The sequence below is a fragment of the Prosthecobacter sp. genome, assembly GCF_044227185.1.
GTDB lineage: Bacteria > Verrucomicrobiota > Verrucomicrobiia > Verrucomicrobiales > Verrucomicrobiaceae > Prosthecobacter.
In genome coordinates this window covers 56,978-114,648 of record NZ_JBGAFO010000004.1, presented here as the reverse complement: position 1 = coordinate 114,648, position 57,671 = coordinate 56,978, and the positions used below count along the sequence as shown (strand labels likewise).

Below are 57,671 nucleotides of genomic sequence, written 5' to 3'. Positions count from 1 at the left end.
TGATCCATGCCCTCTACCTCAGCGGCTGCGTCTGGTCCCTGCGTCTCGGTCTTCCCGCCGGCATCCTCAGTCTCATCGTCTCCCTCCAGCCCCTCTTCACCGCCGCCTTCGCAGGCATCGCCCTCGGCGAGCGCGTCCTGCCCCGGCAGTGGGGCGGGCTCGCCCTCGGCTTCATCGGCACCATCCTCGTCGTCGCGCATAAAACTGGCAGCGGCCTCACCTTCATCATGACGCTGCCCGCCATCGCCGCGCTCGTTGGCATCACCGTTGGCACCATGTGGCAGAAGCGCCACTGCCCCGCCTTCGATCTCCGCACCAGCACTGTTGTTCAATACGCCGCCAGCCTCCTCATCACGGCTCTCCTCGCCTTCACCACGGAGACCCGCCACGTCGAATGGAGCGGCCAGTTCATCTTCGCATTGTGCTGGGTCGCCCTCGTCCTCTCCATCGGCGCCATCAGCCTGCTCAATCACCTCATCCGCAGCGGCACCGCCGTCAATGTAGCCAGCCTCTTCTACACCGTCCCCGCCGTCACCGCCCTCATGGCCTGGGCCATCTTCCGCGAGACCCTCACCGGCCTCTCCCTCATCGGCATGATCATCGCCGCCCTCGGCGTCTGGCTCGCCCGCGCCAGGTGATTCGCATCAAACGCATTGCGAGTCACCCTCCCGCGCCGCCCGCCAGAAATCGTCCTCGTCCTCCTACTCGAACTCGTCCTCGATCCTGCCGCTCCGCGAGACCCTCACCGGTCTCTCCCTCATCGGCATGGCCGTCGCCGCCCTCGGCGTCTGGCTCGCCCGCGCCAGGTAAACCCAGTCCCCGCAAGCCCACCGCGGCGTGGTCCGCACTCTCCGAGTGCGGCTTCTGGGTACCCTTCACGCCTAAGCCTGCGCAGGAGACTTCCATCTGCTAGGCTGCCGATGACGAAGCCGCCGACCCCTCGGCCGCTTTCGACGACGTGGAGCTCCACCTTCTCACCGCAGACGGCACCAAACTCCGCCTCGAAATCGATGACGCCCTCCGCATCGACGGCGCCTGGAAATTCAAAGGCCGCATCGAGGACAAATTGAGCATCGAGCTCACCGATTTCTGAAAACGATTGCCGCATTCCTGCGGGCGGTCATGCTGCGCGCATCGCATCCCCATGGCCTCGGTTCTCGTTCTCTACGCCCATCCCGCTCCGCACAAGTCGCGCATCAATCACCGCCTGGCCGCCGCCGCCCGCCAGGTGGAGGGCGTCACCTTCCGCGATCTCTACGAGCTCTACCCCGATTTCCTCATCGATGTGGAGGAGGAGCAAAAACTCCTCAAAGAGCACGACATCATCGTCCTTCAGCACCCCTTCTACTGGTACAGCGCGCCCGCGCTGGTGAAGGAGTACCTCGACCTCGTCCTCACCTATGGCTGGGCTTACGGGGAAGGGGGCGCCGCCCTTCAGGGCAAGACCCTCGTGCACGCCATCAGCGCCGGCGGTTCCGAAGAAGTGTACTGCTCGCAGGGCCGCAACCGCTACACCATCCGTCAGCTTCTCGCGCCGTTTGATCAGACCGCCTTCCTCTGCGGCATGCGCTACCTCGCTCCGCACGTCATTCACGGTGCGAATCAGCTCGCCGATGCCTCCTCCATCCAGGCGCATGCACAGCGCTACGCGCGCCTCCTCACCTCTCTGCGCGATGAAACCCTGCCGCTGGAGCAGGCCCTGGACGCGCATAAAATCAACGACCTCATTCCTGCATAGCTCATGCACGATCCCCACTTCTTCCTCTCCGCCTTCATCTACCTCGCCGCCGCCGTGCTGCTGGTGCCCATCGCGCATCGCCTCGGTCTCGGCAGTGTTTTGGGTTATCTCATCGGCGGTGCCATCATCGGCCCCTTCGTTCTCGGCTGGGTCGGTGGCCGGCAGGGAGAGGAGGCCATGCACTTCGCCGAGTTCGGCGTCGTCATCATGCTCTTCATGATCGGCCTCGAGCTCGAGCCCTCACGCCTCTGGCGCATGCGCGGCCCCATCTTCGGCCTCGGCGGTTTGCAGGTCTCCCTCACCGCTCTCGCCGTCATGGGCATCGCCATCGCCTTCGGCCTGCAGTGGAAGCCCGCACTCGCCACCGGCATGATCCTCGCCCTCTCCTCCACCGCCATCGTCATCCAGACACTCCAGGAAAAAGGCCTCATGCGTACCGATGGCGGCGGCGACTCCTTCGCGGTGCTTTTGTTTCAGGACATCTCCGTCATCCCCATGCTCGCGGTCTTCCCCTTGCTGGCCGCCAGCGGTGTCGAAATAAAACACGATGGCTGGCTTCACGAGCTGCCCCACTGGGCCCAGCCCCTCGTCACCCTTGGTGCCGTCGTCGCCATCGTCATCGCCGGCCAGTTCATCATTCCACGCGGCTTCGCCGTCCTCGCCAAGACTGGCCTGCGTGAGATCCTCACTGCCGCCGCGCTGCTCCTCATCGTCGGCGTCGCCCTGCTCATGACCCAGGTGGGCCTCTCGCCCGCGCTCGGCGCCTTCGTCGCCGGTGTGGTCCTCGCCGGCAGCCATTACCGCCACGAACTGGAGAGCAATCTCGAGCCCTTCAAAGGCCTCCTCCTCGGTCTCTTCTTCCTCGCCGTCGGCGCCTCGCTCGATTTCGCCGTCATCGCCGCCAATCCCCTCCTCATTGCCGCACTCGTGCTCGCCTTGATCGCCCTCAAGGCCGCCGTCATCTACCTCATCGCCACCGCTCTAAAAATCCGCGGCAGCCACCGCTGGCTCCTCTCGCTCGCACTCGCTCAGGGCGGCGAATTCGCCTTCGCCCTCCTCTCCATGGCCATCCAGCAGGACATCCTCACTGAAGAGACCTCCAAGCTCCTCGTCGCCGTCGTCGCCCTCTCCATGGCCGCCGCGCCGCTCCTCTTCATCATCTACGAGCGCGTCCTCGCTCCCCGCTACACCTCCGTCAGCCGCGAAGAGCGCGCCCCCGACCGCATCGATGAGCATGCCCCCGTCATCCTCGCCGGTTTCGGCCGCTTCGGCAATTTCGTCGGCCGCTTCATGATGTCCCAAGGCGTCAAAGTCACCGTGCTGGAAAGCGACCCCGACCACGTGGACATGCTGCGCCGCTTCGGCTTCAAAGTCTTCTACGGCGACGCCACCCGCCTCGATCTCCTGCACGCCGCCGGCATCGATCAGGCCTGCATGCTCATCATCGCCCTCGCGGACCAGGCCAAAGTCGCCCGCCTCGTCACCGAAGTTCGCGAAAAATTCCCCGACCTCCGCATCCTCGCCCGTGCGCATGACTACGATCAGCGCTTTGAGCTCATGAATCTCGGCCTCTCCGCCGAAGACACCGTGCATGAGCAAATGGGCAGCGCTCAAGAACTCGCCGTCCGCGCCCTCCGCGCCCTCGGCAAGCCCGCCTACGCCACCGAGCGCGCCGCCCGCCGCTGGAAGCGCTACGACGAAGAAACCGTCCACCTCCTCGTCCCCGTCCACGAAGACGAAGACACCTATGCCCGCATCGTCCGCGAGCGCCGCATCGAACTCACCCAGCTCTTCGAAAAAGACCTCGCCGAACTCCCCATCGACAGTGACGAAGGCTGGGAAATCGAACGCGCAGAAAAAGAATAATCCCCATCCCCCTCCAATCGTCCTCGTCCTCCCATTCGAATTCGTCCTCCCCCTCCGCAAGCACGCCAAGCCCCGCACGTCTCCCCGGAGCGCGGGCCTCCGAGCCCGCAGCACCCCGCAAACACCATTCGCTCCACGTCACCACAAACCCTCTGGAATCGTCCTCGTCCTCCCACTCGAACTCGTCCTCGAACCCCACTCCGCAAGCACACCAAGCCCCGCACGCCTCTCCCGGAGCGCGGGCCTCCGAGCCCGCAGCACCCCGCAAACACCATTCGCTCCACGTCACCACAACCCCCTCTGGAATCGTCCTCGTCCTCCAATCGAACTCGTCCTCGCCCCTCCCACTCCGCAAGCACACCAAGCCCCGCACGTCTCCCCCGGAGCGCGGGCCTCCGAGCCCGCAGCACCCCGCAAGCCTCCCCTCGCTCCACGTCACCACAAACCCCTCTGGAATCGTCCTCGTCCTCGCCCCTCCCGCTCCGCAAGCACACCAAGCCCCGCGGAGCCTCAGCATCTAGCATCTAGCATCTAGCATCTAGCATCCAGGATCTAGGATCCAGCATCACTTCGCCGTCAGCCTGATCTTCCGAAACCAAGTCTCGTCCCCATGCTCCGTCAGCATGATCTTCCCTTTCCCCGGCGCAAAACCTTCCTTGTTCTTAAACTTGCTCTTCGCGATGCGCTCCTTCCACTCCGGCGTCGTCGTGTCCGCCTCACACGCCAGCGCGCCGTTCAGCCAGTGCTGAATCTTCCCGTCCTGCACCACGATCTTGCTCGTGTTCCACTCACCCGCCGGCTTCACCGCCTTGCCCGCCACCGGCTCCTTGATGTCATAGATCGACGCCGTCGTGTGCGATCCGCCCTTCAGCCCGTCCGCATGGCCCGTGTCGTCGATCATCTGGTACTCGATCCCCAGCCATTCCTTCCCGCCGATCTTCGTCACCCAGTACTTGATGCCGTTGTTCCCCTTCGGGTTCACCTTCCATTCCCACTCCAGCTCAAAGTTGGAGTATTCATTCTTCGAGATCAGCGCACCGCCGCCCTTGCCGTTCAGGTGGATCGTGCCGTCCCCCTCCGTCGTCCAGCCACCCGAGGGCGCCTCACCTTTGGCATCAGTGAAGTCCGCCAGCGTCAGGGTGACGGGTTCGGCGGCGGCGGCGAAGGAGGCAAAGGCAAGGAGTGAAAGCAGCGTGCGCATGGTGGTGGTTGGGGTGGATGTCGGCCCACATCAAAGGCGCGACTCCCCCGGCGCGCCAGCGCGTTTTTCTCAATCATCGTCCTCCACCATGTCCGGCGGGTTCACCCGGATGATCTCGTGCTCCGTCGTGAAAAGAATCACATACCCGCGCGAGGCAAAGGCCATCGGCAGCCCTTCGCAGCGCTTCGGCAGGCGGTAGCGGTGCGTCACGATGTTCGTCTTCTTGTCCACATGGATCAGCACATCCGGCCGCTCCAGCCTCCACTCACGCTTGCGCTTCGAGCGCCCCGGCATGGCCCCTTCGGGAATGTCATCCGGACTTCCCGGCTCCACGCTCAGCAGCCGCAGCCCGTCGCGGTGCTCCATGTGAAACAGCAGCCCGTCCTCATGCAGCGTGAAGAGCGTCCCTCCCGGCCCCCACCACGCCACTTCCAGCCCCGGCTTGTTCTTGATCGGCGGCCGCGGCAGCTTCACCACATGGCACTTCCCGTCCGGCTCCACCCACGCGCACGCCGGCTCCGGGTTCTCACCGGCTTCGGAGGACACCATCAGCACCGCCCCGTCATTCCATTCGCTGATCTCCCCCCGGTTGTAGCTCGGCAGCGGCAGCTCGATCCTCCGGCACGCCGCATAGCGCTCTCCGCGTGTGTCAAACGGCACAAACCTCAGCCCCAGCGTCCGGCTGCTGTTCCACGTCGGTTCAATGATCAGGCTGTGCTCCGGCGTGAAGCACATCGGCCACTCGTTCCCCTCCAGCAGCTCGGACTCCGCCCGCACCAGCGGCTTCCACGGGATGTGCGTCACGTCAAAGCCCGCCAGCCCGCCCTTGCCCGTCAGGATCCCGCGGTCGGACACAAACGTCACATGCCACGACCGCAGTGAAAAGCCGAGGTCGCCGATGTACTCGTCATTCAGCTCCGGCAGCTCCGGCTTGTGGGAGCGGAAGCTGCTGTCCGCTTTCTCCGCCATCGTGGCCGTGCGGTACGTCCGCAGTTGCAGCGCGGGCAGCGTGTTCACCACCGCGTCCCGCGTCACAAAGGCGATGAACCGCGCCCGCTGCTCTCCCGCCCTGCCATCCGTCGGAAACACCAGGTCGCCATCGCCAGCCCAGTCGCCCGGCCGAAACCGCTGCGTCCGGTAGCGCGAGGTCCGGTCCGCCGGCGTGTGTGTCAGCGAAAGCCTCCCCGGCTGCCAGCCGTTGCTCGCCACCGGCACCGGCCCCAGCGGCCGCTGCTCCTCATCCAGCAAAATCATCCGCACCACGCTGCTCTCCTTGGCCGGCCATGTGGTCAGCAGATATTCCGCGCCTTCCTCCAGACGCACCGGCGTCGCGATCATCCTCCCCCACCTCTGCGCATCGTCCGGCTGCCAGCTCGCGGGCTGCGGCACCGCCGGCTCCTGCCATGCCACTGCCGCGCTGTCCGTTTCCGCCGCCGGCTCGCCCCCGGTCATAAACACCGCCGCGTGCGTGGAAAAGGCGCGCGGCTCGCTGGAAAACGTCATCGCATTCGTCAGCGAGCGCAGCATGATCTTCAGGCTCCCGGAGCGTGGCAGCTTGTCCACCGTCTGGCCTCCGCGCGCCGGCGCCTTCGGCAGATACGCCAGGCTCCGCAGCTTTTGTGGATCATCTCCCGCCAGCACCTCCAGCGTAAACTTCCCGCTGAACCGCTCCAGCGCCGGGAGCGCCGTGCCCGCGCGCCACCAGCGCGCATCGCTCAGCTTGTCCGCCTCCGTTTTCCCGTCGCGGTCGCCCGTGGTCAGCACCATCGGCCGCTCGCTGGAGGGGCCCAGCTCCGGCAGCACCAGTTGCCACTCCACCCGCGGCGCTTCCTTTTCACCTTCCGGCATCCGCACCCACGCATCCACCGCCGGCACCATGTCGTCCTTCCCCGTGATCAGATTCCGCAGCGCGCCCAGTTCCTTCGTCATCTGCGGGTACAGCCCCGAGATCCGGTGCTTCGGCAGCTTTTCCAGCCCGTTCACAAACCGCTCAAATCCCTCCACGTCATCGCACGCCATCAGCGCCTCGCCCACCCGGCTCGCCATGCCTGGCGGCGGCAGCGTCGTCGTGGTCATTTCCGCATGGTGCTTCTCCCACAGCTTCAGCGCCATCGTCGCGAAATATCCGCCGCCATTTCTTCCCGCCCGGATCGCCGTGCGCGCCAGCGGCAGCAGGTGCTCCTTCTGTTCGGAGGACTGGTCCAGCGCGCCGCCCCACGCCAGCGCCAGCGTGCTCGCCAGCTCCTCCTGCTTCTTCCCCAGCAGGATCCGCGCATACCGCTCCCAGTGGTCCAGATCATTCAGCCGCGGCGCCGCCTTTCCCGTCGCCTCCAGCACCCGGGAGAGCCGCTCCTCATCGCCGCTGCGCTCCAGCCGCTCCAGGCAGTCCAGCAGGCTTGCAAACGCCGGGCGCTCCGCCGCTGCCGTCTGCATTTTCGCCAGCAGGCTCAGCGCCACCTCCTCCATCCACGGCCCCGCGGCCGTCTGCGGGCGCACCCCCTCCGGCGCAAATGACGCCATCCGCAGCGCCACCCGCGCGCGGCTCTCCGCTCCCAGCTTCGCCATCAGTTGCAGGTGCTCCTCCCCCAGCCCGCCTCTCAGCGCCTGCGCCAGCAGCGCATGCGTCACCAGGTTTTCATTCCACGGCTGCTGCTGCGCGGCCTCCAGGCAGCTCGCTGCAAAAGTCTCGTCATCCCCCATCGCCGTCTGCAAAATCTGCCACGCCCGCGGCGCGGACCCGCGCGCCGTCCCGCTGCTCTCCCACATCCCCAGCATCTCGCTGATTCCAGTGGATGCCTCCCCTTTCGCGATCGGCGCAAACACCAGCAGCCGCGCCACACGTTGCGCCATCGCCTTCTGTCCCGCCGCCTGCAGGTCGCGCATCACCCCCAGAAAGCTGGCGGGCTCCCCCAGCACCATCTGCGGCTGCGCGCCCTCCACCGCCTCCAGCAAAGTCTGGGCCAGCAGCGGCTCTTTGCGCACCGCGTCATGCCGCAGCAGCGTCAGCACCACGCTGCACGCATCCTCGCGCGCTGTGCCGCGCGGCGCATTCTCCACCGCCGCCGCCACCGCCTTCACCCACTCCATGAGGTGGTCCGTCTTCACCGCATGCGCCAGCCAGTCCACACCGCGGTACCCATGCAGTTGCTCCTGCCAGTTCGCCGCTGCCAGGTTCACCCGTCGCATCCCCTGTGCCGCAGCCTCCGCCGCCCAGGCCGCGGACTCCTTCTCCTTGCCCGCCTCATACTGCTCCGCCCGGCCAAACCATCCCTGCGGCAGTCCCGGCGCCGCGCGCAGCAGCAGGTCGTCCGCCGCGCTGATCTCCTCCGCCGGCCGCTCCAGATCCCGCGCCAGGTACGCCCGCAGCAGGCACTCCAGCGCATGTCCCTCCGCCGTCTTCACATTCCCCTGCAGCCACTCATACAGGCCGCTTTGTTCACCCGGGCTGCCCGCCAGCTCCCGCAGCGCGTAGCTCACTCCGCCCGCCTTTTCCGCCCGCGCGCGGAAGGCCGGGTCCGCCAGCTTCTCCTGCCAGCCTTCCTCAGGAGTCGGCGCTTTCGTCTGCGCTTCGGCCGTCGGCCCCTTCGCCGGCGCTTCCGCCCCCAGCATGAGCAAAGGCAGCCACACCCCCGCCAGCAGCATGAGCAAAGGCAGCCACACCCCCGCCAGCAGCAGGCGGCCGCATCGAAGATGAAGACCCTGGTTCGATTTCACCATGAGCCCGAGGCTAGCCAGTTTTCCCGCAAAGGGTCAAGACTCCGTTTTTATTTCCACGAAATGTGCACCACCCGTCTCCGTTGGTAGTCGCCTCATGAAATCCATCCTGCTCCTCGCTCTGCTCGCCTGCACAGCCATCGCCGCCGACGCTCCCAAACAGGCTCCCAAGCCGTCCCCCAAAAAGCGCGCCCCCCATCCCTCCGTCGTCAAAGTCGAGGACGTCGCCGGCCTCCCCCGCGTCCTCCTCATCGGCGACTCCATCTCCATGGGCTACACCCTCGACGTGCGCGAGCTCCTCAAAGGCAAGGCCAACGTCCACCGCATCCCCACCAACGGCGGCCCCACCACCAACGGCATCAAGAACCTCAAGGACTGGCTCGGCTCCTCCAAGTGGGACGTCATCCACTTCAACTGGGGCCTCCACGATCTCAAATACATCGCCGATGATCCCTCCAAGCTCGCCGATCCCAAAGGCGCCGGTTCCCATCCCCAGGTCTCCCTGGCCGACTATGAAAAAAACCTCACCGAGCTCGTGAAGATCATGCAGGCCACCGGCGCCAAACTCATCTGGTGCAACACCACCCCCGTCCCCGCCGGCTCCCCCGGCCGCATTGAAGGCGACGAAAAGAAATACAACGAAGTCGCCGCCCGCGTCATGGCCGCCGCAGGTGTCATCACCGACGACCTCAACGCCCACGCCGCCGCCAAAATCAAAGACGTGCAGCTTCCCGCCAACGTCCACTACTCCCCCGCAGGCTACCACTACCTCGCCGAAAAAGTCGCCGCCGTCATCGCCGAAAACCTGCCCAAGAAATAAGCTCTTTCTTTGGAGATGGTCGCGCAGATGCAAGGCGCAGGCCTGCATCGAAGCTACCGCTTTCCGCAGGCCCGTTAAGCTCGCGCCAGTCATGGCACGTTCACAGGCAGTACCCTGTCATCACTCTCGTGCCCACCCTCTCCGCCTCGTCCTCAATCTTCTTCAACCCCAACGGGGTTGCGGATTATAGCCCAGGGATGCCGAGCTTTAGCGAGTGCTTCCCTGGGTATGGCAGCACATCCTCGGGAAGCAAACCCAGGACTCCTAATCAAGCTGCGCCAACCAGCAGCGTCTGCAACCCGCTCCGCCGCACATTCGCCGCAAGCAGACAACGTCCACAAATCCCCCCACCGATCCCATTCCCGCATGAGACTCACCCTCCTCCTCCTCGCCCTCGCCACCCTCTCCCACGCCCAGGTCAAATCCCAGAACGAGCCCACCAACGCCGCCGAAGCCGCCGCCAAAAAAGCCGCGGAAGACAAGGCCGTCGATGAAAAATACCAGGCCCTCAAAGCCAAGCTCCCGCCCGACCAGCAGGCCTGGGAAACCGTCCTCGAACAAAACCTCGGCAACGGCTTCTACCTCCCGCTTCACAAAAAAGACAAGATCGCCGGCCGCTCCAACGCCTGGGACTTCGTGCAGGACGATCCCAAACTCCCCCGCGTCCTCCTCATCGGCGACTCCATCTCCCGCGGCTACACCCTCGACGTGCGCAAAGCCCTGGCCGGAAAAGCCAATGTCCACCGCGCCCCCGAAAACTGCGGCCCCACCGCCAACGGCGTCAAAAAAATCGACATCTGGCTCGGCGACGGCAGGTGGGACGTCATCCACTTCAACTTCGGCATCCACGACCGCAAAACACCCGCCGCCGACTACGAGCAGCGCCTGGAGACCCTCATCGCCCGCATGCAAAAAACCGGCGCCAAACTCATCTTCGCCACCACCACCCCCGTCCCGCCAGACACCAAGGACGGCCCCGAACTCGTCACCCAGATCGCCGAGAAAAACGAGGTCGCCCTCCGCGTCATGCAGAAGCACCACATCCTCATCGACGACCTCCACACCTTCCTCGCTCCCCAGCTCCAGGGCATCGCTAATCCCCAGGACGTCCACTTCAACGCCAAAGGCTACGAACTCATGGGCCAGCAGGTCGCCCGTTCCATCGAAGCTGCGCTGAAGTAGGCTTGCCAAGCCTCTCCAGGAATGGCATCTTGGACACATGAGCACTACCGTCACAATGAATGAGGCCGGCCTTGTCCAGTTGCCGGATGCTGTGCGCAAACTCTTGAAGCTCGTAGGACCTGCGAGTCTCGAACTGGAGGTGCAGGACGACAGCATCCGGCTGCGTCCGCAGGCACCGGTGACTGAAAGCGCCAGGCTCGTTCGCAATCAACGGGGGAGGTTGGTGATTGCCGGTGGTCCGGAACTTGATAACGATGCTGTGGTGCAGGCCATCAAGGCGGATCGCGGAGACCGGGATGAGGGCATGCTGGCCTTTCGTGATGGCAACGCATGATTGTGTCGCTGGACAGCTCCATCTTGGTTTCATCGCTGGCTGAAAGGGAGCGATGCCATGCGGCCTGTGAAAACCTGCTGTTCGAACACGACTGTCGCGTTTATTCTCACGCACTGGCTGAGACCTTCAATGTGCTTACGGGTAGCAGGCTCGGCTATCGGTTTGCAGCTTCGGATGTCGCGGCCTTGCTCAAAGAAAGTGTGCTGTCCAAAGTGACAGTCAGTCTTCTCAATGAAGATGACCTCCTCACTGCCATGCAGTTGGCGGAATCACGTGGCGTTCGCGGTGGGGCGATTTACGATTTTTTGCATCTTGTCGCGGCTCGTAAAGCTGGCGCTGCCCGGTTCTACACGCTGAACACGGACGATTTCATAGGCATCTGGCGAGTCGGCGATCCAGAGATCGCACACCCATAACATCACGCTCGGCCTGCTTCCCCTGAGACCGGGGCATTCGAATGTCGCAGCTTTAGACTCCTCACCCGTGGTGCTTCGTCATTCATTCCTCATTCCTCATTCTGGTTTCGTCATTCCTTCCCCGCTTCACACCAGCCTCTCCTTCAGCGCCCTCGCCACCGCCGCCGCCCTGCTATGCACCCCCAGCTTCGTAAACAAATTCCGCGTGTGCGTGCTCGTCGTGTGAATGCTCACCTGCATCCGGTCCGCGATCTCCTTCGCCGTCAGCCCCTCCACCAGCAGCTTTAACAAATCATGCTCCCGCGGCGACAGCGACACCGGCTGCGCCGCCGGCTTCGTCAGCTTGGCCAGCATCTTCACCACGCTCGCCGCCACTTTCGGTGACATCGGCGATCCTCCCTGCGCCGCCTCCAGAATCGCCTCCACCACCACCTCCGCGCGCGAAGTCTTCACCAGATACCCGCTCGCCCCCGCGCTGATCGCCCGGCTGATTTTCTCCTCATCTTCAAACACCGTCAGGATCACGATGCGGCACTCCGGCGCCAGTTGATGCACATCCGCGATGATCTCCAGGCCGCTGCGTCCCGGCAGCCCCACATCCAGCAGCAGCACATCCGGCTTCTGGCTCTCAGCAGCGCCCTTCAGCGCCGCCAGCATCGTCTCCGCATTGGCAAACGCCGGCGCCGCCGCCAGCCCGCGCTCCGGTGTGCACAGCCGTTGCAGCGACCGCCGAAAAGTGTCGTGGTCTTCCACGATCCAGGTTTGTACCAGAGTCTCAGGTTTCATGGTGCTTCATGCAGCAGGTTTGCGCCACCGCGGTCCTCGCGGCAGGTCGAGTGTGATGGACGTGCCCTCTCCGGGCGTGGATAAAATCTGCAGGCTCGCATGCATCGCCGTCGCGCGCTCCCTCAGGTTGCTCAGCCCGTGGCCGCTGGCCGCCAGCGTCGTGTCAAACCCACGGCCGTTGTCACTCACCTCGATGCGCAGCCCCTCCGCGTTCGGCGTCAGGTGAAACTTCACCCGCGTCGCATGCGCATGCCGCGCGATGTTGTGCAGCACCTCCTTGCAAAACAGGTACAGCTCCCGCCGTGTTTCAATGTCCGGCTCCAGTGTCAGCGGCGCCGCGGGCAGCGCGCAGTCCAGCGTCTGGCTCCGCAGCAGGCGTTCCGTCAGCCGGTGCAGCACATCCAGCCAGTCATGCTCCGCCTGGGACCGCCGCGTGCTGATCAGGTCCACCATGTCCCGCATCGAGTCCGCCGTCTCCGCCGCCACGCGTTCGATCTCGCTGATGTCCGCGCGCATCGCCTCCGGCGTCGCATCCGCCTGCGCCGCAAACGAGCAGATGAGCGTGATGCTTCCCAGGTTCGAGCCGATCTCATCATGCAGATCCCGCGCCAGCTTGTCATGCAGCCGCTGCGCATCCCGTTTGCGGTTGCGCTGCTGCCTCCACAGCAGCACGCAGCTCAGCAGTGTGATGCCCGCCACGCTGCCCACGCTGCCATAGACCAGCTGATGCTGCGAGCGCTCCACCAGCGCCTCACGCCGCGTTTTCAGCAGGCTCCGTTCGCGCTCATGGCGCTGCCGCGTCTCCAGCTGGGCAAACCACTCCGGCAGGCTGATCAGCCGCCCACTTTCCGTCAGCCCGTCATTCAGCGCGCCCAGGCTCCACGCCTCGCTCTCCTCGCCCGTCAGCCGGTCGCTCGCTGTGAAGCTCCCTTTCGCCGCCACGTTCTCCCCGTCCCGAAACACCTGCATCTCCGCCAGCGCAAAGACGTAGTCGCTCTTGCGGTACCAGAGCTGCGTCGCCGTCAGCCGCAGGTATTTCGCCGGTGTCTGCCGTGCCGGGATGCACACCAGGTTCATGCCCGGCGGCGGCTGCAGCCGGTCCGTGATCTCCTGAATCATCACCGCATCACTGAAGTCCTCCCGCGTCGCCGCTTCGATCTTGTACCGCACCGGAAATCCGTAGTCAAACCACAGCGGCACCTCCCGCCGCCGCACCGGCACCAGCCTTATCTCATCCACTGGCGTGATTTCCGGCAGCGTCAGCGTCAGCGTTTTCTCCGCGTCAGCAGTCGCCGCCACCGCGCTGTGAAATCCGTTCGTGCCGCCCTTCTGCGGCGCCACCGGCAGCCCCAGCGGCGTCACCATGTCGGTCAGATTGGAGCGCGTCCACGCCCGCGGCGCATTGCGCGAGCTCGAGCTCTTCACCGTCGCATCCAGCGCCAGGTTCCGCGTGCCGGAGAGCACCAGCATCTCCGCCAGCGCCAGAATCTCCGGCCCGTCCACCGACCACGGATCCGTCGCCGTAAAGCGCACCCGCTTCACCGGCCGCGGCGGAAACCGTGCCACCACCGGGTAGCATCCCGGGTTCGGATAATCCTCCGCCGTTCGGTCCATGATCACCTCGGCGTTGTTCAGCTCGTCGAAAATCTCCAGCTTGAAGCGCACCGGAAAGCCATAGCCCGCCACCACCGCGTTCGCCCCTTTCGCCAGCGGCGCCACCAGCACCACCGCATCCGCCGGCGCGGCCTCCTTCAGCGTCAGCTCCATCCAGCGCACATCTTCTTCGGTGGTGTAGCCCGTTTTCAGCCCGATCCGCAGGCTGCTGTTGATCAGCATCAGCTCCGGCAGCGTCCCCAGCTTCTTCTCATCCGCGGCCATCTGCCGGTCCAGCTCATCCATCTCGCTCCACGACCAGAACGCCAGCCGGTCCACCCAGCGCGCATCCGCGCTTTGAGCCGCCGTGGTTGCGAGCAGCAATGACATCGCCAGCACCGCACCCATGCCGCGGCACGGCCTGCGGGCGGCGGGATTCAGGCTTTGAAGCTTCCAGGTCATTCGGCTTGCACTCTCCTTTCTCGTTCAGGTTCCGCCATTCGTCATTCGGCATTCTGGCTTCGTCATTTTTTCCAGCATCACCTATTTTGGCGAGATGCAGGAAATGACAGCTTGCCCACTTTGCGCATCGTTGTCCCAACCACCATGAACACCCGGCTCACACTCCTGCTCTTCTGCGTTGTCATCGGCAGTTTCACCCCCGCCATCGCTCAAGATGAGCCGAAGGAGCAGCCAAAAAAGTTCGTCATCCCGGCCGACGCCAACGGCGGCAAAACCATCATCGCTCCTCCGGTGAAGACGCGCGAGATCAAGGTCGGCATCTATCGCGGCCCCGGTTCGCCGCAGGGCGGCGTCGATAACGTCACCAACGTGCTCAAACCCTTTCCTCAGGTGAAGCTGGTCGTCCTCAGTGAGCAGGATGTCGCCTCCCTCAATCTCAGCGCCTACGATGTCCTGGTGTTTCCCGGCGGCTCAGGCTCGGGCCAGTCCAAAGGCATCGGCGAAGCCGGTTTGAAAAACGTCCGCGACTTTGTCAGCAATGGCGGCGGCTACGTTGGCATCTGCGGCGGCGCCTACCTTGCCTGCTCCAATTTCTCCTGGGGCCTCGGCATCCTCAATGCCGGCACCGTCTCCAGCAAATGGATGCGTGGCCAGGCCATGCTCGACCTTGAGCTCACGAAAGCCGGTCCTGACCTCCTCGGCGATGTGAAGGGCACCTTCAAAGTGCGTTATCACAACGGCCCCATCCTCAAGCCCGCAGGCCGTGCGGACATCCCCGCCTACACCCCCGTCACCCTCTTCAAAACCGAAGTCGCCAACAACGGCACCCCCGCCGGCGTGCAGGTCGATTCACCCGCCCACGTCATCAGCACCTATGGCAAAGGCCGCGTCTTCATCTCCAGCCCGCATCCCGAAAACACCCCGGGCCTCGAAAACTTCATCCCCCGCGGCATCTTCTGGGCGGCAGGCGAAAAATCTTCCACCGCACTGCCATGATCACCCGCCTGCTCCTTTCTCTGCTGCTTTTCGGCAGCGCCTTGCAGGCCCAGAACGCCTACAAGTCCCCCTACTCTGTCAAGTTCTCCTTCAAGGAGGAGGAGCTCATCGGCGATCTCCTCAAAGGCCCCCGCTCCAACTGGAAGGACTACGCCAGCGTGCCCTTCGGTGAGTGGTACAATCCCTCCAACGAGCGTCGCTGGACTCACTACGGCCCCGCCGCCAAACACTTCAGCGCCCCCACCGGCCTCGCCTCCAAAAGCCCCCAGTGGTCGCGCGAGCGCATCATCGCCACCGGCATGCGTTTCATCGGCTACACCTACCAGCACCATCATGTGCCGGACTGGGATCCCCCCGCCGAATGGCCGCGCGACAAGGAGCAAAAGTCTCCCGTCGGCAAAGGTCTCGACTGCAGCAACTTCACCGCCTTCACCTACAATCTCGCCCTCGGCATCAAACCCACGGGCGAAGTGAAAGCCCAGTCGGACATGAGCGAGGCCGGCGGCCCCGGCCCCAGCCGCTCCATTCCTGTGAAGCGCATCGAGCTCCCCAAAAGCTACGAGGAGTTCATGACCACGCTGCAGACCGGCGACCTCCTCTACATCAAAAACACCAAGGGCGCTCTCTCCCACGTCGTCCTCTGGGTGGGGAAAATCGGCAAGTCCCCCGATGGCACTCCCCTCATCCTGGACAGCACCGGCACCGGCGCTCACGACTCAAACGGCGCCGAAATCCCCAACGGCATCCAGTTGCGTCCCTTCAAGCGCACCACCTGGTACTTCACCCAGGCCAGCCATGTGCTTCGCATCATCCCGGCAGATTCCTGACCCAGCCGCATGAAGCTCCTCGCCGCCCTGCTTGTTTCGCTGTGCCTTGGCGCTGCGTTTGCAGCAGAGCCGGCGGCCGGCGCCGGCACCTTCGGCGCGCACGGCTTCATCGAATATGTCGCCGGGGATCTCCCGCTCATCATCGCCGCTCCCCACGGCGGACGCCTGAAGCCTGCGGAGATTCCCGACCGCACCAGCGGCGTCGTGGACATCGATGCCAACACCCAGGAGCTCGCACGCGCCATCGCCTCGGTGGTTCACGCAGAAACCGGCCGCCACGTTCACCTCATCCTCTGCCACCTCCACCGCAGCAAGCTGGATGCCAACCGCGACCTCGCCGAGGCCGCCCAGGGCAGCGCGCTCGCGGAGCACGCCTGGCAGGAGCACCACGCTTTCATCTCCCAGGCCTGCGCCTCTGCCGTGAAGCACTTCGGCGTCGCCTTCCTCATCGATCTCCACGGCCACGGCCACGCCGACTCACGCCTCGAGCTCGGCTATCTGCACGACTCCCTCGATCTCGCGGACTGCGAAGAGGCGCTCAATCAGTCCACCTTCATCAATGCCGGCAGCCTGCGCTGGATCGCACAGCGCAGCACCCTCAGCTACACCGAGCTCCTGCGCGGCCCGCGGAGCCTCGGTGCCCTTCTTGAACGCGAAGGCTTTCACGCCACCCCCAGCCCGCGCATGCCCGTCCCCACCGGGCCCTTTTTTCGCGGCGGCTACACCATCCAGCATCACTGCAAAGCCGCGCTCAGCATCACCGGCCTCCAGATCGAAGCCCACCGCCCCCGCCTCCGCGATACCGACGAAAACCGCCTCGCCTTTTCGCGCGCGCTTGTGAAGTCGCTGGCCGCCTACTTTCCACTGCATCTCGGCATCAGGCTCGATGAACCACGGCGGTTGATCGAGGCGCAATGAACGGAATCCTTTCCCGCCCTCCATGGGAGAAATGACAGCTCCTCCTGAGTGCTCAAACACGGCCCGACAGTCAGCTTCCCCCTCCGCCCACGCTCCGCTTTCGCCAAAATACGCGAAGCTTATGCAGTGGACTTTTGGCACGAATTCCGCGTGAATCACGCATCCCCAACTCCATCGTGCCCGCATGACCTCCCTTTCCTCGTCAAAGCCCCTCAGCAAAAACATTCACCTCCAGCGCTGGGTCGGCAAAATGGCCGCCCTCTGCAAGCCCGACCGCATCCACTGGGTGGACGGCTCGAAAAAAGAATACGACCGCCTCTGCGATGAAATGGTGGAGTCTGGCACCCTCATCCGCCTCAATCAGAAAAAATGGCCCGGCTGCTTCTACGCCAAGTCGGACCCCAGCGACGTCGCCCGCGTGGAGGAGCGCACCTTCATCTGCAGCAATTCCAAGGACGGCGCCGGCCCCACCAACAACTGGGTCAACCCCTTCGAGATGAAGGAAAAGCTCCGCAAGCTCTTCAATGGCTGCATGCGCGGCCGCACCATGTACGTCCTCGCCTACAGCATGGGCCCCATCGACTCCCCCATGTCTCAGATCGGCGTGCAGCTCACCGATTCCCCCTACGTCGTCGTGAACATGCGCATCATGGCCCGCATCGGCAAAAAAGTCTTCGAGAAGATCGACCAGTCAAAGAAGCGCGTCGTCCCCTGCATGCACACCGTCGGCATGCCCCTCAAGAAAGGCCAGAAGGACGTCCCCTGGCCCTGCAACAAGGAGAAGTACATCGTCCACTTCCCCGAGCTGCGTGAAATCTGGAGCTACGGCTCCGGCTACGGCGGCAATGCCCTCCTCGGCAAAAAATGCTTCGCCCTCCGCATCGCCTCCGCCATGGCCCGCGATGAAGGCTGGATGGCCGAGCACATGCTCATCCTCGGCGTTGAAGACCCCAAGGGCAAAAAAACCTACGTCGCCGCCGCCTTCCCCAGCGCCTGCGGCAAGACGAACTTCGCCATGCTCATTCCGCCGAAGCACTTCGCGGACAAAGGCTGGAAGGTCTGGACCGTCGGCGACGACATCGCCTGGATCAAACCCGGCGCCGATGGCCGTCTCCACGCCATCAATCCCGAAGCCGGCTTCTTCGGCGTCGCTCCCGGCACCAGCGACAAGACCAATCCCAACGCCATGGCCTCGTTGCGGAAAAACACCATCTTCACCAATGTCGCCCTCACTCCTGATGGCGGCGTCTGGTGGGAAGGCATGACCGATGAGCCGCCCACTCAGTGCACCGACTGGCAGGGCAATCTCTGGACTCCTGAGATCGCCAAAGAAAAAGGCACCAAGGCCGCCCATCCAAACTCCCGCTTCACCGCCCCGGCCTCCCAGTGCCCCACCATTGATCCTGACTGGGAAAAGCCCGAAGGCGTCCCCATCAGCGCCATCATCTTCGGCGGCCGCCGCGCCACCACCATGCCCCTCGTCTATCAGGCCTTCAACTGGAGCGGCGGCGTTTACACCGGCGCCACCATGGGCAGCGAGATGACCGCCGCCGCCGCAGGCACCATCGGCAAAGTCCGCCGCGACCCCATGGCCATGCTCCCCTTCTGCGGCTACAACATGGGCGACTACTTCCGCCACTGGATCTCCATGCAGCGCTCCCTCAGCGAGACCCCGCGCATCTTCCACGTGAACTGGTTCCGCAAAGACGCAGAAGGAAAATTCCTCTGGCCCGGCTTCAGCGAAAACATGCGTGTCCTCAAATGGATCGTCGATCGCGCCAACGGCCACGGCAAGTCCAAGGAAACCCCCGTCGGCTGGGTTCCCAGCTACGCGGACATCGACTGGAAAGGCCTCGACTTCCCCAAGGAAAAATTCGAAGCACTCCAGCACTTCGATCGCTCCGCCTGGCGCGCCGAGATCCTCTCCCACGAAGAACTCTTCCTCGACCTCAAGAGCCACCTCCCCAAAGAGCTCATCTACGAGCGCGAGCTCCTCATCTGCCGCATGTAGTCCGGTACAGTACCCATCTCGCTCCGCGAGATGCACCCAGCGCATTCGTAAGGTCAAAAACCTCACCTCACTTTCCGAAGTGAAGTGATGCGGGCACTCCTGCCCGCACCAATCGTCCCCACGCATCTCACACACGCATAACGCGCGCGAGCCTCAGCGCTCCCGCCACCGCGTCAGCGCCTTGGACCACGATGTCGCGTGGTAAAACCACACCCGCGTGCCTCAGCGTGAAGTGTTCCGCACATTCCATGTGCGGTGCTTTGGCGTGCCCGCTCGGTCCATCCTCCACCCTCTGTTTTCCGCGCATTCCTCAGTAAAAAATCTCTGCCCCCTCTGCCTCTCCGCCCCTCTGCGGCAAACCCGAACGTCCCTTCCTCCCCACCCCCAAAAATCACCCACTCGCGATAATCCGCCCCCGTGATCGAGTATCTAGCATCCAGCATCCCGCCCGCCATGCCCACCACTCCCTACTCCACCCCCGCCTCCCGCCCCGCCCACCTCCTCAAGGAAAAAATGATGAAGGGCCACACCGTCTTCGGCATGCTCGTCCAGCACGCCGTCGTCCCCGCCATCGTGGACTTCATCCCAGACGGCTCCATCGACTTCGTCATCGTCTCCGCCGAGCACAACGCCCTCGACATCGCCGACTTCCTCCCCCTCCGCTACGCCCTCGCCACCAAAGGCATCGCCTGCCTCGCCCGCACCCACAGCCGCGATGCCGACGACGTCGCCAAAGTCTGCGACTCCTTCGACGGCGTCGTCATCCCCTACGCCGAGGATGTCGACCTCATCAAGCGCCTCGCCGCCGCCGCCGTCTATCGCCCCCTCAAAGGCGTCGCCCTCGAAAAAGCCATCAAGGAAGGCAAGTGGCCCAGCGAAAAAACCCGCGACTACATCGAGCAAAAGTGCGCCTCCACCCTCTTCGTTCCCATGATCGAATCCGTCCTCGCCCTGCAAAACTTGGACGCCATCTGCGCCATCCCCGGCGTCAGCGCCCTCTTCATCGGTCCCAATGACATGACCACCAACATGGGCATCCCGAACGAGTACGACCACCCCGACTTCATCGCCAACGTCCAGAAAGTCATCGACGCCGCAGACAAGCGCCACATCCCCGCCGGCTCCTGGTTCGGCAAAACCGAGCAGCAGCTCCGCGCCATCAAACAAGGCGCCCGCTTCATCTGCCACTCCAACGACAGCTCCCTCCTCAAAGACGCCATGACCCAGGTCTTCGGCACCCTCCGCAAAGGCTGAGACGAAGACTTGAAACCTCAACAATCAAAAATCAATGGCTCATCAACGTGTTCTCCGAAGCTCGCAGAGCGAAGGATGAATCGTCAATCACGCGCGCCCCAGACCCTCAGAAACCAGGATAATCGACCATCATCAAACATCAGTCTTCGGGTCCTCGCAGTGCGTCATCGGTCCTGTTAGACTTATAAGTCCTGTCCCCAACCATTCAAAAACACCCGCAGCCCCCGAACGGCGTACCCGTGGAGTGGTCCGCACTCTCCGAGTGCGGCATCCGGACCTCCGCCCTCGCAAAAAAAAAATCCCCTAAATCCCTTCACCCCTCTCCTCAGCGCCAGCCCATCGCCCAAACAAAACATCAACTCCGCCCACCACATCACCCCATCCCCAATCCGGAAAATCTTTCTACCCCTAATCTTTCTACCTCCTCTCCGTCCATCCGCCCCACAGCCACCTCACAACTCCCCAAGCACCCCTCCACCCACATTCAAAATCATTTTACCCCCAATCATTTTACCATTCCTCAGGATCTCAGGCCATTCCATGGCTCCTTCATTCCTTTGCCAAAAAAACAGCGCCCTCTCCCCACCCCCCTTCCGCAATCTCTGCCCCCTCTGCCTCTCCGCCCCTCTGCGGCAAAACCGAGCCCCCCCAGCGCCCCCCATCACCCCACCCCAGCAAGTCCCCGCGCTCCCCCCACGTACTCTCCCACACACATGATCCGTCACCACCTCCTCGCCCTCCTCCTTCTCCCAGCGCTCCTCCCTCTCCACGCAGAGCCCACCCCCGCCATCACCGGCGAGACCGAGCACTTCCTCTACCGCATGCCTTCCCCCGATGCCCCCTACATCGACACCCAGCGAGATAACAAGGCCTTCGCCTTCAAAGGCACCCGCATCATGCTCTCGGAAGACAACGGCGCCACCTGGCCCCACACCGCCGAATTCCCCGACGCCGAAAACATCACCTTCAGCGTCATCCTCAAAAACGGCAGCATCCTCTTCGCCACCCGCGAGCACCTCTTCCTTTCCACCGACAACCTCAAAACCCATCGCGAGATCATCGTCAAAAAACCCGACGGCACCGACTACCTCCCCCACACCCCCGTCAAGGCCGACCAGCCCGGCTGGTACTTCCACTCCCTCGATGGCGAGCACTGCTTCGAAGTCGGAGGCAAAGAAATGCTCGTCTGGGGAAATTACTGCAATGTCATCGGCGGCCCCGTCCCCGTAAACATCTACTACTCCACCGACAGCGGCCACACCGTCAAGCTCGCCTACTCCTTCGGCCAAAACCCCAAGTTCCAGCAAAAAGACGCCCCACCCACCGCCCCTCTCCTCGGCGATCCCACCAACACCCTCATCGCCCGCCACATTCACAACGTCACCTACAACCCCGCCGAAAACGCCTTCTACGCCGTCACCGGAGACATCGACCGCGGCCACGGCAACGAATGCCACTGGCTCCGCGGCACCTACAATGCCACCGCCGACACCTGGGACTGGAAACTCCTCATCTCCGTCAATTCCAACTCCCGTTTCAAATGCGGCGGCCTCAATTTCCTCGGCGACAAAGTGTACTGGATCGCCGACGCCAACGGCCCCGCCCTCGCCAATCGCCACGACCGCGGCATCTTCGTCACCGCCCCGCAGGACATCACAGACACCTCCAAGCACACCCTGCTTTTCAATCCCATGTTCGAATCCGCCAACATGCTCCTGCAGGACGGCGTCTTCGTCGCCACCCACTGCGCCCCGGCCTCAACGTATAAGTGCGGCATCATCTGGTCCCCCGACATGGGAAAAACCTGGACCCAATACGACCTCGCCGAATTCGGCCCACGCAGCGGCTGCCGCATCAACAAAAAAAACACCGACGGCTGGTTCCGCATGGACCTCCGCAAAGGCTGGATCGACCGCGCCGAAGTCCTCTTCCTCAAACCCAAGCCCGCCGCAAAACCCTGAGGCCTGGAGCGCGGGCCTCCGAGCCCGCAGCACTCCGCTCATGCATAGCGCCCCGCGTCACCCATCCCCGTATTGTAGTACCGGCTTCAGCCGGAATCCGGCCAGCGCCCTCAAAACGACATAACTCACTCCCATTCCTGCCAGACTCGGATGGCACTCGGTTAACGACATCCATCGAGAGTCCTCGAGGCTGAGGCCCCTCAAACAACGCGCAGCGTCTTGGACTGCGGTGGCAAAGCTGCACGGCGCAAGCCTGCATCGCCGACACCGCTTACGCGCGGACTATATGGCTCGTCGTCTTCAGCCCGTCATTCAGCCTTCGCACATGGCCGCATTGAGGCTTCACCGAAACCCACCCATCCCTCCGAAAACCTCCGCAGCCCGGCGCAGATGCGCCAGCAAAGTGGTCCGCACAGTCCTCTGTGCGGCTTCTTGGTACCCCGCCCCTCCATTCCTCCCATCGCTATCCTCACGCCACTCCGTACCTGGAGCGCTGGTTTCCAACTGGCTCTGGCGCGGCCCCATTTCGTTCAAATTAAACGATTTTATTGCAGATCTTCCCGTTAGTCCACATTACGCACATCGCATGGAACTAGCCGCAAAGCTCGCAGGTTTTCTCACCGCCCACGCCGTCTGGTGTGTGTCTGATGGCGGACCGCTGATTCCCCTGATGGGTTTCAAGACTCCCGACGGCAAGCGTCAGATGCATCGCTTCATGACGGATAGGATTGAGCAGGGCGTGCGCGAGGGGCAGGACAGGCTGTCGCGCAATTTGGAGGGCGCTACACGAGCGGCGCTGATTTACGATGGGTTCGTCACGCTACCCATGGGCAAGGTGGATGCGTTGCTGGTGGATATTCGTGACCACAGCCTGCCTTCGTGCTCATTGCTCATGGCCGTGCCGTATCGCCCTGCGAGCAGCCCACAGGGCTTCGCAGTGCATCGTCCCAAGTTTTTGTCTTTCGCCGGGCCAGAGCCGGACTATCAGGCCCTTGGTGCTGCGTTCTTTCAGGGCGTTGACTCTCACGACAAGGCCGCGCCGGTTTGGAGTCGTCATTTGGATGAGAGTTTGTAGAGTATGAGCGTGTGGCCTAGCCATGCGCTGAGTGACCGAATCGGAACCGCCTGACCAATCAACGCGCCACAAACTTATTGCGTGCGATCCGACCCTTTCGCTATCTTTGCGCACTATGACAACAAAACCCTCGGCTATAAAGGAGTTGGGACACCCCCAACGATTTTGTTGCCGATCCTCCTGTTGGGCGTTATCGAACGCGCCCTTAATATGCCAGCTAGCGAACGCGAACAGTTGATGGACGGTCTGCGCGGTATGCTCCGCGGTGAGGGAGCTGGAATTGACCTCGACTCGCCGACTCATTGGGTTATCGAGTCAGTCCGCGAGCGAGTTCCCTTCTCTCGCGCGTTGGCCACTCTGCTTCCCGCTGGTGGCGTTTTGTATTTCGAGGGCACCGCCATCGCACCATACGTTGCCGGTTTCTATGAGCGTCACGCAGCTGCCAACACGGTTCCCGTTGTGCGCGATTGTATCAGTCCAGTGCCCGACATTTTTCACGTCTCCTTTTCGCCGGCAGTTATCGACGGATTGTGCGAGTTAGCAGCCGAGCGTGCCACCTCAGAGCTTTTCGACCACATCAAGGCCTATAACGACGCGGTGCTAGTCTTCACATACCATGACGCCTTCGACGGACAACTCCGAGTTTCGGGGCGGCTTCCCGAGACTGTTATCCATTCTTTCTGCGCGACTCTGGGTGCCACATACACGCAAGAACCAACCCAGAAACGTGACCCAGAGCAGATGCGCCGCTTTTTGTGGGCGCTCGAGAATCCCGGCAAAGTGCGAATAGCACGCGAACCGATTTGGAAGCGGATATGGCACTTCATCACTCGACAATAACGTCTGACCATGCGCTGCAAAGAAGTGATCCGGATGTCGCGATCCGTGCTTCCGCCGCCGCCTTTCCACCCGCCATGCACGAGTACCTCAAAAACATCCCTGTAGCGCAGAGACCCAAACTGGTGTCGCTGTTCCCGCGGGGTGCGTCTTACTTACTTACGTGCGTTCACTACGATGGTTCTTGGCGCTGTTGCTTCCAGTTGCTTTGAGCGCGGTGTTGCTTTGGTATCACCGGCACGGCATTGGCATTTCCCTGCTCGTTGGCCTCGTCGGAGGGTAATTTCGCTGATTGCCTGTTCGTCGAGCTTTGCTCCGGCCTGGCATCATCGAATTGGGGCACGCATTTTCGCCAGAGCGAGCCGAAGCGGTATTGGTTGCAGGTCGGCGTTGCGGGAGTTGAGTACTTGGGGTTTTCATGTGTAGGGTATTTTGTATGACCACGCCGCCTGACCATGTGCTGCAGCGAACCCGGCGGGGTGAGTCGCGGTTGCAATCGTTGCGTCCAGTGCGCCGGCTCGCTGAGCTTGGGGTCGTTAGGCGCTGCTGCATCCGCCCTCTCTCCTTCAAAAAAGCGGCATTGGCGTTGTGGTGCAAAACAACGAAGATCTTGCGTGCGAACCGAAGCTTGGCATGACACGCCGTTGCAACAAACCCAGCAAATCTGTTCATCATCCACCTGTTAAGGGATACTCACACCACTCATGGTTAAGCGACAAAAATGGAAAGTGGGTGACTTGTTCAAGATTCCGCTCGCTGATGGCAGTGCATCGCTTGGGCATATCGTGGCGCAGGAGCGTGAGATGCTGAACTCGGTTACTTGCGCTTTCTACGACACCAAAGTTCCAGACACCTGTCCGCCCCATGCTCCGCCACTTCCACGCGAAGACGCATTGATCGCTTGTTTGTTCACCACTCACGATCTCCTGAGTACTGGCATTTGGACTGTCATCGGCCATTCGCCGCCTCAGGTATCCCGCGCGCAGTTGCCGCATGAAGATTGCCGCAGAAAAGGTTGGGTTGGTGCGAAAATGCGAGGTTCAGGCATTGTGCGGCAGTTCTTGGATGCCTATTATTGCCTCGCACCTTGGGATGATTGGGCCGACCCAAAGTATTTGGACGCCTTCCTGATCGACCCGTCGAAAAAACCGAACGACTTGATTTATGTCAAAACAACGAATGCCTGACCATGCGCTGCGGCGAACCCGGCGAGGGTGTCACTATTGCAATCGTTGTATCCCGAGCGCCCTTTCGCTAAGCTTGGCTCTTTAAGCTGTTTCACACTTATGTCGAAAGATGGCTTCTGGGAGGAATTCAATAAAAAGTGGGATGCCACAAATCGGAGCACCATCATTCTGCGTGGCGACGATTCTCTCGATTTGTCAGACTACAAGGTTTACATCAACCGCAACGTTCACAGTACGGGAGCGCGATTCGCTGACCTCGCCCCTCCTAACAGTGTTTACAGTCGATTGCAGGCGGGGATTTACACGGTTGTTGTTAGAGAGCGCGACATCAAAAAGGCCGCACGCTTGGAGTCGAACACTGTTGAGATTCAGATACAAGCTGACGAGCAGATTGCTATTCGAGTTTCACTGAGAGCCGGTCGCATTCTTCTCTCAATGGACGATACGGCCTAACCAAGCACTGTTGCGAACGGCGGTAGAGTACTACGCTTGCAAGCGGCGCGTTTTGTAACCGCCGTCGCTGCTCGGCACTTGTCTTCGCCGCAGCTCGCAAGCATGGAATCCTCCCCCATTCCCTTGCTCCTTCACTCCTTTTGCCTCAGGCTCTCCACCCACCTAGCAAGTCACCCCTTTTTACCCACGTAGTGTTCCCCACATGAACCGGCACCTCCTCCTCTTCCTCCTGCTGCTCCTCTCCCTCCCCGCTTTCGCCGCAGACACACCCACCACCCACCTCGCCGGCGCCGCTTCCATCGACATCACCCCGGACTACCCCGTCCGCCTCAGCGGCTACGGCAACCGCCGCGCCCCCAACACCGGCGTCTCCCAGCACATCTTCGCCAAAGCCCTCGCCATCGGCGGCGATGATGCCGAAGGCCCCGCCATCCTCCTCACCGTGGACAACGTCGGCATCCCCGCCTCCATGCGCACCGAAGTCCTCCGCCGTCTTCAGCAAGACACCAAAGCCACCGATGCCCGCTTAGCCCTCTGCTCCAGCCACACTCACTGTGCCCCCATGCTCATCGGCGTGCTCCCCAATCTCTTTGGCATGGACATCCCCGCCGAGCACCTCCCCGCCATCGAGCGCTACACCCGCGAACTCACCGACAACCTCGAAAAAGTCGCCCGCGCCGCCCTCGCAAATAGAAAGCCCAGCACCCTCGCCTGGGGCGTCGGCAAAGTCGGCTTCGCCGCCAACCGTCGCCTCTTCCCCTTAAAGCCCATCGACCACGACCTCCCCGTCCTCCGTATCACCGGCACCGATGGCAAAGTCCGCGCCATCTTCACCAGCTACGCCTGCCACTGCACCACCATCGGCATCGATGAAATCCACGGCGACTGGGCCGGCGTCGCCCAGGAAGCCCTCCAGCGCGAATTCCCCGGCGCCATCGCCCTCACCGCCCTCGGCTGCGGCGCCGATCAAAACCCCAATCCCCGCCGCACCATGGAGCTCGTCAAACAATACGGCGAAGACCTCGGTGCCGAAGCCAAACGCGTCGCCACCGGCCCGCTCAAACCCCTCACCGCCCCGCTCGCCTGCGCAGCCAAACAAATCGAACTCTCCTTCGACACCCTCCCCACCCGCGAAGAATGGCAAACCCTCGCCGCCTCCAAAACGCCTGCCATTTCATACCACGCCAAAAAGAACCTCGCCCGCCTCGACCGCGGCGAAAAACTCCCCACCCATCTCCCCTACCTCGTCCAGCGCTGGAGCTTCGGCAACGACATGGCCATGGTCTTCCTCCCCGGCGAAATCACCGTCGACTACTCCCTCCGCATCAAACGCGAATACGACCGCACCCGAATGTGGGTCAACGGCTACTCCAACGACGTCCCCTGCTACGTCCCCTCCCGCCGCGTCCTCGAAGAAGGCGGCTACGAAGGCGCCAGCGCCATGGTCTATTACGACCGCCCCACCAAGTTCGCACCCGATGTCGAAGACCGCATCATGACCGCCGTGCAGTCCCTCATGCCCAAAGAATTCATCGCTCAAACACCCCAGCAACTCGAATCCCCTAAAGCCATCGCTTACCCCGATCACTCCAATCTCCTCACCGTCCGCGGCCGCCCCGTCCAAACCGCCGCCGACTGGGCCGAACGCGTCACCGACATCAAAAACAACATGCAGCAAGTCATGGGCCCCCTCCACGACACCTCCCGCTGGACCCCGCTAAACATCCAAACCATCTCCGAAGAAAAAACAGAAAAGTATCTCCGCCGCAAAATCCACTACACACCCGAACTCGGCGACACCGTCCCCGCATGGCTCCTCATCCCCCATGACGCCGTCAAATCTCCCGCCATGCTCTGTCTCCATCAGACCACCAAGATCGGCAAAGACGAGCCCGCAGGCCTCGGCGGCAATCCATCGCTCCACTACGCCCACGAGCTCGCCGAACGCGGCTACGTCTGCCTCGTCCCCGACTACCCCTCCTTCGGCGAATACCGCTTCGACTTCAAAAACCGCATCAGCGGTTCCATGAAAGCCATCTACAACAACCTCCGCGCCGTCGATCTCCTTCAAACACTTCCCCAGGTCAACAAAGACAAGATCGGCGTCATCGGCCACTCCCTCGGCGGCCACAACGCCCTCTTCACCGCCGTCTTTGACGACCGCATCAAAGCCGTCGTCACCAGCTGCGGCTTCACCCCCTTCCACGACTACTACGGCGGCAAAGTCGCCGGCTGGACCAGCGACCGCTACATGCCCCGCATCCGCGACGTGTATGAAAACAACGCCGACAAAATCCCCTTCGACTTCTACGAAGTCCTCGCCGCCATCGCCCCCCGCGCCGTCTTCTCCAACTCCCCCCTCCACGACTCCAACTTCGACATCACCGGCGTCCGCAAAGCCTTCACCAAAGCAGGAGAAATCTACACCCTCCTCAAAGCCCCAAACAACCTCACCTTAGTCACCCCCGACGCCCCCCACGACTTCCCCGAACCCCAACGCCAGGCCGCCTACACCTGGCTCGACAGCATTCTCAAGGTTTCACCAAAGTAGGCTCCGCCCAGATCGCATAATTGCTCTTAGCATCCACCCCCCGCGAAGTGAGCCCCAGCCGCAGCTCCGTCACACTACTCACATCACACTCCAGCATCTGCGCATTGTCCGTCCCATTCAGAGTCACACTCGCCAGCACCTTCCCATCCCCGCTCACCGTAAACTCCACCCTGCCTTTCGCCCCAAGTTCCGGATGCAGCCCCGCCAGCACCCGGAACCGCGCATAAACATCCTTGGGCAGCAAAAAAGTCAGCGCCTTCCCCATCCCCGCGCTGATCCCGTTTTTGAACTCCTGATTGCCGGATCCGACACACAACTCCAACGGCATCGCCTTGTTTCCGCCCGCCAAAATCACCCCGCTCCGCGCATGCCCCCAGTTCGGCGCGCTGAAAAACTCCGACTGCGGATAATACAAGCTCGCCGCCTCCACCGGGAAAAACTCCCCGATCTGCACCTCCTTGCAGCTCTGTGCTTCTCCCTGCTCCACCTTCCCGGTGCCCAGGCACATCACCGTATACATCGCATCCGCCACCACCTTGGCGTCCATCTCCGCCGCCCGCAGCTGGTGCTTCACCACCCCCTCCTTGTCCTCCCGGTACAACGCCTGCATGATCGGCACCGTCGTACTCCGTGAGTTGATGATCTCCTCATGCACCCGGTGCATGAGCCTCCATGCAGCTTCATTCACCGTGGTGCCAAGCAGTGCAGGCTTGTAGCCCTCGATGCTCACCGTGAAATCCCCGTTCTCAATCGGCCCATGCATGAGCTGGTCCTTCATCGCCTCCGAGGGCGGCAGAAGCTGCTGCATCAGCGTGAACATGTTGTCCCCAGGCACCACATGTGCCGGACTGCCATAATCTTCAATCTGGTGGCACATCGTGCCCATGTAGCGTGCTGCGTCTCCCTGCCTGCCCTCGCGCCAGGCTGCCACCGCCTTCTCCATGAAGTAACGCATCACCTCATGGTACTCCGCCTGCTGCGTCGGCACATGCAGGATCTTCAAATACACCTCATTCGGTACTGACTCCATCTTGGCATACTTGGCGTTTTCCTTGTCCGTAAAAACATTGTCCGGAATCATGCAGTAGCTGTCTCCCAGCTGCTTCAGTTCACCACCCAGCGCCTCCTTTTGCCACGCCGGCAGCACCTCCAGCGCCCCACGTGTGATCGCATGGTGAGGCTGCCCCCAACCGAAGGCCAGCGATGGAATCCAGAGGGCAAAAAAGGTGGCAAAAGCTGCTTGTCTCATAGTGCTTAAAATTGGTACTAAAGTCACCCTGTGAGAAAAAGGGTAGGCGCAAACCGTAGGTTTGAAGTGATCCAAAAGAAAGCCATTCTCAAAGCCTGCCTCTTTTTGCAGCTCGCCGCCACGACCTTCGCGGCGGAGCCTTCCCGTACACTGAGCTTTGTGAATGACATCCAGCCCATCCTCACCAAGGCCGGCTGCAATGCAGGCGCATGCCATGCGAAAGCCGTCACAGGTCAGCGCGGATTCCGCCTGAGCGTGCTCGGCTTCGAACCCGAGGAAGATTACGAGGCCATCGTGAAGCAGGGGAAGGGGCGTCGCGTCTTCCCACCAGCCCCGGAGGAAAGCCTGCTCATCACCAAAGGGGCCGCCATCGTCCCGCATACCGGTGGTAAAAAGCTGGAACCCGGCTCCGAAGACTACAAGACCCTCGTGCGCTGGATCGCCGAAGGCATGAACTACACCAACAAGGACGAGGCAAAGCTCAGCGGCATCTCCGTGGCCCCGGCGCGCATCTCGATGAAGATCAAAACCGCGCAGCAGCTCAAGGTGACAGCACGCTACTCAGACGGCAGCACCCGGGATGTGACCAGGCTGGCCCTTTATGAAGTCAACGAGCGTGCGATGGCGGAAGCCGGCGAACAGGGCCTGGTGAAGACCCTCGATCTTCCCGGCAATGTCGCCGTGATGGTGCGCTTCGGCGGCCATGTTTCCGTCTGCAGCGTCTCCATTCCACTGGGCGCGCCTGTTGACTCGTTGCCGCCGGTGAAAAACTTCATCGACCAGCACGTCTTTGCCAACCTGAAGCAGATCGGTGTGCCGCCCTCGCCCATCTGTGACGACTCCACCTTCCTGCGCCGCATCTCCCTGGACATCGGCGGCCGCCTGCCCACGGCGGAGGAAACCAAAGCCTTTCTCGCCAGCCGCGAGCCCGACAAACGCGACCGCGCCATCGAAACCCTGCTCAACAGCCCCGACTACGCCGATTACTTCGCCAACAAGTGGACGGCATTGCTCAAAAACACCCGCTCGGAAGCGGCAGACATCACCTCTAATTTCGCCTTCCATGCGTGGATGCGCGACAGTCTGCTCGCCAACGAGAAGTACGACAACATCGTGCGCCAGATCCTCGCTTCGACGGGCACCATCGTCTCCAATCCACCCGTGGCATGGTACAAACGAGTCAAGGAGCCTACCACCCAGCTCGAAGACGTTGCGCAGCTTTTCCTCGGCGTGCGCATGCAGTGCGCGCAGTGCCACCATCATCCCTTCGAGCGCTGGACCCAGGCGGAGTACTACCGCCTCGCCGCCTTCTTCAGCCAGATCGGCCGCAAGCCGACCGCCATTGCCGGTGAAGACCTCATTTTCCACAAGCGCGGCATCGCCCAGACCGAACACCGCAAAACGCGCGTGATGCTGAAGCCTGCCGGCCTCGGTGAACCGGAGCTCAACATTGCCCCCGATGATGATCCCCGCCTGGCGCTGGTGGATTGGATGAGCAAGAAGGACAACCCCTTCTTCGCCAAGTCCCTCGTGAACCGCTACTGGAAGCACTTCTTCAAGCGCGGCCTCGTCGAGCCCGAGGACGACCTGCGCGACACGAATCCACCCACCAATCCCGACCTCTTTGAGGCTCTGGCGAAAAGCTTCATCGACAGCGGCTACGATCTGAAGGCGCTGGTGCGCAACATCGTGCAGAGCCATGCCTACCAGCTCAGCTCCACGCCAAACCAGTTCAATGCCATAGACCGCCAGGCCTTCTCCCATTACTACCCCAGACGCATGACCGCCGAAGTCATGCTCGACAGCATCGACATGGTCAGCGGCGTGCCCTCCAGCTTCAACGATCTGCCGCCCGGCACACGTGCCATTTCACTGCCTGACAACAGCTACAACCGCTCCTCCCCCTTTCTGAAAGTCTTTGGCCGCCCTGAAGGAGCCAGTGTGTGCGAGTGTGAGCGTGTGCAGTCCGCCAGCCTGGCGCAGAGCCTGCATCTCATGAATGCCGCTGACGTGAAGGCCAAGCTCACCACCACCGGCGGCCGTGCCGAGCTGCTGAGCAAGGCCGAGATGCCGGAGCCCAAGCGCATCCGGGAACTTTACCTCGCCGCCTTCTCCCGCGAGCCGACCGCTGACGAAGTGCGCATCAGCGAAAGCTACATTGTCCGGCCCCGCACGGACGCAGAAGGCAAGCCTCTCGACTCCCAGCGTGCCAAACGCAACGGCTACGAAGATCTGCTCTGGGCGCTGCTGAACACGAAGGAATTTTTGTACAACCACTGATTTATGATCGCGAAATTCAAGCTCACACTGGCTGTTTGCACCCTGACGGCTGCCTCTGCCCTGGCCCAGCAGGTGACTCTGCCGCTGCCACGACTGCTCACGGTCATGCCGATGGGCGGACAGGCGGGGACCAAGGTGGAAGTCACAATCACGGGGGAAAACACGGAGGAGATCAGGGAGCTGATGTTTTCGACGCCCAAGATCACGGCGCAGCCGGTGGCGGGTGCGGAGAACAAGTTTGTGGTGAACATCGCGGCTGACACGCCGGTGGGTGTTTACGATGCGCGGGTGATGTCCCGGCTGGGAGTGTCATCGGCACGAGCGTTTTCGGTGAACAAGCTGCCCGAAGTGACCCGCACGAAGGCGAACAATTCTCCGGAGACCGCCATGGCGCTGCCGGTGGGCACCATCTGCAACGCCACGATGACCAAGCGTGCGGTGGACTTTTACTCGTTTCAGGGCGTGAAGGGGAAGCGCGTGGCTGTGGATTGCGCCGCGACGGGCATCGACTCGCGCCTGACGCCGGTGGTGGTTCTGGCGGATGCCAAGGGCGGCGATTTGAAGGTGAACCGCACGGGCGGAGTGATCGATTTCATCCCGCCTGCTGACGGCACCTATCTCATCAAGGTGAGTGATCTGACCTACCAAGGCGGCGAGCGTTTGTTTTATCGTCTGGCCCTGCAGGAGGCGCCGGGCGCCGGACCTGCTCCGCGTCAGCCGCAGACGCAAACGGTGAGCGCCATGTCCTGGCCGCCCGCAGGTCTTCCGGCCACGGCCAAGGCGAATGAAACAGAGCCGAACAACAAGCCAGTGGAAGCAGAGAAGGTCAGCCTGCCGCTGGATGTCGCGGGCGCGTTTTTTCCGGCTGCAGATGTCGATACGTATGAGTTCACCGCGAAGAAGGGCGAGACATGGTGGGTCGAAGTGGCGTCAGAGCGTCTCGGTTTGAACACGGATCCCTTCGTGCTCGTGCAGCAGGTGAAAAAGACCGGCGACAAGGAAACACTGACGGATGTGGCCGAGCTGTATGACATCGCGCCGCCAATGAAGGTCACCAGCAACGGCTACTCGTACGACGGCCCGCCTTACGACGCCGGTTCTCCGGATGTGAACGGCAAGTTTGAGATCAAGGAGGACGGCACCTACCGTCTGCAGGTGCGCGATCTCTTTGGCGGTACGCGAAGTGATGAGAACAATGTGTATCGCCTCATCGTGCGACAGGCCATGCCGGATTTCTCGCTCGCCACCTGGGCGGTGCACATGACCCTGCGCAATGGCGACCGTGCCTCCCTTTCGAAGCCCATGGCGCTGCGTGCCGGTGAGTCGCGGGCTTTTGAAGTCGTGGTGCAGCGCCGTGATGGCTTCGATGGTGAGATCGAGATCAGCATGGAGAACCTGCCGCCGGGCGTGAGCGCGACTGGATTGAAGATCGCCAAAGGCAAGCCCTATGGTCATCTGATTCTCACGGCATCAGGCGATGCGAAACACGGCTTCTCACTGGCGAAGATCACTGGCAAGGCCACGATCAATGGTGCTGTGGTGACGCGCCCGGTGCGCGTGGCGAGCATGGAGTGGCCGGTGAAGGATGCGAAGGGCGAAATCCCGGCACCGCGTCTCATGGCGGACATTCCGGTGTCAGTGAGCGACTCCGAGCAGGCGCCGCTGAGCTTTGCCGCCGCTGAAAACAAGGTCTTCGAGGGCACCGCCGGCCAGACGCTGAAAATCCCGCTGAAGCTGACGTGGCGCAATGAATTCAACGGCACTTCGATCAAGGTGAAGGCCTACGGCGAAGGCTTCAGCGGCATCAAGGAATTCGACATTCCGCTGAAGGCCGCAGCGCATGAGGCGACGATCGATCTCGCCGCGCTAAAAATAGCGCCCGGAGATTACACCTTCGCCTTCCAGAGCCTGGGCATCTGCAAATACCGCTACAATCCGGCTGCCGTGCCGCTGGCCGAGGCGGAGCAAAAGAAAGCGGAGCAGATGGCCGCCGCGGCTGCGGCGGAGGCCAAAAAGGTCGCGGCCACCGATGCGGAGGCCGCGAAGAAGGCCGCCGAAAAACAGAAGCAGGCCGAAGCCGCGATGGCCACCGCCACCAACCGCATGAAAGCCATCACCACGGCGGCCTCTCCCACGGACACGGTGGAGATCCTCATTTCAGAGCCGATTCGTGTGTCGGTAAAGCCCGCGGCAGCCACCACCGCCAGCAAGTGATGAAGCCGTATTCTCTCATCATTTTCTTGAGTGCTTCGACCGCCGCGCTGGCGGCCGATCTGGACTACTATCGCGATGTGTATCCCTTCCTGAAGGCGAACTGCATCTCCTGCCACAACAAGACGACCACCAAGGCGGACCTGAACATGGAGACGCCGGAGCTGATGATCAAAGGCGGCGAGAGCGGACCGGCGATCATTCCGGGAAAGGGGGCCGAAAGCCTGATCGTGACCGCGTCTTTGCACACGAAGGACATGGAGATGCCTCCACCGAACAACAAGTCCGGCGCGGTGAATCTCATCCCGGAGCAGATCGCCACTTTGAAGCTGTGGATCGATCAGGGTGCCAAGGGTTCGGTGATGGAGGAGCGCGCGGTGGTGCTGCAGGCTTTTTCCGCCAGCATTGATCCCATTTACTCCGTGGCGATCACCAAGGACGGCCGCTACGTGGCCTGCGGGAGGTCGAACCACATCTATGTGTATGATCTGGCCACGCGGCAGTTCATTTCACAGATCAGTGATCCGGCGGAGAAAAACGGCGCGGCGCATCGTGCGCTGGTGCAGTCGCTGGCCTTCAGTCCGGACGGCACGCGGCTGGCGAGCGGGAGCTTCCGTGAAGTGAAGATCTGGAAACTGGAGAATGGCAGGCCGGCAGGGAGTGACGCCAGGCCGACGACGAATGCTGCGAGCGCTGAATTGATCAAGAAAATCGCCGCGGCGGGCAAGGTGGGCGTGCTCAGCAGCGCCATGTCTGCCGATGGCAAACTGGTGGTGACCGGTTGTGATGATGGCGCGGTGCGGGTGTGGGATGCGGCGGGCGTCAAGCCAGTCATCGAACTGCGCGGCAGCGTGGCGGCGGCGAAAAAGATGGCGGAACTGGACTGGACCATCGCGGCGCAGACGCTTGAGCAGGCCTTTCAAAAGAATGAGGTGACCCGCATCGAGGCGCAGGACAAGGCGCTCGATATTCTGCTCGGCAAAGCCAAGGAGGCCATCGTGGCGATGAACAAGGTGCTGCCGGAAAAACAAAAGGCCGTGACACCGACCACCGAGGCCAAGGCGACCGCGCAGAAGGTGGTGGATGAGGTCACCGCCAAAATCAAAGCCGCGCCCGCTGGCAAGCCAGATGCGGCGCTCGACAAGGAGCTCAAGACGGCGCAGGACAAGCTCATCACCGCAAACATGACGGAAGTATCCGCGCTTGCGGCCGTCTCCGCGGCGCAGAGCAATGTGAAAGACGCGGAAGATGACGTGAAACGCATCACCGACTCGAAGGCGGCCAACGCCAAGGCTCTTGCAGCGGCGAATGCCGCCATGGCCGCCGCGAAGGCTTTGCAGGACAAGGCAACCGCGGATCTGGCGGCTGCAAAGCTGGCGGTGACCAAGGCCACCGCCAAGGCTGTGAGTGTTTCCTTTTCCGCGGATGCCCGGCGAGTGGCGGCATTGCTTGATGATGGCACGCTGCGGGTGTGGGCGGCTGCAAGCGGAACGCCGATCGAGGAGAGCACCGGCAATGCTGCCGCGACGACCACGATCGCCTCCGCGCCTGATGGTTCCTTTGTAGCCACCAAAGCTGTCACCCAGACGGTGGGCAGCTCTCCGCGATGGGTTTTGGAGCGCAAACTGGATCAGAAGGGGCTGTTTGCCGACCGCGTGAACGCCGTGCGCTTCAGCCCGGATGGCAAGACGCTGGCCACGGGGGGCGGCGAGCTTTCGCGCAGCGGAGACATCATCTTCTTTGATGCCGCCAGCGGCAAGGTCACGCAGACATGGAAGGAAAAGCATAGCGACACGGTGCTCTGCCTGGATTACTCGCCGGATGGCAAACGGCTCGCCTCCGGCGGTGCTGACAAGATCGTGCGTGTGACCGACATCGCCACGGGCAGGCAGGTGAATCTGTTTGAAGGCCACACCCACCACGTCATGGGCGTGGCTTTCCGCAGCGACGGCCGCGTGCTGGCCACGGCGGGCGCGGAGGGCACCGTGGTGACCTGGGACATGATCATCGGCGAGCGGAAGAAGAAGATCGACGGCTGGAGCAAAGAGGTCACCTCATTGCAGTTCATCGGCGCCACGAATCAGATCGTCACCTCCGCGGGTGACAACCGCATCCGCATCGTGACGGATGACGGCACCGAAGTGCGGGCGATGGCCAACCTGCCGGACTACATGCAGGCGGCCGTGAGCACCCCCAATGGCGGTGCATTCGTCGGCGGTGGTGAAGACAGCATCCTGCGCGTGTGGGATGGCGCAGGAAAAGAACTGGCGGTGTTTGGCGGGAAGTAGCCAGCCCGATGGAGCGGAGAATCGCACTTTTTTTCGTGAATTTCCCACATGTCCTCCATCATCCAGCCTCCTTCCTCCGTTCGCTGCGCCGGCCCCGTGGCGCGCCGCGGCTTCATGCAGTTTGGTCTGGCCGGCATGGCGACGCTGAGCTGGCCCAGCCTGCTGAAACTGCGTGCTGAAAACGCGGCGAAGCCGAAGGGGGAACGCAAGTCCATCATCATGGTCTGGCTGCCAGGAGGGCAGTCGCACATCGACACTTACGATCCGAAGCCGGATGCCAGCAGCGAGTACCGCGGACCATTCAAGACGATCAGCACCAAGGTGCCCGGGACGATCTTCACGGAGCTGATGCCCCTGCAGGCAAAGATCGCGGACAAGTTCACGGTGCTGCGCTCGATGAATCAAACGGCGGGCGGTCACCCGGCGGGAACGCTGCAGATGCTTTCGGGAGACTCCGATACGCGCGACAAGCCCGCCCCGCGTCTGCCGGACTGGATGTCCGTGGCGCATTACCTGCGGTCCAAAGATCCGCAGCGGCCGCGGGAGCTGCCCAACTACGTCAGTGTCAATCCAATCAACGCCTCCTACTGCGGACCGGCGTATCTGGGGGCATCCTATGCGCCGTTCGCGGTGAGCGAAGATCCGAGCCGCCCGCGTTTTGAGGTGCCGAACATCGGCCTGCCGGATGAGGCGGAGACGCGCCGCCTCAGCGACCGGGTCGCGCTTCGCCGCAGCCTGGACAAGATGGAACGTGCTTTCGATCGCGAGGGCGAACTCCAGGCGCTCGATGAGTTTGAGCTCCAGGCGATGTCCCTGCTGACGAGCGCGCAGACGCGTGATGCTTTTGATCTGAGCAAAGAAGACGCGCGGACGCGGGACCGCTATGGACGCAACCGCTGGGGGCAGCAGCTCCTTCTCGCGCGCCGTCTGGTGGAGGCGGGGGTGGAGATCATCACGAGCAGCCTGCATGGCCCACTGTGCGGGCGCACGCAGGTCTGGGACGACCATGCGGTGGACCATCACATCTTTGAGGCGCTGCGCTTCCGCATGGGGAACTATGACCAGGCGGTGTCCGCGCTGATCGAGGACATTTATGCACGCGGTCTGGACAAACGCGTGCTCGTGGTGGTGACCGGTGAGTTTGGCCGCACACCGAAAATCACCTTTGACCGCAGCACGGGCGCGGGCGATGCCAGCGGACCCGCGGGCACGCTGCAACCGGGCCGCGACCACTGGCCGCGGGCTTTTTCCAACATCTGGGCCGGCGGCGGCATCCAGCCGGGTGCGGTGATCGGCGTCACGGACCGACGGGGCGAGGACGTCACTGAGCGGCCGTGCAGCGCGGGGGATTTTCTGGCGACGATCTATCATCATCTGGGCATTGATTCCACCAAGGTCACGATCAACGACTTCAACGGCCGCCCGACACCCATTGTCGATCACGGGCGTCCGATTCCAGAGCTGACGGCGTGAGCTGGCAGAACCATTACCCCGATAAAGACAAGCATTGCCCAACGTAGGTTTTAACCCATGTCATCCATCATTCAGCCTCCCTCTCTCGTTCGTTGTGCCGGCCCGCTTTCGCGACGTGGATTCATGCAGTTTGGTCTCGCGGGCATGGCCACGCTGAGCTGGCCGGGACTGCTGAAACTGCGCGCTGAAAATGCGGCGAAGCCGAAGGGGGAGCGCAAATCGATCATCATGGTCTGGCTGCCGGGCGGGCAGTCGCACATCGACACCTACGATCCAAAGCCGGATGCCAGCAGCGAGTATCGCGGGCCGTTCAAGACGATCAGCACGAAGGTGGCCGGCACGCATTTCACGGAGCTGCTGCCGATGAACGCGAAGATCGCGGACAAGTTCACCATCGTGCGCTCCATGTACCAGTCGGCGGGGGGACATCCGGCGGGGACGATGCAGATGTTTTCCGGCGACAGCGACACACGCGACAAGCCCAAGCCGCGTCTGCCGGACTGGATGTCGGTGGCGCATTATCTGCGCGCCAAAGAGGGCGGGCGGGCAAATCCGCTGCCGAATTACATCGGGGTGCCTGCGGCATCGCCCGAATATTCCAGCCCGGCCTATCTGGGCGATGCGTATGCGCCCTTTGCCGTGAGCGATGACCCCAACCGGCCGAATTTTCAGGTGCCGAACATCGGACTGGCAGACGAGGCGGAAAACCGCCGCCTGAGCGACCGCATCGCGCTGCGCAAGAGCCTGGACAAGCTGGAGCGCGCGTTTGACCGCGAGGGCGAGCTCGGGGCACTGGATGAATTTGAAGCCCAGGCGGCGACGCTGCTGACGAATCCGCAAACACGCGATGCGTTTGACCTCAGCAAGGAGGATGCCGCCATCCGCGACCGCTATGGGCGCAACCGCTGGGGGCAGCAGCTCCTGCTGGCGCGCAGGCTGGTGGAGGCCGGTGTGGAAATCGTGACCAGCAGCCTCAGCGGACCCCTGTGCGGACGCGTGAACAACTGGGACGACCACGCGGTGAATCAGCATCAGTTTGAAGCGCTGCGCTTCCGCATGCCGACTTATGACCGCGCGGTGTCCGCGCTGATTGAAGACATTTATGCCAGAGGGCTGGACAAGCGGGTGCTCGTTGTCGTCACAGGTGAGTTTGGCCGCACGCCGAAAATCAGCTTTGACCGCAGCACTGGTGCGGGAGATGCCAGCGGCCCCACGGGCACGCTGCAGCCGGGGCGTGACCACTGGCCGCGTGCCTTCACGAATGTCTGGGCGGGTGGCGGCATCCAGACGGGCGGTGTCATCGGTGCGAGCGACAAGCGGGGTGAAGACGTGGTAGAGCGTCCGTGCAATGCGAGCGACTTCCTCGCCACGATTTACCACCACCTCGGCATCGACTACACCAAGGTCACGATCAATGATCTTAACGGGCGGCCGACGCACATCGTGGAGAACGGCAGGCCGATTGCGGAATTGATCGCATGATGATTTGCGCCATCTGAGAGCGTAGAAGAGAGCCATGCAACTCCGCCCGGCCCTTCTCCTCGGTGTATTCCTCGTCTTTTCCAGTGCTCACGCGCAGGAGGTCAAAGACGGGCAGTTTCCTGTCGTGTCGAATTTGAAAGCGGGAGTGGCGAAGACTGACATCACGCCACCGGATGCCGCGAAGATCAAAGTTGTCGGCCATGTGCGCCCCATCAGCGGCGTGCGCGATCCGCTGCGCGCGGGTGTTTTGATTCTCGATGATGGCGAAACGAAGGCCGCGATCGTCACGATGGACACCATCGGCGCCTGGGATGACATGGTGAAAGATGCGCGGGCGCGGATTGAGGCGGAAACCGGCGTTCCTTCGGCGAACATCCTCGTCGCCGCCTCGCACAATCACTCCGCTCCCGGCTACATGGAAAACATGCGTTGGGCGGCGGATCTGATCAACAAGCTGGGCGCCGCCGCCAGGGAGGCTGCCGCGCACATGAAGCCGGTGAACGTCGGCTACGGGGAGGATCGCATCAGCTTCGGCATCAACCGCCGCAAAACCTACGATGGCCGGGCTGTGGTGAGTCTGAACCCTGAGGGTCCCAATGATCCGCGTGTGAAGGTGCTGCGCTTTGACGATGGCGCCACACTCACGCCGCTGGCGGTCATCATGCACGCGGTCTGCCATCCCTGCTTTTTCACCTGGGGAGACAAAGGCTCCCAGCCTTATCCGAAGGGCTATCCGAAAATGAGCGCGGACTTTCCAGGCGAGGCGCAGACGTTTGTGGAGATGTGCTACGCGCAGAAAACCAGCGCGCTTTTCATGCAGGGCTGCGCGGGAGACATCCGGCCCAATCTGCCCGGATACCCCTACCGCTGCGCTGATGAGGCGGACATCCAGTGGGCCGGGCGTGATCTCGGCGGCGCGGTGGCGCGTGCGGCGTCTTTCAGCGTGACGCGTGAGCAACTGCGCAAACGCGAGACCTTCTACCCCATCCGCGTGGCCAGCGAGGTGGTGGAGCTCCCGGGCAAAGAGCAGCCGGTGCGTGCCGAACTGATGGCAATGAAGATCGGCCCCTTCCTGCTGCTGACCATGCCGGGAGAGCCGATGGTGGAGTATGGTTTCAAACTGGAGCGTGCCATCGCCAATCGTGCGACGCCCGTCATCGTCGGTTACGCGAACGGAAACATTGGCTACATTGCCACGGCGGAGGCGCACAAAGTGGGCGGCTATGAGCCGAACCTCTCCAAGCTCAAGCCTGAGGCCGAGCCGGTCATTTTGAAAAAGCTGGGAGAACTTGCGGACCGCGTGGTGGGGGATGTGTTTGCGAGTTTCTCGAAACATCCGAAAGACATGCTCAAGCGCGAGGCTGAAGAAAAGGCCCGTCTTCAGTCCACACCGGCCGCAAAACCCTGATCTCGACACTCTCATGAACCATCCCCTCGTTTCATATCCCCAGCTTCCTGACACGCCGACTTCGCACCTGCCCTTCAGCCCCTGCGTGGTGGTGGGCGATTTGATTTTTGTTTCAGGACAGGCTTCCGTGGATCAGGCGGGCAACATCATCAGCGACACTTTCGAAGGCGAGTTTCGGCGCAGCATTGAGAACGTGCGAAAAGTGCTGGAGGCCGCGGGCAGTGATCTGGAGCATGTGGTGCAGACGCGGAACTACGTGCGCGATGCCGAGGATGTGGCGCTGTACAACCAGCTCTACCGCGAGTATTTCCCGCAGCCCTCGCCGGCGCGCACCACCATCACCAACTGCCTGCCGCCTTCGCTGCGCTACGAAGTGGAGGCGATCGCTGTGCGCAAAGCCAAGTAAACCGCCCATGAACAGCAACGACGAAGCCGCACGCCGCGCCTACTGGGCGGATCAGATGGAGCAGGGCTATGCGATTGTGCAGAAGCTCATCGCGTTTCCGGTCAACGAGTGCGGCGAACGCTTCGCCTCGATTCCAGACGCAGCAGCTGCCGCGAATGTGGAGATGCAGTTTTCCACGAGCAAGATCGCGGGCGATCTGGAGCGCGTTTACTTTCTGCGCGAAAGCCTCGTGCGCGATGTCATCACCATCGGGCGTGAGATGAACGAGCGCGGCTGGATCTTGAAGATCGAGGACGGTTTTCGTTCGCTGGACATGCAGCGGCAGCTGGTGCGCAAGCCCTCGGTGTTTGACACGGTTTTGAAGAAGTGCATCTGGGAGCTGGGCGGAGAGATCCCGAGCACGGAGATGATGTTCCGCCGTGCCATCGTGCTGACGGCCAACATGCCGAAGATCGGCGCACACATGTCGGGTTCGGCCATCGACATCTCGGTCTTTCGTCGTGACGACGGCACCGAGGTCTGGCGTGGTTACCCCTATCTCGAGATGAGCGAATGTACGCCCATGAGGTCGCCATTCGTCGCGCCGGAGCATGTGGCCACGCGGCTGGAGATCACCGCGATGATGGAGAAGCACGGCTTCATTCATTTCCCGTTCGAGTTCTGGCACTTCGACAAGGATGATGCGGGAATGCACATCCTCACAGGCAACCCTGCGCCATGCCGCTTTGGCCCGGTGAACTGGGACCCTCGCACCAACGAAGTCACGCCCGTGGCTGATCCGCTCGCTTTGCTCAATCCGCTGCCGGTCATCGAAAAAGAAATCGCCGCGGCTTTGGAACGTGTCCGCACTGCCTAAGTTTATGAAACCACTCCTGCTTCTCCTTTCCCTGGCCGGGGCTGCGTCCGTCTTCGGCGCTCCCCGAACTGCGCCCACCAAATCACCGGAAGTGCCGGACCAACTGCCGCCGCAGATCGAAACGCTGCAGCCGGGCGTGAAGCTCACGCTGCTGGCCGAGCATCCGGATCTCGTCACGCCGACGGGCATTGCGGTGGACAAAGATGGGAAGATTTATTCCATCTCCTGCCACACGCACTTTCGCCCGGAAGACTACGACGGGCCGGTGCATGACGAGGTGCTGGTGTTTGATGCGAACGGCAAAAACCGCCGGGTGTTTTACGACAAGACCGATGCCACCATGCACGTGGAAGTGGGGCCGGACGGCTGGATCTACCTGGCCGAGCGCGACCGTGTGCTGCGCGTGAAGGACACGGATGGCGATGGCGTGGGCGATGTGGAGGAAAACCTGGCTGCACTCGATTCCGTGGCGGACTATCCGCACAATGGCCTCAGCGGCATGGCCTGGCATCCAGATGGAGGGCTGGTGTTTTCGCTGGGGGAAAACTTTGGCAAGGACTGGACGCTCACGGCCAGGGATGGCTCCAAAGTCAGCGGACGTGGCGAGGGCGGCGTGTTTCGCTGCACCGCAGATGGCCGGCAGATGCGACGTATCGCGCGTGGTTTTTGGAATCCGTTTGGCCTGCTGGTGCGCCAGGACGGCGAGATTTTTGCTGCTGAGAATGATCCTGGCAGCCGCCCGCCGTGCCGGCTGCTGAATGTTGTCGAGGGGGCGGACTACGGCTTCCAGTGGGTGTATGGCAGCGCGCCGGTGCATCCGTTTGTGGGCATGAATGGTGAACTGCGCGGCACCATTGGCATGGTGCATCCGTGTGGGGAGGGGCCCTGCGCCATCGTGGAACTCGGCGGCGGTGTGCTGATCCCAAGCTGGAGTGATCACAGCGTGGATTACTTTCCGCTCACGCGTCAGGGCGCGGGCTATAAGTCTGAGCGCATCCCGCTGGTCAAAGGCAGCGACTTCTTCCGCCCGACCTGCATGGCGGTGGGGCCTGATGGGGCGTTTTATCTCAATGACTGGGTGTTCAGCTCTTATCCCATCCACAAACGCGGGCGGCTCTGGAAGCTGGAGATCGATCCGGCGAAGGCTGCGTGGGTGAAAGCCAGGCCTGATGCGTTGAATGACGACGCGCGCCTGGCGGAGGGCCTGCGCACGGGTGCAACGAAACTCGAGACGTCCAAGCTTCTTCAACTGGCACGAGGGGCTGATGCATATCTCGCGGATGCCGCCCTGACCGCGCTGGCGCGTGAGAAATGGTCGGTTGAGGCGTTGCAAAAGCTGCCGGTGCAGGACCGCGTCTGGGCGTTTGTGGCGCTGCGCCGGGTTGATTTGAACGAGGGGAAGTGGGTGGGCGCTCTTTTAAGCGATACGGATCCTGAGATCCGCTTTGAGTGTCTGCGCTGGATCGCCGATGCGGTGCTGACTCAGTTTGCACCGCAGGTCGAAGCGATGCTTTCGGACCCGACGCTCGACTACCGTCTGTTTGAGGCTGTGCTCGCCACCTGGAACACCCTGCGTGGTGATCCGGGCGCAGGGGTGACGAATCCCGAGGTGCTGGTCGAGCGAATCACCAGTCCGAAGACTCCCGCACAGCTCAAAGGTTATGCACTGCGGCTGGTGCCGGCCACACACAAGCAGCTCACAGTGCCGCTGCTGCGCGAGCTCTTTGCCGTGGGCAATCCGGTGCTCTGTCAGGAGGTCGTGCGCACGCTGGCGGCACGCAATGCGGATGATGCGCGCGCGGTGCTGGCAGAGATCGCCGCAGATGAATCGCAAAAGGTGGAGCTGAGGGCCGATGCGGTCGTGGGACTGGCGACCTCCTCCAAGGCGGAAGAGCAGGCGCTGCTGGTGAAACTGGCCGCGGGCAAGGATGAGATGCTGCGTGATGAGGCGCGGCGCGCGCTGCGGTTTTCAGACAAGGACTCAACCTTCGTGATGAGCACGACCTGGCCTGCCTTTGATGACACTGCTGCGTGGCTCAAGAGGATTGATGCAGTGCCAGGCAAGGCCGATGTGGAGGCCGGCCGCCGCATCTTTTTCCACTCCAAAGTCGGCCTCTGCGCCACCTGCCACCGGCACAGTGGCCGTGGCAATGTGGTGGGGCCTGATTTGAGCCTGGTCGCCAGGCAGGGGGACCGCGCCGCTATTTTGCGCTCCATTCTGGAGCCGAGCCGCGAGGTGGCTCCGCAGTTTTATCCCTCGCAGGTCAAGCTGAAGGATGGCACTGAGTTTATCGGCATCATGCTGCGCTCTTCCAGCAGCGAGGTCTTCCGGGACCTGACGGGCAAGGAGCGCTCCTTTCCGCAGACGGACATCGTCAGCCGCACCGAGCTCAAAACCTCGCTGATGCCGCAGGGGCTGGTGATGTCGCTCACGGATGCAGAATTGCGCGATCTGCTGGCGTTTCTGACGAGCTCGCGGGCCAATTAGAGCGACTTGTTGATCTGCGCCATCTTGCGCACTCTTTTCAGAGCTTCCTGGAGGGCGGCTTCCGCTTTGGCCAGGTGCTCTGATTCAGAGCCGGACTTCGCGGCTTCCAGCTCCGTCTTGGCGGTGGCGACAAATTCCAGCGCCGCATTGACATTGGTGCCCTTGTTCTTTTTCACCTCATTGAGGCGCGTCTCGGTGTTTGAGAGAACGCTGATGATGTTGGGAATGGAGGTCTTGCGTTTCTTCCCCGCACCCTCCTCCTTTTTGTTGAGGAGCCCGATGGCGTGCTCCAGATGATTCCGGGCCTCCTGAACGGGAGTGAGGGCCAGAAGCGATCCCGAGAAGCAAAGAAGCGCTGTCAGAGTGATGATGGTCCGCGTTTTCATGGGAAGTATGCGATTCAGAACAGCATTTTACCGTGGAGGCTCTCGTCCAGACAAGCCTTTTTGCCCGCTTCTGCGAACCTGTGGGAGCCGAGGTGAAATCGTGCGATTTGCGGACGGTTCCCACGTTCAGTAGCGGCATGCGCTCCCTTTTGCTTTTCTGCACCTTGTATTCCGCGGTTCTATTGAGAGCTGACGACACCGTCGTTCTGGCGCCCGGAACGCCATGGCTGCGCCATACCATCGACAAGTCATCGCGCGGAGCGGACGGGGTGAAGCTGGGAGACCTGAACAAGGATGGCCTGCCGGACATTGTCACCGGCTGGGAGGAGGGCGGTGTGGTGCGGGTGTATTTGAATCCAGGCACGGCGAAGGCGCGGGAACCGTGGGAAAAGATCACGGTGGGCGAGGTGACGAATGTGGAGGAGGCGATCTTTGCAGATCTGGATGGAGATGGAGAGCTGGAGGTGGTCAGCGGCACGGAGGGTAAAACGTGCACGCTGTATTGGCATCGGCGGGTGAATGGCGCATGGACTACCCAGCCTTTTCCGGTGGCGAAGAACACGCAGATGTGGATGCAGGCGGCGGCGCTGGATCTCGATGGGCAGCATGGGCCGGACCTGCTGGTGGCGTCCAAAAACAAAGGTGCGGCGGTGAGCTGGCTGCAGGCACCGGAAAAGGCGGATGACCTCCAGGCGTGGACGCTGCACAAGCTGCGCGATGCCGGCTGGGTCATGTCAGTCACGCCGCAGGACATGGATGGCGACGGGGATGCGGATGCGGTGATCAGCGATCGCAAAGGGGAGCATACGGGTGTGTTCTGGCTTGAAAATCCGGGGGCGGCGGCGAACCGCGAGCATGCACCGTGGAAGGAGCATGCCATTGGCGGGCTGGGCAAGCAGGTGATGTTTGCGGATCTCGGCGATGTGAATGGAGACGGACGGGTGGATGTGGCGGTGGCGGCAAAGCCGGTGGAGATTATCCTCTGTCTGCGCAAGGCCGATGGCGGCTGGGAGGAGCATGGGGTGAAGCTGGATGGCGCGAACCTGGGCGACGCGAAGGCCGTGAAGATCGCGGATGTGAATGGCGACAAGCTGCCCGACATTCTCTTCACCTGCGAAAACGCCAAGGGACCGCTCGAAGGCATCGTGTGGCTGGAGCAGCAGCGCGGCGGTCCGTGGAAGCAGCACACGCTCGGGGGACCGGAAGGCCTGAAGTATGACCTGATGCAGACGCTTGATCTGGATGGGGATGGAGACCTTGATGTCATCACCTGCGAGGAGCGCGACCAGCTCGGCGTGTTTTGGTATGAGAACCCGACGAACTAAAAAGACAGCGGTTAGACTAATGACTGGACCGCCCTGTTCGTTCCATGGGCATGAGTCACGACCGCCTCATGGTTGCCCTGCTGTTTTTGCTGGTGCCCTGTCTGGTTCTCCAATGGAGCGACAGGCCGAGCCCTGCTTTTGCGGGCATCATGGCCCGGCTTCGACATGAGTGCGATCCTGCCAATCCGGACGCGGATTACTACTGGAGGCAAAGCACCATGCCGACAGAGCGGAAACGGGAGGCCATCATTGAGGACTGCCGTAAAGAAGGCGGCGGGCTGCTGCCAGAGGTGCACAGGGAAATGGCGCGAGAGAAGGACCCCGAGGTACGCGGCATGCTGATCGTGATTGCTGCCGCTCTTGGAGATGGAGAAGCTGTGGAGAAGGCGTCCCGGGAGATGGCGTGGTCGGAGTATCCCGCGGTGCGGATCAGCGCCGCGAAGACACTGCGCCGGCTCAGGGACCGGCGTTGCATCGACTGGTTTGTAGCGGCGCTGCAGGACGGCCACTTCGTCGTCAATGGCGCCTGCGGCACCTTGCGGGAGAAATTTTATCCTGTGCGCAGCATCGCCCAGACCGCCCTGCAAGAGGTGATGGGCGAACGCTATCCGGGCGACAGCGAGGTGCAGAAGATGAGCCGCAGGCTCAATGGCGGGCTGCTGTATGAATCTCCGGAGGAGCGTGAGAGTCTTCTCGAAGCGCTGAAGCTCAAAGCGGGCATTTCGCGGTGATTTGCCACGAGAATCGCGCCCGCAGGTACGTATTGAGCGGCCATGAAATTGATTGCCTGCGCCCTGCTCGCCCTCGCCTCCCCGCTTCTGGCTCAAACGAAAACGCTTCGTGCCGGAGCGGCGGCGGTGGACATTACGCCGACGGAGTTTCCCATGAACATGCCCGGCGGATTCAGCGCCAATCCTGCGAGCAAGGCGCATGATGCGTTTCATGCGCGCGCGCTCGTGCTGGATGATGGCAAGACCGCGCTGGCGATGGTGGTGGTGGATGTGCTGGGTGCCGGACCGGACGTGCTGAATGAGGCGAAGGCCATCGCAGCGGCAAAGACGGGCATGACACCGGACAAGATGCTCATCAGCTCCACGCACACGCACAGCGGGCCCTCCGTGAACACGCGCAGCGAGATGGCGGCGCGGTATTACAAGCGCTTTGTGGAGGGCATTGCCGGGTCGATCATCCAGGCGCACGCGGCGCTGAGACCAGCGGCGGTGGGCGCGGCGGCGCATCCGCTTCCTGACGAAGTTTTCAACCGCCGCTGGTATTTGAAGCCGGGCAAAATGCCGCTCAATCCCTTTGGCCGCCTGGACAAGGTGAAGATGAACCCCGGCACGGATCCGAACACGATTGATCGTCCGGCGGGCCCCACTGATCCAGACATCACCATCCTTTCGGTGCAGGATGCGAAGCGGAAACCCATCGCCGTGTATGCCAACTACTCGCTGCACTACGTGGGCGGCGCGCCGGAGGGGGAGATGTCGTCGGACTACTTCGGTGAGTTTGCCCGCGTCATGCCTTCTCGCGTGCGTGGGGGTGAAAACTTTGTGGCGATGATGTCCAATGGCACGTCAGGGGACATCAACAACATCCCCTTTGGCGTGACGCGGCCCCCGCGTGAACCGTTTGAGCAGATCCGCATTGTGGCGCAGAAGGCGGCGGACACCGCATGGTTTGCACACCGGAAAATCGAGAAGCATCGGGCTGATGTGACGCTGGGCATGCTCCAGCGTGACATCACGCTGAAATACCGGCGCCCTTCCGAGCAGGATGTGGCGGAGGCGAAGGCGGTTCTCGCGGTGAAGGACAAGGAGGCCGTCGAAAAGCTGCCGCGCCTGGCGAAAAATTACGCAGGCAGCGTCGTGAATGCGGCGGAGCGCAAAGAGGAGACCATCACCGTGCAGCTTCAGGCCATTCGCATCGGCGACTTTGCCGTCTGCTGCATTCCGTTTGAGACCTTCGTGGAAATCGGGCTCGATTTGAAAAAGCGCAGCCCGTTTCCGCAGACCATGGTCGTCGGCCTGGCGAACGGGCGGCACGGCTACCTGCCCACCCTGGAGCAGCACAAGCTCGGCGGCTACGAGACCTGGCTGGGCACCAATCAGGTGCAGGAAGACACCAGCGTCATCCTCACGGACAACCTGCTGGAAATGCTGGCGGAGCTGAAGAAGGCGGAGTGAGGCAGTGGCCCACGAGGCAGGCTACGTGGGTTTCAGGATTTTCAGTGTGGATGTTGGAAGCTGGCAAATCCGGCGTTTAGTGGCTTGATTGCCATCTCCTGAATCATGTCTGAAGTTTTCAATTCCAACTACCCCTCCATTGAGCATCTGCGCGAGAGAGCGCGCCAGCGGGTGCCGCGCTTTGCGTTTGAGTATCTGGAGGGCGGTTGTTTCTCAAACATCAATCTGCAGCGCAACACGGATGAAATCCGGCAGGTGCAGCTCCGGCCGTGGTATCTGCGGGACTATCCGGGGTCTGATCTGAAGACGGAGCTCTTTGGCACGACTTATGACGCACCCTTTGGTGTCTCGCCCATCGGCCTGCAGGGCCTAGTCTGGCCGAAGGCGACCGAGATCATCGCGAAGGCGGCTCATCAGCATAACATTCCCTTCACGCTCAGCACGGTGGCGACGGCCAGCATTGAAACTGTGGCCGAGATCACGCAGGGGAAAGCATGGTTTCAGCTCTACCATCCGGCGGAAGATGCGCTGCGTGACAAACTGCTGGACCGCGCGCGAGATGCGGGTTTTCCGGTGCTCGTCATCCTCGCGGACACGCCCACCTTTGCCTACCGGCCGAAGGAAATCCGCAACGGGCTGTCCATCCCGCCGCGCATGTCCGTGCGCAATGTGATCCAGATGATGCTGCACCCCACGTGGTCGTTCAGCCAGCTCGCTGCGGGTGCGCCGGAGTTCAAAACCATGAAGCCGTATCTGCCGAAGGGGCTGAACATGAAGCACCTCGGCCTTTTCATGAACAAGACTTTCTCGGGCCGCCTGAATCCGACGAAGATCAAGGCCCTGCGTGATCGCTGGAAAGGCAAGCTGGTGGTGAAGGGCGTCGTCACTGAAGAAGACGCTGAAACTGCCCTCAGCCTCGGGGCGGATGGCTTCATTGTGTCCAATCACGGCGGGCGCCAGCTTGATGCCGGGCAGTCCACCATCAAACCGCTGACCGAGCTCGCGAAGAAATTTGGCCAGCGCACCACCGTGATGATCGACAGCGGACTGCGCGCCGGCCCGGATGTGGCCTGCGCACTGGCCAGCGGCGCAAAATTTGCCTTCATGGGGAGGTCCTTTATGTATGGCGTGGCCGCACTCGGTAAAGACGGCGGAGATCACACGATGACGATGCTCAAGCGCCAGCTCAAGCAGGTGATGGAGCAGGTGGGCTGTGAGCGCGTGGCGGATCTGCCCAAACATCTGGTGACCGGGCCGCAGTGCTGAGCATGACTTCAGCCTCGCACGATCTTTCCTTTTTGTATGGCGGCCCGCTGGGCCGCGCGCGCTTCAAGGTGCAGCCGGAAGATTTCGTGGTGGAGGAGATTCTGGGCTTTGAACCCTCGGGCGAGGGGGAGCATTGCCTCGCATGGGTGGAAAAGCGAAATCTGGACAGCAACACGGCAGCGGCACGACTGGCGGATGCGCTGGGCATCCGGCGGCGGCTGGTCAGCCATTGCGGCTTAAAGGACCGCCACGCAGTCACCCGGCAGTGGTTCAGCCTGCACATGCCGGGGCAGGCGTCGCCAGAACCCGCAGTGCTGGAATCTGAGGGACTGCGTGTGCTGCGCATCACGCGGAACACTCGAAAGCTGCGGCGCGGCATTCATCGGGGGAATCGCTTCACGATCCGGCTGCGCGAGCCAGACTTCGATGCGGCATCCGCCGCGCAGCGCTGGCAGGCAATCATGGAGAAGGGAGTGCCGAATTTTTTCGGCACGCAGCGTTTTGGCAATGATGGACAGAACATGGCGAAGGCGGAGGCGATGTTTCGCGGCGAATTCACGCCGGGAGACCGCCTGCTGCGCGGGCTGCTCCTTTCCGCGGCACGGAGTCATTTGTTCAATGCGGTGGTGGCGGTTCGCATGGCAGGCGGCACCTGGGACCGGCCGCTGAAGGGCGAGGTTTTCGGTTTTGCAGACAATGGCACCCTGCTGCTGCCCGCGAATCAGCGGGGCGATGAAACTGCGCGTTTTGAAAAAGGCATTGTGGAGCTCACGGCACCGCTGTGGGGCAACGGCGAACTGCAGAGCGTGGACGAAGTGCGCAGGCTCGAGCAAGAACTGCTGTCTGAGTTTCCGGAGATCACCGCCGGTCTGGAAGCTTTCGGTCTGCGGCAGGAGCGACGGGTGATGCGCCTGCGTCCGCTCAACGCTGCGATGGAAGTGATGGAGAAGCGCGACCTGCTGTTTCGTTTTGATCTGCCCAAGGGCACGTATGCCACGACGGTGCTGAGCGAGCTGGCGAACCTGGATGAATCTGACGCCGATCACGGGGACGGACGCAATGAAGAGCCCTGAGGGCACGTTGCTGGAGAATGCCCATTCACCGCCGCTTCTTCCTCACTTTTTGCCTGACCCTCTCTCTGTCCGGCGCCTTCGCGGCTGACACCCCCGCTGCGGTTCCAGGCCAGCGCATCTTTTACACCGGGCACAGCTTTCACATGTTTGTGCCGGCTATGATCGAGGAGATGGTCAAGTCCACGGACATTCAGGGGCACAAACTTGCAGGAAGACAGGGCATAGGCGGCTCGCGCGTGATCCAGCACTGGCAGCTCGCGGATGAAAAGAACCTGGCGAAGAAGGCGCTCACCGCTGGCGAGGTGGATGTCTTCACCATGGCGCCGCACGTGCTGGTCCCGGATGAAGGCATCACGAATTTTGTGAACCTCGGCCTGGAGCACAATCCGAAGATGCGCTTTCTGGTTCAGGCCTCGTGGTATCCTTTTGACGTGCCTGCTCCAGCTCCGGGACAGCCTGATCTGCGCATCAAAGACAATGCCAGGCGTGACGAGGCCATGATCGCGGACTTGCAGGCGGCCGTCGATGGCTGGCGCAAGCAGCTCGAAGCGCAGGTGTCCGAACTAAATCAAAAGCATGGCAGGAAATGTGTGTTCATCATTCCTGTGGGAGATGCCGTGGTGAAGCTGCGCGCCATGGTGGTGGCGGGGGAATTTCCCGGCATCACCAAGCAGTCCGCGCTCTTTCGCGATCCCATCGGTCACGGCCAGGGGCACGTCATGGCTCTGGCGGCGTATTGCAATTTTGCCGCGATTTATCGCATCAGTCCCGTGGGACACACGGCTCCTGAGCGCAGCATCAGCGCGGAACAGCATGCCATTCTGCAGAAGATCGCCTGGGACACGGTGTCGAATTATGCGCCGGCAGGTGTGAAGTGACGCATCAACCCACGAGTTCCAGCACGCCAAAGGATGCGGGCACATGAAAGTCGGGGCGCTCCGTTTTGGGATTCACCCACGGCATCCAGCCGGAATGAACGCTGCCATCAGACCGATGGTGAAACTCGGCACGGTAGAGGCCCGCGTAGAATTCGGATGAGCCGGGCTTGAGCACCTTCAAGGCACGCAGCGTATCGAGTGGCAGGCTGCCGTTGACGGAGTAGCGATTGCCTTCGATGTGCGCGGAAAGCTGCAGACCTTCGCATTGCCAGTCCCAGTTCATTTCACGGTAGAAATTCGCTTCGTAGGCAAGCACATCGCCGCGTGGAGACAGTTCCAGGCAGTAGTACGGCTTCAGGCTGAGATCAGGAGCGAGGAAGATTTCCACGCGGTCGGAGCCGAGCACACGGTCTTTGGCCGTGGGCCCGTCTGGAAGCACGAGATCGTCATCCACGCAGTCGAAGCGGAAATGAAAGCGTTCGTCGTCCCACAGAGCCCGGAATTCGGTGAGAGGCGCGGTCCGGTCCTCCCAGGGGAAAGCGAAACCTTCCACCGGCGTGGCCCGGGACCAGTCCAATGCGGGTGCAGAGGTGTGAAGGACAGGGTAGTGATGCATGCGCCCAGCTTGGGCCGAAAGGCGCGGCAATTCAATGGCTGGGAGATAGGCGAGACCCGATGGGGCCGTTCGGATGTGATGAAATGGATTTTGTTTTGCCTGCCAGCATTGAGCCTCATGGCGGAGGATTTGACCGTGGAGGCCAGGAAGCTGCATCTTGGCAAGCCGGGGCAGTTTGAGTGGGAGAATTTCAAGGAACAGCCTGTGGATGCTGAGCGGCTGGAGAAGCGGTTTGAGGCAAAGGCAAATGGCGCTGAGCAGACGCTGCGGATCTGGCAGCGGGACGTGAAACTGGGTTGGCCGGTGCTGCTGAACGGGCGAAAGCTGGGCACCCTGGTGACGGCGGAAACGGCGATGGAAAGCCTGCTGGCGATCCCGGCCGGGAGTCTGCGCGATGGAGAAAACGTGCTGACCATCGAAGCGCCTTCAGGCCTGGATGACGTCGAAGTCGGGCCCATCGTGATCGCGTCCAGACCGGTCGCGGAAACGATGAGCGGTGCGCAGATGGATGTGACCGTGACCGATGACGAAACGGGAAAAGGACTGCCATGCCGGCTGACTCTGACACGCACAGACGGAACCCTGCAGCCGCTGCGCGCAGAGCCCGCGGGCGAGGTGGCGGTGCGTGTGGGCGTGGTGTATGCGCGCAACGGCAAGGCCGTGCTTTCGCTGCCACCGGGCGACTATATTTTGACTGCGGGGCGCGGCTTTGAATGGGGCGTGCAACGCGCGGCCATCTCCCTGCGAGCCGGAGAAACCAAGCCGGTGGCGCTCAAACTGCGGCGCGAAGTGCCCACGGCAGGGTGGATCGCGGCAGACAGTCACATCCACACGCTGACGCACAGCGGGCATGGCGATGCGAAGATCGAGGAGCGCATGCTCACGATTGCGGGAGAGGGGATTGAGCTGGCGATCGCGACAGATCACAATCACCACACAGACTATGCGCCGAGCGCGGCGAGCATGGGTGTGGCGGAGCGCTTCACGCCAGTCATCGGCAATGAGGTGACGACGAAGCATGGCCATTTCAATGCGTTCCCCATCGAGCCTGGCGCCCGTGTGGCGAACCACGAGATGGAGGACTGGGCCAGGCTGCTGCCGGAGATCCGTGCGACACCAGGAGTGAAGGTGATCACGCTGAATCACCCGCGGGATCTGCACAGCGGATTCATCCCCTTTGGCGGCATTCAGTTCAACCCGAAGACAGGCCGACACCGGCAGGCGGAGGCCCTGGCGGGCATTGATGCGATGGAAGTCATCACCTCGGCGGCGATGCAGTCGGACATTCATCTTCTTTACCGGGACTGGTTTGCCCTGCTGAACCGTGGGCACCGCATCGCGGCGATTGCCTCGAGCGACAGCCACGACGTGAACCGCTTCATATTGGGTCAAGGGCGCACCTATGTGGCGGCGAAGGATGCGGATGCGGCCAATCTCGATCTGGATGAAGTCTGGCGCAGCTACAAGGAAGGACGGCTGCTGGTGAGCCTGGGGCTGCTGGCGCAGGTGAAGGTGAATGACAAGTTCACCGTGGGAGATCTCGCGACGGGCCTGGGGGAGAAGATCAAGGTGGAGGCCTCGGTCTTTGGCCCGGCTTGGACACAGGCCGACCGCGTGGAGCTGTTTGCGAATGGTGTTTTGATCCGTGAGCAAAAAATTCAGGATGACCACCGTGCGGGTGAAAAGGCCCGCATCGTCTGGGAACTGCCGAAGCCGGCGCATGACGTGCATCTGGTGGTGATCGCGACGGGGCCGGGTGTCACCGAGCCTTTCTGGGAGATTCCCCGCCCCTACCAACCGAGCAGCAAGACCTTTGTGCCGCGCGTGGTCGGCTCGACGAACCCGGTCTGGCTGGATGCCGATGGCGACGGGCGGTTTGAGCCGGCGCTGGCCATTGCCCAGCGGTTGATCCAGCAAAGCGGCGGGGATCGTGCAAAACTCCAGGAGGCTCTGAAAAAGTGTGATGAGGCGGTGGCGGTTCAGGCCGAGTCGCTGATGGTGAAAAGTGAGGAATGATTGTGTCCAAATCCGCCAACGAACTGACTCCAATAAGACCATGAGCACTCCCGCCCCATCTGATCTCAAACGCCGTTCTTTTCTGCGCGCCGCCTTTTCCGGAGCTCTGGTGACACCGGGCATCATGTCGGCGGCCGAAGTGGAGAAGACTATCGCGGGCCAGTTTCATGAACCTGCGCAGGACCTGCCGCTGGTGGAGGATGCGGATGTCATCGTCTGCGGTGCCGGACCCGCAGGCGTCGCGGCGGCTATCACTGCGGCACGTGCTGGCGCAAAAGTGCGGGTGTTTGAGTGGCGGGGCTGCCTCGGCGGTGTGTGGACGGCGGGCTTGCTGGGCTACTTGCTGGATTTTGACAAACCGGGTTTCAATCAGGAGCTGCTCAAGCGTCTGGATGAGCGCGGGATGCGCCGCGGCACCAGCCACAAGAGCGTTGTTTACGAGCCGGAGGGCATGAAACTGCTGCTGGAGGAAATGTTTGTGGAGGCTGGCATCAAGTTTCAGCTCCACACGCGTGTCTGCGCCGCCTACCGCGAAGGAAAACAGCTCACAACGATTGTGACGGAGTCGAAGTCGGGACGGCAGGCATGGAAGGCGCCGGTGTTTATTGACACGACAGGCGATGGCGACCTCGGAGCGCTGGCGGGCTGTGCGTTTGAGTATGGCGAGGCCGCTTCATGTCCCTGCCAGCCCATGTCGCTCAATGCGCTCCTGATGTGCAAAGATGCCGCCGCGCTGGAGTCCTTCATTCACAAGTCGGATCCGAGCAAGGCTGACGCGATCTCCAAAGACCTGTTCCTGGCGGAAATCAAGCGCGCCGGGCATTTCCCCTCCTATGCCAAACCCACGCTGTGGCAGGTGCGCGACAATCTGCTGCTGGTGATGATGAACCACCAGTATGGCGTGCCGTGCTTTGATGCGGCGAAGATCACCGAGGCCACGGTGCAGGCGCGCCTCGAAATGAACAAGATCGTAAATGGTTTACGCAAGCTCGGCGGCCCATGGGAAGGGTTGCAAATCGCCGCGACGGCGGAGCAGATCGGCGTGCGCGACGGGCGGCGCATCGCGGGACGCTACACGGTGAGCAAGGACGATGTGATCGCGGGAGCGCGGTATGATGACGCCGTGGTGCGTCCGACCTTCAGCGTGGATATTCACGCGCTGAGCGCGGACATGAACAAAAAGTCCGCCTACAGCAATGCGGGCGTGAAGGTGAAGCCGTATGACATTCCGCTGCGCGCCCTGATCGCGAAAGATGTGGACGGCCTGATGATGGCCGGGCGCAACATCAGCGGAGATTTCATCGCGCATGCAAGCTACCGCGTGACAGGAAACTCCGTGGCCATGGGTGAGGCCGCCGGCGTGACGGCCGCGCTCGCAGCGACGACGAAGCGCCTGCCGCATGATGTGCCGTGGAGCGAGGCAGAGGCGAAGCTGAAGGCGCTGGGTCAGAGGGCGTAATCACTTCCCCGTGCGGGCGCGCTTGGCCTCCTGCTTGAGAAACAGCGGCTCCAGATTCTCTCGAATCCAGGCAAAGGCGGCCTCCAGGCCTTCGCGCTGATACACGACGCCGATGTCGGCCTCCACGGCGGTGGGATTGCCGGTGCAGGAGAGGAACTGGTTGCAGGTGAAGCGTGTCTTCATCTCGGCATCCACTTTGCCGTGCTGCCGCAGGATGAAGCTGCGGACGTAGAGCTCCAGAACGGCATCGCCGATCCAGGCGTTTTCGCGCAGGCGCTGGGTGAGGTCGAGGTCTGGGGTGGATGCCATGAACGCGGCATCCTGGGAGAGCTTTGGCGCAAGTTCAACCCAGGATCACTTGGCATTGCGGGCCTGCGCCAAACCGCTGAGCCCGGTGAAATAGCCGGCGATCCATGTCTGCTGCAGCCGCGTGCCCTTGACCGAGAAAGAGTTTTTTTCCTTGTCAAATGCGACACTTGGCCGGGGAAGGCCCTTTGCCGGCCTGGCTTCCTCTGAACCCAAAAGGAGAGTGATGTCGCGGAGGATGTCTTCCACGCCGGCCCGTGTCTCCGGCAGCGAATAGTGTTTTTCGATCAGATCCGCATCATCAGAAGGACGGATGAGCCACCGCTCGTGGTCAAGAACCAGCATGAGAGAATTGGCCCGGCAAATCGTTTCCAGCACCTCAAAGGGGCTGCCGCGGAGGCTGAAAGTGGTCAGCCTCTGGCCGATGGGATTGTCATCGGGAAGGGCGATGAAATCGATGCGCGCATCGGTGGCGAGGAAGCGGACCACGTCGCCAAGGATGGCTTTGTTGAAGTCATACTGCTGTGGACGGGCCTTGCGGAGTTCGGCGGCTTTGAGCTCGGCTTCCACAGCGCGACTGGTGACCTGATTCGTGGCGGGAGTTGTGACGATTTCTGTCTCGTGAGGGCCCATGGTGGTCAGCTTGCCGGAAGCGAGATCAAGCACGGCTGAAGATTCGGATGACGTGCTGCTGTGTTTTTTTCCAGAACCCAGCATCAGGGTAAACGGGCCGCGAATTTTGAGCTGCTGCGCCCTGGGGTCGCAGACCAGTTCTGCCGCCTGGATGGAGATTTCTCCCACCTTGCACCGTGCGTCTCCTTTGGCTGTCTGGATTTTGGTGGCGGGGTCGATGGACGTTTCCTGTGCGGTGATGACTATCTCGCCGGACGCCGATGGGGTCATGTAATTCAACTGAAACGCCCTGGAGTCTGCCGCCTCCTTGGTGCTTCCGAAGTAGATGCCACCAATCGGCTGATGTTCTCTGTCATACAGCGTGACGTGCGGGAGGCCCTGCGCGGGCAGCGGATGCTGCAGGACCACGCTGCCGCGGCCCCGTTTTACAACGGCATGCTGCTTCGCATTAAAGGGGGGAGACTTTTCATCCGCAGCTTTCATGGCGGAGGTGAGGTAGAGCGCGGCGGTGGCTTCGCCGGTGCTGGCGAGCTCATAGTCCAGCCCGACGGTGAGCATGTCCGCGGAGCGCTTCACGGAAGTGATGACAATGGAGTCACCGGGCCGGAAGCTGGACTGGCCGATGGCGAAGTCTCTGCTGGTTTCAGACTTTGGGGCGGCACCGGCGTCAGCGGGGAGCCCGTCTTTTCCGGGAGAGATCACATGAGGGGTGATCACATAAAGCAGCGGCAGTTTGCCCTCGGGCTTGCCGTTTTCCCAGCCGGCAATGATGCAGGAATGTCCGTCCTGGATCTCGTGGCTGCCACGGTACACCCGGCTGCGTGTGGTGGGGTGGTCGCCCTTGACCTCAGAAACCACCGCACCGGTGGCGGGATCGATAAGGTCGGAGTCCGTGATGTCGACATCCAGTCTGACCTGTGTGCCATGCAGGGCAGGAGTGAATTTGCAGACCAGGCCGATCGGCAGGTAGCCGCCTTTGAAGGGTGTGTTGACGATGCTTCGCACCACGATCTTGTTTTTGTCCGCGGTCACCATGCGCGGATAGGCGGTGGTCCTGGCGTTTTCGTCTTTGAGCATCTCACGCAGTTGTACCGCGAGTGTCTCGGCAGACACCTCTTCATAGATGAAAGAGAGCGTTTCCTCGGCCGGGAGTTTGCCGCCAAAATTCCACTCGGTGGGCTTTTTGAACTCGATGATTCTCATT

The 57,671-nt window shown here is 62.2% G+C and carries 45 protein-coding genes (2 of these 45 running past the window's edge); 36 read left to right on the top strand and 9 right to left on the bottom strand.

What is annotated here, in order from left to right:
• The 4 genes from ACILSQ_RS11035 to ACILSQ_RS11020 form a co-directional block, all read left to right on the top strand.
• Positions 1–638: the 3' portion of a DMT family transporter gene (locus tag ACILSQ_RS11035; protein ID WP_395743680.1), read on the top strand. The gene continues 238 nt to the left of window position 1, outside the view; only the last 638 of its 876 coding nucleotides appear in the window; its start codon lies beyond the left edge, outside the window; the stop codon is at positions 636–638.
• A 320-nt stretch (positions 639–958) separates the two neighbouring features.
• Entirely contained in the window at positions 959–1,093 is a 135-nt protein-coding gene (locus ACILSQ_RS11030; protein ID WP_395743679.1) for a hypothetical protein, read from the top strand.
• A 51-nt stretch (positions 1,094–1,144) separates the two neighbouring features.
• Positions 1,145–1,738, top strand: coding sequence for an NAD(P)H-dependent oxidoreductase (locus tag ACILSQ_RS11025; protein WP_395743678.1), 594 nt, complete (start codon positions 1,145–1,147; stop codon positions 1,736–1,738).
• 3 nt (positions 1,739–1,741) lie between these two features.
• The gene (locus ACILSQ_RS11020) at positions 1,742–3,604 is read left to right on the top strand and encodes a monovalent cation:proton antiporter-2 (CPA2) family protein (protein ID WP_395743677.1); all 1,863 of its coding nucleotides are present in this window, start codon (positions 1,742–1,744) and stop codon (positions 3,602–3,604) included.
• A gap of 565 nt (positions 3,605–4,169) precedes the next feature.
• Here ACILSQ_RS11020 and ACILSQ_RS11015 read toward each other — a convergent pair.
• Together ACILSQ_RS11015 and ACILSQ_RS11010 are read right to left on the bottom strand one after the other, a co-directional pair.
• The gene (locus tag ACILSQ_RS11015; RefSeq protein WP_395743676.1) at positions 4,170–4,805 is read right to left on the bottom strand and encodes a DUF1080 domain-containing protein; all 636 of its coding nucleotides are present in this window, start codon (positions 4,803–4,805) and stop codon (positions 4,170–4,172) included.
• A gap of 69 nt (positions 4,806–4,874) precedes the next feature.
• Positions 4,875–8,522: a hypothetical protein gene (locus ACILSQ_RS11010; RefSeq protein ID WP_395743675.1), complete on the bottom strand. Its 3,648-nt coding sequence runs from the start codon at positions 8,520–8,522 to the stop codon at positions 4,875–4,877.
• 94 nt (positions 8,523–8,616) lie between these two features.
• Between ACILSQ_RS11010 and ACILSQ_RS11005 the strand changes: the two genes are divergently transcribed.
• The 4 genes from ACILSQ_RS11005 to ACILSQ_RS10990 all read left to right on the top strand — a co-directional run bounded on the left by ACILSQ_RS11005 (position 8,617) and on the right by ACILSQ_RS10990 (position 11,271).
• The gene (locus ACILSQ_RS11005; RefSeq protein WP_395743674.1) at positions 8,617–9,339 is read left to right on the top strand and encodes an SGNH/GDSL hydrolase family protein; all 723 of its coding nucleotides are present in this window, start codon (positions 8,617–8,619) and stop codon (positions 9,337–9,339) included.
• 366 nt (positions 9,340–9,705) lie between these two features.
• On the top strand, positions 9,706–10,521 hold the full coding sequence (locus ACILSQ_RS11000) for an SGNH/GDSL hydrolase family protein (protein ID WP_395743673.1): 816 nt from the start codon (positions 9,706–9,708) through the stop codon (positions 10,519–10,521).
• Positions 10,522–10,558: 37 nt separating this feature from the next.
• Entirely contained in the window at positions 10,559–10,855 is a 297-nt protein-coding gene (locus ACILSQ_RS10995; protein WP_395743672.1) for a hypothetical protein, read from the top strand.
• Positions 10,852–11,271 carry a PIN domain-containing protein gene (locus ACILSQ_RS10990; protein ID WP_395743671.1) on the top strand — a complete coding sequence of 140 codons (420 nt, stop codon included), beginning with the start codon at positions 10,852–10,854 and terminating at the stop codon, positions 11,269–11,271. The genes ACILSQ_RS10995 and ACILSQ_RS10990 overlap by 4 nt, the downstream gene beginning before the upstream one ends.
• 126 nt (positions 11,272–11,397) lie before the next feature.
• Here the strand turns inward: ACILSQ_RS10990 and ACILSQ_RS10985 are convergent, their stop codons facing one another.
• Positions 11,398–12,057 (bottom strand): response regulator, encoded by a 660-nt coding sequence (locus ACILSQ_RS10985; RefSeq protein ID WP_395743670.1) that lies wholly within the window; start codon positions 12,055–12,057, stop codon positions 11,398–11,400.
• Between the two features lie 6 nt (positions 12,058–12,063).
• The gene (locus ACILSQ_RS10980) at positions 12,064–14,112 is read right to left on the bottom strand and encodes a sensor histidine kinase (protein ID WP_395743669.1); all 2,049 of its coding nucleotides are present in this window, start codon (positions 14,110–14,112) and stop codon (positions 12,064–12,066) included.
• A 144-nt stretch (positions 14,113–14,256) separates the two neighbouring features.
• Here ACILSQ_RS10980 and ACILSQ_RS10975 point away from each other — a divergent pair, with 144 nt between their 5' ends.
• The 11 genes from ACILSQ_RS10975 (at position 14,257) to ACILSQ_RS10925 (ending at position 28,182) form a co-directional block, all read left to right on the top strand.
• Positions 14,257–15,108, top strand: a complete 852-nt coding sequence (locus ACILSQ_RS10975) for a BPL-N domain-containing protein (RefSeq protein ID WP_395743668.1) — start codon at positions 14,257–14,259, stop codon at positions 15,106–15,108.
• Positions 15,105–15,935 (top strand): NlpC/P60 family protein, encoded by an 831-nt coding sequence (locus tag ACILSQ_RS10970; protein ID WP_395743667.1) that lies wholly within the window; start codon positions 15,105–15,107, stop codon positions 15,933–15,935. Before ACILSQ_RS10975 ends, ACILSQ_RS10970 begins: the two co-directional genes overlap by 4 nt.
• 9 nt (positions 15,936–15,944) lie before the next feature.
• The gene (locus ACILSQ_RS10965) at positions 15,945–16,853 is read left to right on the top strand and encodes a hypothetical protein (RefSeq protein WP_395743666.1); all 909 of its coding nucleotides are present in this window, start codon (positions 15,945–15,947) and stop codon (positions 16,851–16,853) included.
• A gap of 184 nt (positions 16,854–17,037) precedes the next feature.
• Complete coding sequence (locus ACILSQ_RS10960; protein ID WP_395743665.1) at positions 17,038–18,864, top strand: phosphoenolpyruvate carboxykinase (GTP); 1,827 nt, start codon at positions 17,038–17,040, stop codon at positions 18,862–18,864.
• Between the two features lie 453 nt (positions 18,865–19,317).
• Positions 19,318–20,118, top strand: a complete 801-nt coding sequence (locus tag ACILSQ_RS10955; RefSeq protein WP_395743664.1) for an HpcH/HpaI aldolase/citrate lyase family protein — start codon at positions 19,318–19,320, stop codon at positions 20,116–20,118.
• 713 nt (positions 20,119–20,831) lie between these two features.
• Positions 20,832–22,079, top strand: a complete 1,248-nt coding sequence (locus ACILSQ_RS10950) for a hypothetical protein (RefSeq protein WP_395743663.1) — start codon at positions 20,832–20,834, stop codon at positions 22,077–22,079.
• Between the two features lie 586 nt (positions 22,080–22,665).
• Positions 22,666–23,154 (top strand): hypothetical protein, encoded by a 489-nt coding sequence (locus ACILSQ_RS10945; protein WP_395743662.1) that lies wholly within the window; start codon positions 22,666–22,668, stop codon positions 23,152–23,154.
• Between the two features lie 81 nt (positions 23,155–23,235).
• On the top strand, positions 23,236–23,994 hold the full coding sequence (locus ACILSQ_RS10940; protein WP_395743661.1) for a hypothetical protein: 759 nt from the start codon (positions 23,236–23,238) through the stop codon (positions 23,992–23,994).
• Between the two features lie 701 nt (positions 23,995–24,695).
• Positions 24,696–25,178, top strand: a complete 483-nt coding sequence (locus tag ACILSQ_RS10935; protein ID WP_395743660.1) for an Imm26 family immunity protein — start codon at positions 24,696–24,698, stop codon at positions 25,176–25,178.
• Positions 25,179–25,277: 99 nt separating this feature from the next.
• Positions 25,278–25,631, top strand: coding sequence for a hypothetical protein (locus ACILSQ_RS10930; protein WP_395743659.1), 354 nt, complete (start codon positions 25,278–25,280; stop codon positions 25,629–25,631).
• 202 nt (positions 25,632–25,833) lie between these two features.
• Positions 25,834–28,182 carry a neutral/alkaline non-lysosomal ceramidase N-terminal domain-containing protein gene (locus ACILSQ_RS10925; RefSeq protein WP_395743658.1) on the top strand — a complete coding sequence of 783 codons (2,349 nt, stop codon included), beginning with the start codon at positions 25,834–25,836 and terminating at the stop codon, positions 28,180–28,182.
• On the opposite strand, the gene ACILSQ_RS10920 is transcribed toward ACILSQ_RS10925, so the two are convergent.
• Positions 28,163–29,431 (bottom strand): NPCBM/NEW2 domain-containing protein, encoded by a 1,269-nt coding sequence (locus ACILSQ_RS10920; RefSeq protein ID WP_395743657.1) that lies wholly within the window; start codon positions 29,429–29,431, stop codon positions 28,163–28,165. The genes ACILSQ_RS10925 and ACILSQ_RS10920 overlap by 20 nt on opposite strands.
• Positions 29,432–29,497: 66 nt before the next feature.
• Between ACILSQ_RS10920 and ACILSQ_RS10915 the strand changes: the two genes are divergently transcribed.
• The 9 genes from ACILSQ_RS10915 to ACILSQ_RS10875 are packed head-to-tail and all read left to right on the top strand — an operon-like array spanning position 29,498 to position 44,323.
• Positions 29,498–31,711 (top strand): DUF1549 and DUF1553 domain-containing protein, encoded by a 2,214-nt coding sequence (locus ACILSQ_RS10915; protein ID WP_395743656.1) that lies wholly within the window; start codon positions 29,498–29,500, stop codon positions 31,709–31,711.
• Between the two features lie 3 nt (positions 31,712–31,714).
• Positions 31,715–33,925, top strand: coding sequence for a serine protease (locus ACILSQ_RS10910; RefSeq protein WP_395743655.1), 2,211 nt, complete (start codon positions 31,715–31,717; stop codon positions 33,923–33,925).
• A complete protein-coding gene (locus tag ACILSQ_RS10905) occupies positions 33,925–36,210 on the top strand; it encodes a c-type cytochrome domain-containing protein (RefSeq protein ID WP_395743654.1) in 2,286 nt (761 codons plus the stop codon). The genes ACILSQ_RS10910 and ACILSQ_RS10905 overlap by 1 nt, the downstream gene beginning before the upstream one ends.
• Before the next feature lie 48 nt (positions 36,211–36,258).
• Entirely contained in the window at positions 36,259–37,683 is a 1,425-nt protein-coding gene (locus ACILSQ_RS10900; RefSeq protein ID WP_395743653.1) for a DUF1501 domain-containing protein, read from the top strand.
• A 57-nt stretch (positions 37,684–37,740) separates the two neighbouring features.
• A complete protein-coding gene (locus ACILSQ_RS10895) occupies positions 37,741–39,165 on the top strand; it encodes a DUF1501 domain-containing protein (RefSeq protein ID WP_395743652.1) in 1,425 nt (474 codons plus the stop codon).
• Positions 39,166–39,199: 34 nt separating this feature from the next.
• The gene (locus tag ACILSQ_RS10890; RefSeq protein ID WP_395743651.1) at positions 39,200–40,573 is read left to right on the top strand and encodes a hypothetical protein; all 1,374 of its coding nucleotides are present in this window, start codon (positions 39,200–39,202) and stop codon (positions 40,571–40,573) included.
• A 13-nt stretch (positions 40,574–40,586) separates the two neighbouring features.
• Entirely contained in the window at positions 40,587–40,979 is a 393-nt protein-coding gene (locus ACILSQ_RS10885; RefSeq protein ID WP_395743650.1) for a RidA family protein, read from the top strand.
• Between the two features lie 7 nt (positions 40,980–40,986).
• Entirely contained in the window at positions 40,987–41,835 is an 849-nt protein-coding gene (locus tag ACILSQ_RS10880; protein ID WP_395743649.1) for a M15 family metallopeptidase, read from the top strand.
• Positions 41,836–41,839: 4 nt separating this feature from the next.
• Positions 41,840–44,323 (top strand): PVC-type heme-binding CxxCH protein, encoded by a 2,484-nt coding sequence (locus tag ACILSQ_RS10875; protein ID WP_395743648.1) that lies wholly within the window; start codon positions 41,840–41,842, stop codon positions 44,321–44,323.
• On the opposite strand, the gene ACILSQ_RS10870 is transcribed toward ACILSQ_RS10875, so the two are convergent.
• The gene (locus tag ACILSQ_RS10870) at positions 44,320–44,709 is read right to left on the bottom strand and encodes a hypothetical protein (protein WP_395743647.1); all 390 of its coding nucleotides are present in this window, start codon (positions 44,707–44,709) and stop codon (positions 44,320–44,322) included. The two genes, ACILSQ_RS10875 and ACILSQ_RS10870, sit on opposite strands and share 4 nt — an antisense overlap.
• Before the next feature lie 137 nt (positions 44,710–44,846).
• Here ACILSQ_RS10870 and ACILSQ_RS10865 point away from each other — a divergent pair, with 137 nt between their 5' ends.
• The 6 genes from ACILSQ_RS10865 to ACILSQ_RS10840 all read left to right on the top strand — a co-directional run bounded on the left by ACILSQ_RS10865 (position 44,847) and on the right by ACILSQ_RS10840 (position 51,437).
• Complete coding sequence (locus ACILSQ_RS10865; protein ID WP_395743646.1) at positions 44,847–46,034, top strand: FG-GAP repeat domain-containing protein; 1,188 nt, start codon at positions 44,847–44,849, stop codon at positions 46,032–46,034.
• Between the two features lie 50 nt (positions 46,035–46,084).
• Complete coding sequence (locus ACILSQ_RS10860) at positions 46,085–46,765, top strand: HEAT repeat domain-containing protein (RefSeq protein WP_395743645.1); 681 nt, start codon at positions 46,085–46,087, stop codon at positions 46,763–46,765.
• 42 nt (positions 46,766–46,807) lie between these two features.
• The gene (locus ACILSQ_RS10855; RefSeq protein ID WP_395743644.1) at positions 46,808–48,220 is read left to right on the top strand and encodes a neutral/alkaline non-lysosomal ceramidase N-terminal domain-containing protein; all 1,413 of its coding nucleotides are present in this window, start codon (positions 46,808–46,810) and stop codon (positions 48,218–48,220) included.
• A 105-nt stretch (positions 48,221–48,325) separates the two neighbouring features.
• The gene (locus ACILSQ_RS10850; protein ID WP_395743643.1) at positions 48,326–49,486 is read left to right on the top strand and encodes an alpha-hydroxy-acid oxidizing protein; all 1,161 of its coding nucleotides are present in this window, start codon (positions 48,326–48,328) and stop codon (positions 49,484–49,486) included.
• A gap of 2 nt (positions 49,487–49,488) precedes the next feature.
• Positions 49,489–50,559: a tRNA pseudouridine(13) synthase TruD gene (gene truD, locus ACILSQ_RS10845; RefSeq protein ID WP_395743642.1), complete on the top strand. Its 1,071-nt coding sequence runs from the start codon at positions 49,489–49,491 to the stop codon at positions 50,557–50,559.
• Between the two features lie 17 nt (positions 50,560–50,576).
• Positions 50,577–51,437: a hypothetical protein gene (locus ACILSQ_RS10840; protein ID WP_395743641.1), complete on the top strand. Its 861-nt coding sequence runs from the start codon at positions 50,577–50,579 to the stop codon at positions 51,435–51,437.
• 4 nt (positions 51,438–51,441) lie between these two features.
• On the opposite strand, the gene ACILSQ_RS10835 is transcribed toward ACILSQ_RS10840, so the two are convergent.
• The gene (locus tag ACILSQ_RS10835) at positions 51,442–52,053 is read right to left on the bottom strand and encodes a carbohydrate-binding family 9-like protein (protein ID WP_395743640.1); all 612 of its coding nucleotides are present in this window, start codon (positions 52,051–52,053) and stop codon (positions 51,442–51,444) included.
• Positions 52,054–52,131: 78 nt separating this feature from the next.
• Here ACILSQ_RS10835 and ACILSQ_RS10830 point away from each other — a divergent pair, with 78 nt between their 5' ends.
• The gene (locus ACILSQ_RS10830) at positions 52,132–54,069 is read left to right on the top strand and encodes a CehA/McbA family metallohydrolase (protein ID WP_395743639.1); all 1,938 of its coding nucleotides are present in this window, start codon (positions 52,132–52,134) and stop codon (positions 54,067–54,069) included.
• A gap of 40 nt (positions 54,070–54,109) precedes the next feature.
• Positions 54,110–55,528, top strand: a complete 1,419-nt coding sequence (locus ACILSQ_RS10825; protein WP_395743638.1) for an FAD-dependent oxidoreductase — start codon at positions 54,110–54,112, stop codon at positions 55,526–55,528.
• Here the strand turns inward: ACILSQ_RS10825 and ACILSQ_RS10820 are convergent, their stop codons facing one another.
• Together ACILSQ_RS10820 and ACILSQ_RS10815 are read right to left on the bottom strand one after the other, a co-directional pair.
• The gene (locus tag ACILSQ_RS10820) at positions 55,529–55,837 is read right to left on the bottom strand and encodes a hypothetical protein (RefSeq protein WP_395743637.1); all 309 of its coding nucleotides are present in this window, start codon (positions 55,835–55,837) and stop codon (positions 55,529–55,531) included.
• 45 nt (positions 55,838–55,882) lie between these two features.
• On the bottom strand, positions 55,883–57,671 hold the 3' portion of the coding sequence (locus ACILSQ_RS10815; protein ID WP_395743636.1) for a M56 family metallopeptidase. 1,040 nt of this gene lie beyond the right edge of the window; only the last 1,789 of its 2,829 coding nucleotides appear in the window; its start codon lies off the right edge, out of view — the gene reads right to left on this strand; its stop codon occupies positions 55,883–55,885.

What these genes read in the sequence shown, in the direction of transcription:
- ACILSQ_RS11025 (WP_395743678.1), top strand. Translation starts at nt 1,145, where the DNA reads ATGGCCTCGGTTCTCGTTCTCTACGCCCATCCCGCTCCGCACAAGTCG.
- ACILSQ_RS11020 (WP_395743677.1), top strand. Translation starts at nt 1,742, where the DNA reads ATGCACGATCCCCACTTCTTCCTCTCCGCCTTCATCTACCTCGCCGCC.
- ACILSQ_RS11015 (WP_395743676.1), bottom strand. Translation starts at nt 4,805, where the DNA reads ATGCGCACGCTGCTTTCACTCCTTGCCTTTGCCTCCTTCGCCGCCGCC.
- ACILSQ_RS11010 (WP_395743675.1), bottom strand. Translation starts at nt 8,522, where the DNA reads ATGGTGAAATCGAACCAGGGTCTTCATCTTCGATGCGGCCGCCTGCTG.
- ACILSQ_RS11005 (WP_395743674.1), top strand. Translation starts at nt 8,617, where the DNA reads ATGAAATCCATCCTGCTCCTCGCTCTGCTCGCCTGCACAGCCATCGCC.
- ACILSQ_RS11000 (WP_395743673.1), top strand. Translation starts at nt 9,706, where the DNA reads ATGAGACTCACCCTCCTCCTCCTCGCCCTCGCCACCCTCTCCCACGCC.
- ACILSQ_RS10995 (WP_395743672.1), top strand. Translation starts at nt 10,559, where the DNA reads ATGAGCACTACCGTCACAATGAATGAGGCCGGCCTTGTCCAGTTGCCG.
- ACILSQ_RS10990 (WP_395743671.1), top strand. Translation starts at nt 10,852, where the DNA reads ATGATTGTGTCGCTGGACAGCTCCATCTTGGTTTCATCGCTGGCTGAA.
- ACILSQ_RS10985 (WP_395743670.1), bottom strand. Translation starts at nt 12,057, where the DNA reads ATGAAACCTGAGACTCTGGTACAAACCTGGATCGTGGAAGACCACGAC.
- ACILSQ_RS10980 (WP_395743669.1), bottom strand. Translation starts at nt 14,112, where the DNA reads ATGACCTGGAAGCTTCAAAGCCTGAATCCCGCCGCCCGCAGGCCGTGC.
- ACILSQ_RS10975 (WP_395743668.1), top strand. Translation starts at nt 14,257, where the DNA reads ATGAACACCCGGCTCACACTCCTGCTCTTCTGCGTTGTCATCGGCAGT.
- ACILSQ_RS10970 (WP_395743667.1), top strand. Translation starts at nt 15,105, where the DNA reads ATGATCACCCGCCTGCTCCTTTCTCTGCTGCTTTTCGGCAGCGCCTTG.
- ACILSQ_RS10965 (WP_395743666.1), top strand. Translation starts at nt 15,945, where the DNA reads ATGAAGCTCCTCGCCGCCCTGCTTGTTTCGCTGTGCCTTGGCGCTGCG.
- ACILSQ_RS10960 (WP_395743665.1), top strand. Translation starts at nt 17,038, where the DNA reads ATGACCTCCCTTTCCTCGTCAAAGCCCCTCAGCAAAAACATTCACCTC.
- ACILSQ_RS10955 (WP_395743664.1), top strand. Translation starts at nt 19,318, where the DNA reads ATGCCCACCACTCCCTACTCCACCCCCGCCTCCCGCCCCGCCCACCTC.
- ACILSQ_RS10950 (WP_395743663.1), top strand. Translation starts at nt 20,832, where the DNA reads ATGATCCGTCACCACCTCCTCGCCCTCCTCCTTCTCCCAGCGCTCCTC.
- ACILSQ_RS10945 (WP_395743662.1), top strand. Translation starts at nt 22,666, where the DNA reads ATGGAACTAGCCGCAAAGCTCGCAGGTTTTCTCACCGCCCACGCCGTC.
- ACILSQ_RS10935 (WP_395743660.1), top strand. Translation starts at nt 24,696, where the DNA reads ATGGTTAAGCGACAAAAATGGAAAGTGGGTGACTTGTTCAAGATTCCG.
- ACILSQ_RS10930 (WP_395743659.1), top strand. Translation starts at nt 25,278, where the DNA reads ATGTCGAAAGATGGCTTCTGGGAGGAATTCAATAAAAAGTGGGATGCC.
- ACILSQ_RS10925 (WP_395743658.1), top strand. Translation starts at nt 25,834, where the DNA reads ATGAACCGGCACCTCCTCCTCTTCCTCCTGCTGCTCCTCTCCCTCCCC.
- ACILSQ_RS10920 (WP_395743657.1), bottom strand. Translation starts at nt 29,431, where the DNA reads ATGAGACAAGCAGCTTTTGCCACCTTTTTTGCCCTCTGGATTCCATCG.
- ACILSQ_RS10910 (WP_395743655.1), top strand. Translation starts at nt 31,715, where the DNA reads ATGATCGCGAAATTCAAGCTCACACTGGCTGTTTGCACCCTGACGGCT.
- ACILSQ_RS10905 (WP_395743654.1), top strand. Translation starts at nt 33,925, where the DNA reads ATGAAGCCGTATTCTCTCATCATTTTCTTGAGTGCTTCGACCGCCGCG.
- ACILSQ_RS10900 (WP_395743653.1), top strand. Translation starts at nt 36,259, where the DNA reads ATGTCCTCCATCATCCAGCCTCCTTCCTCCGTTCGCTGCGCCGGCCCC.
- ACILSQ_RS10895 (WP_395743652.1), top strand. Translation starts at nt 37,741, where the DNA reads ATGTCATCCATCATTCAGCCTCCCTCTCTCGTTCGTTGTGCCGGCCCG.
- ACILSQ_RS10890 (WP_395743651.1), top strand. Translation starts at nt 39,200, where the DNA reads ATGCAACTCCGCCCGGCCCTTCTCCTCGGTGTATTCCTCGTCTTTTCC.
- ACILSQ_RS10885 (WP_395743650.1), top strand. Translation starts at nt 40,587, where the DNA reads ATGAACCATCCCCTCGTTTCATATCCCCAGCTTCCTGACACGCCGACT.
- ACILSQ_RS10880 (WP_395743649.1), top strand. Translation starts at nt 40,987, where the DNA reads ATGAACAGCAACGACGAAGCCGCACGCCGCGCCTACTGGGCGGATCAG.
- ACILSQ_RS10875 (WP_395743648.1), top strand. Translation starts at nt 41,840, where the DNA reads ATGAAACCACTCCTGCTTCTCCTTTCCCTGGCCGGGGCTGCGTCCGTC.
- ACILSQ_RS10870 (WP_395743647.1), bottom strand. Translation starts at nt 44,709, where the DNA reads ATGAAAACGCGGACCATCATCACTCTGACAGCGCTTCTTTGCTTCTCG.
- ACILSQ_RS10865 (WP_395743646.1), top strand. Translation starts at nt 44,847, where the DNA reads ATGCGCTCCCTTTTGCTTTTCTGCACCTTGTATTCCGCGGTTCTATTG.
- ACILSQ_RS10860 (WP_395743645.1), top strand. Translation starts at nt 46,085, where the DNA reads ATGAGTCACGACCGCCTCATGGTTGCCCTGCTGTTTTTGCTGGTGCCC.
- ACILSQ_RS10855 (WP_395743644.1), top strand. Translation starts at nt 46,808, where the DNA reads ATGAAATTGATTGCCTGCGCCCTGCTCGCCCTCGCCTCCCCGCTTCTG.
- ACILSQ_RS10850 (WP_395743643.1), top strand. Translation starts at nt 48,326, where the DNA reads ATGTCTGAAGTTTTCAATTCCAACTACCCCTCCATTGAGCATCTGCGC.
- truD (WP_395743642.1), top strand. Translation starts at nt 49,489, where the DNA reads ATGACTTCAGCCTCGCACGATCTTTCCTTTTTGTATGGCGGCCCGCTG.
- ACILSQ_RS10840 (WP_395743641.1), top strand. Translation starts at nt 50,577, where the DNA reads ATGCCCATTCACCGCCGCTTCTTCCTCACTTTTTGCCTGACCCTCTCT.
- ACILSQ_RS10835 (WP_395743640.1), bottom strand. Translation starts at nt 52,053, where the DNA reads ATGCATCACTACCCTGTCCTTCACACCTCTGCACCCGCATTGGACTGG.
- ACILSQ_RS10830 (WP_395743639.1), top strand. Translation starts at nt 52,132, where the DNA reads ATGAAATGGATTTTGTTTTGCCTGCCAGCATTGAGCCTCATGGCGGAG.
- ACILSQ_RS10825 (WP_395743638.1), top strand. Translation starts at nt 54,110, where the DNA reads ATGAGCACTCCCGCCCCATCTGATCTCAAACGCCGTTCTTTTCTGCGC.
- ACILSQ_RS10820 (WP_395743637.1), bottom strand. Translation starts at nt 55,837, where the DNA reads ATGGCATCCACCCCAGACCTCGACCTCACCCAGCGCCTGCGCGAAAAC.